This is a genomic window from Halorubrum salipaludis, from assembly GCF_002286985.1.
Lineage (GTDB): Archaea > Halobacteriota > Halobacteria > Halobacteriales > Haloferacaceae > Halorubrum > Halorubrum salipaludis.
The window spans coordinates 1-57671 of sequence record NZ_NSKC01000001.1 but is presented as its reverse complement, the minus strand read 5'-3'; the positions used below and the strand labels follow the sequence as shown (position 1 = coordinate 57671).

53 protein-coding genes (1 of these 53 running past the window's edge) are annotated in these 57671 nt (G+C 69.6%); 30 read left to right on the top strand and 23 right to left on the bottom strand.

The genetic code is table 11. The features are described from left to right. The 5 genes in view from CK500_RS00265 to phoU are tightly spaced (at most 57 nt apart) and all read left to right on the top strand, a layout consistent with a single transcriptional unit that may run on beyond the window. Positions 1-746, top strand: partial view of a PstS family phosphate ABC transporter substrate-binding protein gene (locus CK500_RS00265; RefSeq protein ID WP_095635265.1) — the 3' portion only. 295 nt of this gene lie to the left of the window's left edge; only the last 746 of its 1041 coding nucleotides appear in the window; its start codon lies off the left edge, out of view; the stop codon is at positions 744-746. 57 nt (positions 747-803) lie between these two features. Further along, positions 804-1775: a phosphate ABC transporter permease subunit PstC gene (pstC, locus tag CK500_RS00260; RefSeq protein ID WP_095635264.1), complete on the top strand. Its 972-nt coding sequence runs from the start codon at positions 804-806 to the stop codon at positions 1773-1775. After that, on the top strand, positions 1775-3559 hold the full coding sequence (gene pstA, locus CK500_RS00255; protein ID WP_095635263.1) for a phosphate ABC transporter permease PstA: 1785 nt from the start codon (positions 1775-1777) through the stop codon (positions 3557-3559). Before pstC ends, pstA begins: the two co-directional genes overlap by 1 nt. Before the next feature lies 1 nt (position 3560). After that, a complete protein-coding gene (pstB, locus tag CK500_RS00250; RefSeq protein WP_095635262.1) occupies positions 3561-4391 on the top strand; it encodes a phosphate ABC transporter ATP-binding protein PstB in 831 nt (276 codons plus the stop codon). After that, positions 4392-5099, top strand: coding sequence for a phosphate signaling complex protein PhoU (phoU, locus tag CK500_RS00245; RefSeq protein WP_095635261.1), 708 nt, complete (start codon positions 4392-4394; stop codon positions 5097-5099). Between the two features lie 126 nt (positions 5100-5225). On the opposite strand, the gene CK500_RS00240 is transcribed toward phoU, so the two are convergent. Then, positions 5226-7484, bottom strand: coding sequence for a helix-hairpin-helix domain-containing protein (locus tag CK500_RS00240; RefSeq protein WP_158224011.1), 2259 nt, complete (start codon positions 7482-7484; stop codon positions 5226-5228). A 150-nt stretch (positions 7485-7634) separates the two neighbouring features. After that, a complete protein-coding gene (locus tag CK500_RS00235; protein WP_095635259.1) occupies positions 7635-8576 on the bottom strand; it encodes a VOC family protein in 942 nt (313 codons plus the stop codon). Between the two features lie 129 nt (positions 8577-8705). Here CK500_RS00235 and CK500_RS00230 point away from each other — a divergent pair, with 129 nt between their 5' ends. The 4 genes from CK500_RS00230 (at position 8706) to CK500_RS00215 (ending at position 12146) form a co-directional block, all read left to right on the top strand. Next, on the top strand, positions 8706-9125 hold the full coding sequence (locus CK500_RS00230; protein ID WP_050026575.1) for a cobalamin B12-binding domain-containing protein: 420 nt from the start codon (positions 8706-8708) through the stop codon (positions 9123-9125). Beyond that, positions 9126-10208, top strand: a complete 1083-nt coding sequence (gene meaB, locus CK500_RS00225; RefSeq protein WP_095635258.1) for a methylmalonyl Co-A mutase-associated GTPase MeaB — start codon at positions 9126-9128, stop codon at positions 10206-10208. A 106-nt stretch (positions 10209-10314) separates the two neighbouring features. Continuing rightward, positions 10315-11271, top strand: coding sequence for an alpha/beta fold hydrolase (locus tag CK500_RS00220; protein WP_095635257.1), 957 nt, complete (start codon positions 10315-10317; stop codon positions 11269-11271). An 86-nt stretch (positions 11272-11357) separates the two neighbouring features. After that, entirely contained in the window at positions 11358-12146 is a 789-nt protein-coding gene (locus tag CK500_RS00215) for a response regulator (RefSeq protein WP_095635256.1), read from the top strand. Positions 12147-12173: 27 nt separating this feature from the next. Here CK500_RS00215 and CK500_RS00210 read toward each other — a convergent pair whose 3' ends face one another. Next, positions 12174-12692: a DUF4442 domain-containing protein gene (locus CK500_RS00210; protein WP_095635255.1), complete on the bottom strand. Its 519-nt coding sequence runs from the start codon at positions 12690-12692 to the stop codon at positions 12174-12176. Between the two features lie 635 nt (positions 12693-13327). On the opposite strand from CK500_RS00210, the gene ncsA reads away from it, so the two are divergent. Further along, positions 13328-14308: a tRNA 2-thiolation protein NcsA gene (gene ncsA / locus CK500_RS00205; protein ID WP_095635254.1), complete on the top strand. Its 981-nt coding sequence runs from the start codon at positions 13328-13330 to the stop codon at positions 14306-14308. Between the two features lie 144 nt (positions 14309-14452). Here the strand turns inward: ncsA and ftsZ are convergent, their stop codons facing one another. From ftsZ to CK500_RS00190, 3 genes are all read right to left on the bottom strand, one after another. Continuing rightward, on the bottom strand, positions 14453-15670 hold the full coding sequence (gene ftsZ, locus CK500_RS00200; RefSeq protein ID WP_095635253.1) for a cell division protein FtsZ: 1218 nt from the start codon (positions 15668-15670) through the stop codon (positions 14453-14455). 4 nt (positions 15671-15674) lie between these two features. Continuing rightward, the gene (locus CK500_RS00195) at positions 15675-15854 is read right to left on the bottom strand and encodes a ribbon-helix-helix domain-containing protein (protein WP_004595187.1); all 180 of its coding nucleotides are present in this window, start codon (positions 15852-15854) and stop codon (positions 15675-15677) included. A 217-nt stretch (positions 15855-16071) separates the two neighbouring features. Further along, positions 16072-16683, bottom strand: a complete 612-nt coding sequence (locus CK500_RS00190; protein ID WP_095635252.1) for a double zinc ribbon domain-containing protein — start codon at positions 16681-16683, stop codon at positions 16072-16074. A gap of 172 nt (positions 16684-16855) precedes the next feature. On the opposite strand from CK500_RS00190, the gene CK500_RS00185 reads away from it, so the two are divergent. Genes CK500_RS00185 through CK500_RS00175 form a run of 3 tightly spaced genes read left to right on the top strand, consistent with a single transcriptional unit; the run spans position 16856 to position 21886 of the window. Then, entirely contained in the window at positions 16856-17308 is a 453-nt protein-coding gene (locus CK500_RS00185; protein WP_095635251.1) for a DUF7518 family protein, read from the top strand. A gap of 23 nt (positions 17309-17331) precedes the next feature. Continuing rightward, on the top strand, positions 17332-20925 hold the full coding sequence (gene smc, locus CK500_RS00180) for a chromosome segregation protein SMC (protein WP_095635250.1): 3594 nt from the start codon (positions 17332-17334) through the stop codon (positions 20923-20925). Further along, entirely contained in the window at positions 20918-21886 is a 969-nt protein-coding gene (locus tag CK500_RS00175) for a segregation and condensation protein A (RefSeq protein ID WP_095635249.1), read from the top strand. Before smc ends, CK500_RS00175 begins: the two co-directional genes overlap by 8 nt. A 344-nt stretch (positions 21887-22230) precedes the next feature. Here the strand turns inward: CK500_RS00175 and mtnP are convergent, their stop codons facing one another. Genes mtnP through CK500_RS00160 form a run of 3 tightly spaced genes read right to left on the bottom strand, consistent with a single transcriptional unit; the run spans position 22231 to position 24330 of the window. Beyond that, positions 22231-23097 carry an S-methyl-5'-thioadenosine phosphorylase gene (gene mtnP, locus CK500_RS00170; RefSeq protein ID WP_095635248.1) on the bottom strand — a complete coding sequence of 289 codons (867 nt, stop codon included), beginning with the start codon at positions 23095-23097 and terminating at the stop codon, positions 22231-22233. A gap of 55 nt (positions 23098-23152) precedes the next feature. Further along, complete coding sequence (locus tag CK500_RS00165; protein ID WP_095635247.1) at positions 23153-24148, bottom strand: YeiH family protein; 996 nt, start codon at positions 24146-24148, stop codon at positions 23153-23155. Continuing rightward, positions 24148-24330 (bottom strand): hypothetical protein, encoded by a 183-nt coding sequence (locus CK500_RS00160; protein WP_095635246.1) that lies wholly within the window; start codon positions 24328-24330, stop codon positions 24148-24150. Before CK500_RS00160 ends, CK500_RS00165 begins: the two co-directional genes overlap by 1 nt. 104 nt (positions 24331-24434) lie before the next feature. Here CK500_RS00160 and CK500_RS00155 point away from each other — a divergent pair, with 104 nt between their 5' ends. Beyond that, the gene (locus CK500_RS00155) at positions 24435-25862 is read left to right on the top strand and encodes an HD domain-containing protein (RefSeq protein WP_095635245.1); all 1428 of its coding nucleotides are present in this window, start codon (positions 24435-24437) and stop codon (positions 25860-25862) included. 56 nt (positions 25863-25918) lie between these two features. Here the strand turns inward: CK500_RS00155 and CK500_RS00150 are convergent, their stop codons facing one another. The 5 genes from CK500_RS00150 to CK500_RS00130 form a co-directional block, all read right to left on the bottom strand. Further along, on the bottom strand, positions 25919-26203 hold the full coding sequence (locus CK500_RS00150) for a hypothetical protein (protein WP_095635244.1): 285 nt from the start codon (positions 26201-26203) through the stop codon (positions 25919-25921). Between the two features lie 187 nt (positions 26204-26390). Beyond that, positions 26391-27848 carry an FAD-dependent oxidoreductase gene (locus tag CK500_RS00145; RefSeq protein ID WP_095635243.1) on the bottom strand — a complete coding sequence of 486 codons (1458 nt, stop codon included), beginning with the start codon at positions 27846-27848 and terminating at the stop codon, positions 26391-26393. A gap of 143 nt (positions 27849-27991) precedes the next feature. Beyond that, on the bottom strand, positions 27992-28654 hold the full coding sequence (locus tag CK500_RS00140; RefSeq protein ID WP_095635242.1) for an HD domain-containing protein: 663 nt from the start codon (positions 28652-28654) through the stop codon (positions 27992-27994). A gap of 9 nt (positions 28655-28663) precedes the next feature. Then, positions 28664-29359, bottom strand: a complete 696-nt coding sequence (locus CK500_RS00135) for a phosphoribosyltransferase (RefSeq protein WP_095635241.1) — start codon at positions 29357-29359, stop codon at positions 28664-28666. A gap of 249 nt (positions 29360-29608) precedes the next feature. Beyond that, positions 29609-29986, bottom strand: coding sequence for a hypothetical protein (locus CK500_RS00130; RefSeq protein WP_095635240.1), 378 nt, complete (start codon positions 29984-29986; stop codon positions 29609-29611). A gap of 132 nt (positions 29987-30118) precedes the next feature. Here CK500_RS00130 and CK500_RS00125 point away from each other — a divergent pair, with 132 nt between their 5' ends. From CK500_RS00125 to kdgK1, 7 genes are all read left to right on the top strand, one after another. Beyond that, positions 30119-31162: a sensor histidine kinase gene (locus tag CK500_RS00125; RefSeq protein WP_095635239.1), complete on the top strand. Its 1044-nt coding sequence runs from the start codon at positions 30119-30121 to the stop codon at positions 31160-31162. 128 nt (positions 31163-31290) lie between these two features. Then, the gene (locus CK500_RS00120; protein ID WP_095635238.1) at positions 31291-32337 is read left to right on the top strand and encodes an MBL fold metallo-hydrolase; all 1047 of its coding nucleotides are present in this window, start codon (positions 31291-31293) and stop codon (positions 32335-32337) included. A gap of 137 nt (positions 32338-32474) precedes the next feature. Then, positions 32475-33512, top strand: coding sequence for a DUF4129 domain-containing protein (locus CK500_RS00115; protein WP_233138629.1), 1038 nt, complete (start codon positions 32475-32477; stop codon positions 33510-33512). Next, positions 33512-34135 carry a DUF7269 family protein gene (locus CK500_RS00110; protein ID WP_233138626.1) on the top strand — a complete coding sequence of 208 codons (624 nt, stop codon included), beginning with the start codon at positions 33512-33514 and terminating at the stop codon, positions 34133-34135. Before CK500_RS00115 ends, CK500_RS00110 begins: the two co-directional genes overlap by 1 nt. Beyond that, on the top strand, positions 34132-35502 hold the full coding sequence (locus tag CK500_RS00105) for a DUF58 domain-containing protein (RefSeq protein WP_095635237.1): 1371 nt from the start codon (positions 34132-34134) through the stop codon (positions 35500-35502). Before CK500_RS00110 ends, CK500_RS00105 begins: the two co-directional genes overlap by 4 nt. Continuing rightward, complete coding sequence (locus tag CK500_RS00100; protein ID WP_095635236.1) at positions 35442-36068, top strand: DUF7519 family protein; 627 nt, start codon at positions 35442-35444, stop codon at positions 36066-36068. The genes CK500_RS00105 and CK500_RS00100 overlap by 61 nt, the downstream gene beginning before the upstream one ends. Positions 36069-36206: 138 nt before the next feature. Beyond that, positions 36207-37172 (top strand): bifunctional 2-dehydro-3-deoxygluconokinase/2-dehydro-3-deoxygalactonokinase, encoded by a 966-nt coding sequence (kdgK1, locus tag CK500_RS00095; protein WP_198951469.1) that lies wholly within the window; start codon positions 36207-36209, stop codon positions 37170-37172. 93 nt (positions 37173-37265) lie between these two features. Here kdgK1 and CK500_RS00090 read toward each other — a convergent pair whose 3' ends face one another. The 7 genes from CK500_RS00090 to tcuA (CK500_RS00060) form a co-directional block, all read right to left on the bottom strand. Continuing rightward, positions 37266-38072: a class I SAM-dependent methyltransferase gene (locus CK500_RS00090; protein WP_095635235.1), complete on the bottom strand. Its 807-nt coding sequence runs from the start codon at positions 38070-38072 to the stop codon at positions 37266-37268. Positions 38073-38157: 85 nt separating this feature from the next. Continuing rightward, on the bottom strand, positions 38158-38625 hold the full coding sequence (locus CK500_RS00085) for a hypothetical protein (RefSeq protein WP_095635234.1): 468 nt from the start codon (positions 38623-38625) through the stop codon (positions 38158-38160). Between the two features lie 158 nt (positions 38626-38783). After that, positions 38784-39620 (bottom strand): deoxyribonuclease IV, encoded by an 837-nt coding sequence (locus CK500_RS00080; RefSeq protein ID WP_095635233.1) that lies wholly within the window; start codon positions 39618-39620, stop codon positions 38784-38786. An 88-nt stretch (positions 39621-39708) separates the two neighbouring features. After that, the gene (locus CK500_RS00075) at positions 39709-40608 is read right to left on the bottom strand and encodes a lipoate--protein ligase family protein (protein WP_095635232.1); all 900 of its coding nucleotides are present in this window, start codon (positions 40606-40608) and stop codon (positions 39709-39711) included. A gap of 990 nt (positions 40609-41598) precedes the next feature. After that, the gene (locus tag CK500_RS00070; protein ID WP_095635231.1) at positions 41599-42351 is read right to left on the bottom strand and encodes an IclR family transcriptional regulator; all 753 of its coding nucleotides are present in this window, start codon (positions 42349-42351) and stop codon (positions 41599-41601) included. Between the two features lie 163 nt (positions 42352-42514). Next, on the bottom strand, positions 42515-43660 hold the full coding sequence (locus CK500_RS00065) for a 2-methylaconitate cis-trans isomerase PrpF family protein (RefSeq protein WP_095635230.1): 1146 nt from the start codon (positions 43658-43660) through the stop codon (positions 42515-42517). Further along, positions 43657-45066, bottom strand: coding sequence for an FAD-dependent tricarballylate dehydrogenase TcuA (tcuA, locus tag CK500_RS00060; RefSeq protein ID WP_095635229.1), 1410 nt, complete (start codon positions 45064-45066; stop codon positions 43657-43659). The genes CK500_RS00065 and tcuA (CK500_RS00060) overlap by 4 nt, the downstream gene beginning before the upstream one ends. Before the next feature lie 157 nt (positions 45067-45223). On the opposite strand from tcuA (CK500_RS00060), the gene CK500_RS00055 reads away from it, so the two are divergent. After that, a complete protein-coding gene (locus tag CK500_RS00055; protein WP_095635228.1) occupies positions 45224-46330 on the top strand; it encodes a zinc-dependent alcohol dehydrogenase in 1107 nt (368 codons plus the stop codon). Positions 46331-46457: 127 nt separating this feature from the next. Here CK500_RS00055 and CK500_RS00050 read toward each other — a convergent pair whose 3' ends face one another. Beyond that, entirely contained in the window at positions 46458-47432 is a 975-nt protein-coding gene (locus tag CK500_RS00050; RefSeq protein WP_095635227.1) for an aminopeptidase, read from the bottom strand. A 318-nt stretch (positions 47433-47750) separates the two neighbouring features. On the opposite strand from CK500_RS00050, the gene CK500_RS00045 reads away from it, so the two are divergent. The 4 genes from CK500_RS00045 (at position 47751) to CK500_RS00030 (ending at position 52133) form a co-directional block, all read left to right on the top strand. Further along, positions 47751-48728, top strand: coding sequence for an aminopeptidase (locus CK500_RS00045; RefSeq protein ID WP_095635226.1), 978 nt, complete (start codon positions 47751-47753; stop codon positions 48726-48728). A 195-nt stretch (positions 48729-48923) separates the two neighbouring features. After that, a complete protein-coding gene (locus CK500_RS00040) occupies positions 48924-49928 on the top strand; it encodes a Bug family tripartite tricarboxylate transporter substrate binding protein (RefSeq protein WP_233138624.1) in 1005 nt (334 codons plus the stop codon). 96 nt (positions 49929-50024) lie between these two features. Then, positions 50025-50642 carry a tripartite tricarboxylate transporter TctB family protein gene (locus CK500_RS00035; RefSeq protein ID WP_095635225.1) on the top strand — a complete coding sequence of 206 codons (618 nt, stop codon included), beginning with the start codon at positions 50025-50027 and terminating at the stop codon, positions 50640-50642. Further along, on the top strand, positions 50643-52133 hold the full coding sequence (locus CK500_RS00030; protein ID WP_095635224.1) for a tripartite tricarboxylate transporter permease: 1491 nt from the start codon (positions 50643-50645) through the stop codon (positions 52131-52133). 440 nt (positions 52134-52573) lie between these two features. Here CK500_RS00030 and CK500_RS00025 read toward each other — a convergent pair whose 3' ends face one another. Then, positions 52574-54103 (bottom strand): SLC13 family permease, encoded by a 1530-nt coding sequence (locus CK500_RS00025; protein WP_095635223.1) that lies wholly within the window; start codon positions 54101-54103, stop codon positions 52574-52576. Between the two features lie 136 nt (positions 54104-54239). Here CK500_RS00025 and CK500_RS00020 point away from each other — a divergent pair, with 136 nt between their 5' ends. The 4 genes from CK500_RS00020 to CK500_RS00005 form a co-directional block, all read left to right on the top strand. Next, positions 54240-54677 carry a universal stress protein gene (locus CK500_RS00020; RefSeq protein WP_095635222.1) on the top strand — a complete coding sequence of 146 codons (438 nt, stop codon included), beginning with the start codon at positions 54240-54242 and terminating at the stop codon, positions 54675-54677. Beyond that, on the top strand, positions 54674-55687 hold the full coding sequence (locus tag CK500_RS00015) for an NAD(P)-dependent oxidoreductase (RefSeq protein WP_095635221.1): 1014 nt from the start codon (positions 54674-54676) through the stop codon (positions 55685-55687). Before CK500_RS00020 ends, CK500_RS00015 begins: the two co-directional genes overlap by 4 nt. A 159-nt stretch (positions 55688-55846) precedes the next feature. Next, a complete protein-coding gene (tcuA, locus tag CK500_RS00010) occupies positions 55847-57274 on the top strand; it encodes an FAD-dependent tricarballylate dehydrogenase TcuA (protein ID WP_095635220.1) in 1428 nt (475 codons plus the stop codon). 154 nt (positions 57275-57428) lie between these two features. Then, positions 57429-57671, top strand: a 243-nt coding sequence (locus CK500_RS00005; protein ID WP_269843945.1) for an isocitrate/isopropylmalate family dehydrogenase, incomplete at its 3' end; no start/stop codon positions are given.

Genomic DNA, 57671 nt, shown 5'->3' with positions numbered 1-57671 from the left:
GATCCGGCGGCGGATTCGCGAACTTCTTCTGCGTGGGCGAGACCGACTTCAACAACGCGAGTCGCCCGATTAAGGAGGAGGAACAGCAGCTCTGTTCCGACAACGGCGTCGAGTACGTCGAGCTCATCGCCGCGACCGACGCGCTCACGGTGGTCGTCAACCCCGACGCGGACTGGATCGACTCGCTCACCGTCGAGGAGCTGGCGACGATCTGGGAGGAGGACGCCGTCGAGACGTGGGACCAGGTCCGCGACGAGTTCCCGAACGAGGAGATCGAGCGGTTCGGCGCCGCCGACACATCGGGGACGTACGACTACTTTATCGAGTCCGTCCTGGAGGACCGCGGCCACACGGACGATTACCAGGCCACGGAGCAGGACAACCAGATCGCCACCGGGGTCGCCGGCAGCGAGTACGCGATCGGCTACTTCGGCTTCGCGTACTACTTCCAGAACCCCGACCAGCTCAAGGCGCTCGGCATCGACGACGGCAACGGGCCCGTCGAGCCGAGCCTCGAGACCGCATCGAGCGGCGAGTACACTCCCCTCTCCCGGCCGCTGTTCACCTATCCCTCGATCGAGTCGCTCGGGGAGGAACACGTCGCGGAGTTCGCCCGGTACTTCGTCGAGCAGACCACGAACGAGGACCTCGTCGCCGGCGACGTGGGGTACGTCCCCGCCACCGAGGAGACGCAGGAGGAGCAGATGGGGATCCTCGAGGACGCGATCGAGCAGGCGCAGGGCTGAGGCCCGCGCCATGAACCGGTGTATTGATTTACGACAGCGTTCGATACCCGACTGGTTGTGACTGAGAGTACCGAGAGTCCGGATCTCCAGCGCCAGAGCGGGCTCACACGACTGAAGGAGGGAACCTACGGTGGCCTCTTCGCCGCGTGCGCGGCGGTCACCCTGCTCACGACGGTCGCGATCTTCGCGACGCTGTTGTACGACGCAGTGGTGTTCTTCTCCGAGGTACCGGTCATCGAGTTCCTGACCAGCACGAGCTGGAGTCCGAATCCGCGGGGCGGCGGACAGTCGTTCGGCATCGTGCCGCTCGTCATCGGAACGATCACCGTGACGATCACGGCGGCGTTCATCGCGCTTCCCGTGGGGACGCTCACGGCGATCTACCTGAGCGAGTACGCGACGCCGAACGCGCGCTCGATACTCAAGCCGCTCTTGGAGATCCTCGCCGGAATCCCGACGGTCGTGTACGGGTACTTCGCGCTGGTCTACATCACGCCGGCGCTGAAAGCGACCCTGTTTCCGGAGATGAGCACCTTCAACGCGCTGTCGGCCGCGCTGATGGTCGGGATCATGACGATCCCGATGGTGTCGTCGATATCCGAAGACGCCATGAGCGCGGTCCCCGACGACCTCCGACAGGCCGGCTACGGGCTCGGCGCGACGAAGTTCGAGGTGTCGACGGGAATCGTCGTCCCCGCGTCGATCTCCGGGATCGCCTCCTCATACATCCTCGCGGTGTCGCGTGCGATCGGTGAGACGATGATCGTCGTCGTCGCGATGGGTGCGCAGGCGCGGATGCCGGCGGTCCAAGAGGCGTTCGGAGTCCCCTTCATCAACCCGGCCGACGTGCTCTTGGAGTCGGGGATGACGATCACCGTCGCGATGGTTCAGATCGCCAACGGCGACCTCACCGGCGGGACGATCCCGTACGACTCGATGTTCGCGCTCGGACTCACGCTGTTCGTGGTGACACTCGTAATGAACGTACTCAGCGACATCATCGCACAACGCTACCGGGAGGAGTATTGATGGCGACCGATACCGACACAGGAACCGCGAGCGCTGAGGGATTCGGCGAGGTGAGCCGGGTCCGCGGGATCATCTTCGAGTACCTCTCGCTCGGCGCGAGCGTTCTCGGGATCTTCGCGCTCGCGGTGCTCTTGGTGTACGTCACGATCGACGCCTTCGACCTGACGAACGCCAGCCCCGAGTGGCTGCTGACGTACTTCCTCACGCTGGTCGTCCCGTTCCTCGCCTTCTGTCTCTACAGCGCGAACGACCGGGAGCTGACGCGACGGGCCGCCGGCGTGCTCGGCGGCGGGCTCGTCGCCGTCGCCGTCGTTTTCACCGCTATCGAGGCGTTCGTGACGCAGATCCCGCGGCTCTCCTGGCAGCTTGCCTACCTCTTCGTGGTCGTCTTCCCGCTGACGGGGTACGTCACGTACGTCGGAAGTAGCGGACGGGTCGGCGGGGTCGGGTTCGGACTCGTCGGGCGACTGATCGGCGGCACGGCGATCGGACTCGCGCTCGCGGTCCTCTTCCTCGTGTTCGACGCGCGGCTGTGGTTCCTCGCGTACACGCTCGGGATCGTCCCGGCGCTGGCCTCGTACGCGTACGGTCGGTTCCGAGAGCGCCCGGGGGCGAGCACGGCTGCGGTCCCGGTCGGGATCGTCGGCGTGCTCGTCGCGGTGTTCCTGCGCCCCGTTATCGATACGTACCCAACGACGGCGTTCATCTACCTCTGGACGCTGGCGATCCCGATCGCGGCCGCGGGGGCGCTCGTCGTCGGCGCGCGCGGGAGCCGGACCGAAGCGATCGCCGCGGGCGGCGTCCCGCTCGCGCTCGCGACCGTCGTCGGACTCTTCGGAGGCATTCTCGGACTCGGCGTCGGCGGCCCGAACGCGCTGCTGGTGATCGCCGTGGCCGGCGTCCCGACGGCCGTCTACCTCCAGCGTGTCTTCGACGCCGGCGACGGCGTGATCGGGCTGGGCCTCCCGGTGCTTCTCGTCGTCGGCGCGCTCGTCGGCGCACTCGTCGTCGAGGCGTTCGGCTTTCCGGCGCCGGACCCGTGGATCGACGGCTCGTTCATCACCGAGGCGCCGTCGCGGACGCCCGCGGACGCCGGACTGTACCCGGCGATCGTCGGATCGGTCATCATCATCGCGATGGTGGCGGTCCTGTCGTTCCTCCTCGGGGTCGGCACTTCCGTCTTCCTCGAAGAGTACACCGCCAACAGCGGCATCGTGGGCGCGCTGACGCGGCTCCTCCAGATCAACATCGCGAACCTCGCCGCGATCCCGTCGGTGGTCTACGGACTGCTCGGGCTCGGGCTGTTCGCGAACCTCCTCGGGCTGGGGTACGGGACGGCGGTGACCGTGTCGCTGACGCTGTCGCTGCTCATCCTCCCGATCACGATCATCTCCGCGCAGGAGGCGATCCGGTCGGTGCCGGACGACCTGCGGCGGGGGTCGGACGCGATGGGCGCGACCCGCTGGCAGACGACGAAGAACGTCGTCCTCCCGGAGGCGTTCCCCGGGATCCTGACCGGGACGATCCTCGCGCTCGGGCGGGCGATCGGCGAGACCGCGCCGCTCATCATGGTCGGCGCGGCGACGACCGTGTTCAGCGCGCCGAACAGCCTCTTCGATAAGTACAGCGCGATGCCGATGCAGATCTACGCGTGGGCCGGCTTCCCGCAGGCGGACTTCCGGTACGGGGTCGTCGCGGCCGGCGTGATCACGCTGTTAATCATCCTGGTCGGCATGAACGGCACGGCGATACTGCTGCGGAACCGCGCGGAGCGGGGGACCTAACATGAGTAACACAGAATCGAGCGACTCGCTCATCACGACGGATGTAGAGACCGGATCGGACGAACACGCCGTGGCGCCCGATCGGACGGCGGTCGCCGCGCGCGACCTGAACGTCTACTACGGCGACGAACAGGCGATCGACGACGTGTCGATGGAGATCCCCGAAAACCGGGTGACCGCGCTGATCGGCCCGTCGGGCTGCGGCAAGTCGACGTTCCTCCGGTGTATCAACCGGATGAACGACATGATCGACATCTGCCGGGTCGAGGGCGACGTCGAGTTCGGCGGCAAGAACGTGTACGACGCGGACGTGGACCCGGTCGCCTTACGGCGGAAGATCGGAATGGTGTTCCAGAAGCCGAACCCGTTCCCGAAGTCGATCCGTGACAACGTCGCGTACGGCCTGAAGATCCAGGGGTTCGACGGCGATGTCGACGCCCGCGTCAAGGAGTCGCTGAAGGGCGCGGCGCTGTGGGACGAGGTGAAAGACCAGCTCGATTCCTCGGGGCTCGAGCTGTCTGGCGGCCAGCAACAGCGGCTCTGTATCGCCCGCGCCATCGCGCCCGACCCGGAGGTCATCCTGATGGACGAGCCGACCTCCGCGCTCGACCCCGTCGCGGCCTCGAAGATCGAGGACCTCATCGACGACCTCGCCGAGGAGTACACCGTGATCATCGTCACCCACAACATGCAGCAGGCGGCCCGGATCTCCGACCGGACCGCGGTGTTCCTCACCGGCGGCCGGCTCGTGGAGTACGACGACACCACGAAGATCTTCGAGGACCCCGAGGAACAGCGCGTCGAGGACTACATCACGGGGAAGTTCGGATAGATGCCGCGCGAGAACTACCAGAAGCGGCTCGACGAACTCCGGGCCGACGTGGTCGCGATGGGCGAACTGGTGGGCGAGCGGTACGCGTCCGCGATCGAGGCGGCCGCGACCGGCGACGACGCGCTCGCCGAGGAAGTCATCGAGGGCGACTACGAGGTGAACGAGACGTACCTCGCCTTAGAGGACGAGTGCACCGAGCTGCTCGCGCTCCAGCAGCCCGTCGCGGGCGACCTCCGGCTGGTGACCTCCTCGTTCAAGGTGATCACCGACCTCGAGCGCGTCGCCGATCTGGCGACGAACCTCGCGGGCTACGGCGGCCCCGACGGGGGTGTCCACCCCGCCGTGGAGTTCCGCGAGCTGGGCGAGGACGCGGGCGAGATGGTCGCCGACGCGGTCGCGGCCTACGAGGCGGGCGACGCCGAGGCCTGCCGCGAGATCGCGGCCCGCGACGACGACTTCGACGAGCGGTGTCGGCGCGCGAGCGAGGCGGTCGTCCGCGAGCTGCTGGAGGCCGACCGCGCCCGCAACGAGGGAGCGCCCGACGAGACCGGCGCAGACGCCGACGCCGAGGCGCTGGAGGCCTCGCTCGACGAGGTGTCCCGCGCGCTGCTCGCGGTCCGCGACCTCGAACGGGTCGCCGACCACGCGGTCAACGTCGCCGCCCGGACGCTGTACATGGTCGAGAACGACGACGAGCTGATCTACTGAGCGCGACTGACGGCGGCGATCGGTAGGGCGTCGCTTCGGTCTCCTCTCTCCTCTCCCCTCCCTTCCCCCTCGGAAAAAATCGGCGCCGTCCTCGCCGGCCGACCGCGGACCGGACGCCCCGGCGCGTTACTGGTTCGTGATGCTGATCGACCGAGTGAACCACGTGTCGATGCGGCCGTTGTCGTACTCCCAGTTGGTGGACGGGCCGCTGTTGCCGCCGGCCGGGTTGAACGCGCGGCTGACGGCGCGCAGTCGGAGCCGGTAGGCGCCCTGCTGGTACCCCGACGGCACCTCGAACGCGACGGTCTTCCGGTGGTTGCGGTCGCCGACCGTCTCGTGCCAGTACGAGTACTGGCTCGATCCCCCCGACGACGGACGGTAGAGCGTCGGATTCCGGTTACAGCCGTTCATCTTCGCTTGGACGCTGCGGAAGTGTTCGCCCCACGCTCTGAACGTCACCTTGATCCCGATGTTCTCGCCGGCGGGCCGTCTGATCTGCGGACACGACTCCGTGATGTCGTTGTCCCATTTTTCGACCGGATCCGACAGCTTCCCCCAGGCGAGTCGGCTGATGTCGAGGTTCGGCGCCCGGTTGTCGACCTCGATCGCGTACCTCGCGGAGGCCGTCGACAGCGGGTCCCCGTTCGCGTCCCCGAGCTGGAGCCGCACCTCGTAGGTCCCGTTCCGGTAGCCGCGGGTGTTCCAGTTCAACAGCCAGTACGGGAACAACAGCGGGTTGTCGCCGAGCGACTCGCCGTAGTAGCTCTCCAGGTACGGGATATCGAGGATCGGGTACCACCCGTCGGACCCCGTCGGCTGGACGTGGACCGGGTCGCGGCCGATCGCGGGAGCGTGCCACTCGTGGCCAGTGAACGGCTGTTCGGGACCGCCCTCGTAGGAGTACAGCACGCGGTAGTACTCCGCTTCCTCGAACCGGTGGCAGCCGTGCAGCTGGAGGGTCCCGGAGAACGGGGCGGTGCCGTCCGGCCGGGAGCTAGTCGACCCCGACGGTTTCGGGCGGTTGATCCGTCGCGCGTACCCCGTCTCGTCGTCGTAGATCGGGGCCCGCGTCGGCATCAGGCCGACGGAGTCGATCGACGGGCCGTCGCACTCGACGTTCTCGGGCGTGAGCCCGTCGCAGGTCGGGATCGAGTTTGCCTCGTCGTCCGCGACGAGATCCACGTCGACGGAGCCCGCCTCGTCCCAGCGGACGTCGAAGTACCCCTCCGAGTAGATCGTCTCCTCGGTGCCGTCGCCGTCGACGTCCTGCGTGACGCGGAACGTGATGTCGGGGACGTCGACGATCGTCCGCCACTCCGGAAGGGTCACGTCGGTGCACGCGAGGAACGGGCCGACGAACCGGTCGGGGTCGATCGCGCCGAGCACCTCGCGGTCGACCGGGAGCTCCTCGCCGAGCAGCTCCACCCGCTCGTCCGGCTCCGGACGCCGGAACCCCTCCGGCGTCGGCGGCTCCGGCGGGTCGGGGAAGGCGGGCCGGTCGAGGTCGATCCCGAGGTCCGGGCGCGGGTCGCCGAACGAGCCGCCCTCGGTGCCCGCGCCGAGCCGGCGGACGGCCGCGTCGCCGAGCAGCTCGGTGGTCCGCTCGAGGACGCCGGGGTCGAACAGCCGGTCGGGGAGGGGGTCCGGACGCGGCCGCGGTCGGAGGTCCGGCGGACGGACCGGGTCGGGGAACACCTCCGGCCGCTCCAACACGTCTCGGAGCCGCGGCTTCGCGATCTCCGGCAGGCAGAGCCGCTCCTCCCGGAAGGAGAGTACGCGGTCGATGTCCCACGTCGGGACGTAGACGCAGAACTCCCCGCACTCGTCGGTCGTCGTCGTCGCGATCGTCTCGCGGGTGCAGTCGTACGGATAGAACCACCCCAACCCCAAGTCGCTCGGGAACTGCGAGAGGAACGAGCAGTCGGTGTCCTCGACGTGGACCGTCGCGTTCGGAACGGGATGGTACTCGTCGGTGTCGGCGTCGTAGGTGACGACGCGTCCGCAGACCCGCCGGAAGTCGAGCAGGTCGGGGTCGACGGCGAACTCCAGCCGGTCGCGGAGGTCGAGCGCGGTCTCCGCGTCCAGCTCCAGGGGGGCGTCGTCGGCCAACGTTCGGATGTGGGTCAGTTGCCGCTTGGTCACTCGCCAGTCGTCCGGCGTGACGGCGTTGGGCTGTTTCACCGCAACGCGCTCGTCGTCCGGACTGACCGTCGCTTTGATGTCACGAGCGAGGATGTCGTCGAACATCGCGACGTCCCGGAGGTCGTCTTCCGTGGCCGCCTCCAGGTCGTCGAGCGTCTCGTAGCCAGCAACGCGGAGCGCCTTCGCTCGCTTGGGGCCGATTCCAGGGATCTTCTCCAGTTCGATTGTATCGTTTGTTGACATTGCTGGCACCGCCCGTCCTGCGCTAGACAGGACAACTATCCAATACATTTTAATGACATATATTTTTTACTCAAAAATAGACCTACAACATACGGAGCGTTCGAAGTTGAGAGTCGGACGGAGCGACGCGCTACCCGCGATAGTCGGCGGTTACGCCGGCTCCATCCGGACCCGGACCTCGATCCCGTCGCCGTCGGTGACCGCGATCCCGCCGTCCCGCTCCTTGACCGCGAACTCGGCGTCGCCCTCGGCCGCGACCGCGTCGAGTCGGTCGATCACGGCGTCCAGCGCGGCCTCGTCGGGGACCACGACCTCGAACCACGCGAGCCCGCGCCCCGCGGCGGGCGTCGTCCGCCCCCGCCACGTGTTCGCGCCGAGGTGGTGGTGGTAGCCGCCGGCCGCGACGAACCGGACGTTCGGGCCGGACATGCCGACCTCGAACCCGAGGCCGTCGACGTACACCGCCTCGAACGCCGCCAGCGACGTGACTTCGAGGTGCACGTGCCCCACGTCGGTGCCGGGCGGGGCGCGGTCGACGACCGCGGCGGAACCGGCGGAATCGGCGCCCGCCGCCGCGGCGACGCCCTGCACGTCGAGCGGGTCGGTCGCCATCCGGACCGTTCCGTCGTCGTCGACCGGCCACTCCTCGCGGGGGCGGTCCCGGTAGATCTCCACGCCGTTGCCCTCGGGGTCGTCGAGGTACAGCGCCTCGCTGACGAGGTGATCGGAGGCGCCGTCGAGCCGCCACCGGTCGCGAACCCGGGCCAGCGCCTCGCCGAGCGCGGCGCGGGTGGGGACCCGGAACGCGGTGTGAAAGAGGCCGGCCTCGGTCCGGCCTCGCTCCGGGCGGTCGGGCGTCTCCTCCAACACGAGCAGGGGCGTCCCGTCGACGCCGAGGACCGCGGTCGGCCGGTCTCCGGCGTCGCGGTCGAGCACCGCGAGGCCGACGACGTCGCGGTAGAACGCGGTCGTCTCGTCGAGGTCGGCGACCCGGAGCGCGGCGCGACCGATCCGCGTCCCGGCGGGGAGCCGGTCGTCGGGGGCGTCGGGGGAGTCGGGGGCGCCGGGCGCGTCGGGATCGTCGGTGTCCATGCGATTCGGTACCGTCCCCGGAGCGTTGAACGCGTCGGTCCCGGAAGCGCACCGGACGATCGTCTCTGCCGCGCCGGAACCTCCTGAACGTCCGTTAGAATCAAACGGTCACGCGACCGAGAGTCGGGTATGAGCGCCGAACAGGAGACGCGAGCCGTCCGCTGTCTGGTTGCGAAGGTCGGGCTCGACGGCCACGACCGCGGAGCACACGTGATCGCGCGGGCGTTCCGGGACGCCGGCTTCGAGGTGGTCTACTCCGGGCTCCACCGCGCGCCCGAAGAGATCGTACAGGCGGCGGTCCAAGAGGACGTGGACGTGCTCGGCATCTCGATCCTCTCGGGGGCGCACAACACCCTCGTCCCGAAGGTGATCGAGGGGCTCAAAGAGTACGACGCGTTCGAGGACACCCTGATCCTCGTCGGCGGGATCATCCCCGACGACGACGAGGACGACCTCAAGGAGCTCGGCGTCGCCGAGGTGTTCGGGCCCGGCACGCCGATGGAGGAGACGATCGAGTTCATCCGGAACAACCTCCCGGAGCGCGCGTAGATGGGCCGGACGGACGCAACCGCGCTCGCCGACGGCGACGCCGCGCTCGTCGAGGACCTCCTCGCGGGGAGCCACCGCGCGCTCGCCCGCGTCATCACCCGGATCGAGAACCGCGCCCCGGGGTACCGCGGGATCGTCGCCGCCCTCCACGAGCACACCGGCGACGCCGACGTGATCGGGATCACCGGGGCGCCCGGCGCCGGGAAGTCGACGCTCGTCGACAAGCTCGCGGCCGCCTACCGCGACCACGGGGACACCGTCGGCGTGGTCGCCGTCGACCCCTCCTCGCCGTACACCGGCGGCGCAGTCCTCGGCGACCGGATCCGGATGGCGTCGAACGTCGGCGACATGGACGTGTTCTTCCGGTCGATGAGCGCCCGCGGTCAGCTCGGCGGGCTCTCGATGGCGACCGCGGACGCCGTGAAGGCGCTCGACGCCTTCGGGAAGGACGTGATCATTATCGAGACGGTCGGCGCCGGGCAGAACGAGGTCGACGTGGTCCGCACCGCCGACACCGTCGCGGTGCTGGTCCAGCCCGGCTCCGGCGACGACGTGCAGACGCTGAAGGCCGGCATTCTGGAGATCGGCGACGTGTTCGTCGTCAACAAGGCCGACATGGACGGCGCGGAGCGCACCCTCGCCGAGTTAGAGGAGATGGTCCACAGACGCGAGGGCCCGACGAAGGGGCTCGACGGGGGCCACCACGGGTTCGAGGTGCCGGATCACCCTGACGACGGGAAGGAAGATCCCGATGACGACGAGACCGTCTGGACCCCGGAGGTCCTCCGCACCGTCGCGAACACCGGCGAGGGCGTCGCGGAGCTGATCGAGACGTTCGACGCCCACGCGACCCACCTCCGCGAGTCGGGCGCGATCGAGTCGACGAAGCGCCGGCGCTACGCCGAGGAGATCCGCACGCTGGTCCGGTCCGACGTGGGCGCGCTCGCGACCGCGGAGATCGAGCGCCGAGGCGGGATCGACGCGCTCGCCGACTCGGTGCGGCGGCGGGAGACCGACCCGTACAGCCTCGCCGCGGAGATCGTCGAGCCGATCGCCGACTGTGTCGACGGCGACGAGGCGTGAGGCGCCACCGCGGGATCACAAGGCCTCCGCGTGACGCGCCACCCCGGGACCGAGAGGCGCCCGCGAGCCCACGAGGTATAAGTCGCCAGCGGACCAACAGGTCTCCATGAAGCTCAGGAACCTCGCGGGGACCGCCCTCCTCGGCGTCGGCGCGATCGCCGCCCTCAACACCGGGCTCCGGTACGAGGGGGAATTGGAGTCGCCGCTCGACGGCGACGACGGGACGTTCCGCTGGCGCGGGATGGACGTGGCCTACACCGAGGCGGGCGACCCGGACGACCCCGACCTCGTGCTCCTTCACGGCGTCAACGCCGCCGGCTCCGCGGGCGAGTGGCGCGAGGTGTTCGACGACCTGGCCGCCGAGCACCACGTCGTCGCCCCCGACCTGCCGGGGTTCGGCCGCTCCGACCGCCCGCCGCTGCGCTACTCCGCGGCGCTGTACGAGGACTTCGTCCGCGACTTCCTCGCCGACTTCGATCGCCCCGCCGTCGTCGCCTCGTCGCTGTCGGCGGCGTACGCGGCCGCGGCGGTCGACGACGCCGGCTCCCCGGCCGACGACGTGTCGATCCGCGGGTTCGTCGGCGTCTGCCCGACGACGGTCGCCGGGCCGAGCCCGCCGAAGTCGTGGCTGCGGGAACTGATCCGGGCGCCGCTGGTCGGCGACGCGCTGTTCAACGCGATCGCCTCGAAGCCGTCGATCCGGTACTTCAACGCCGACCACGGCTACGACGACCCGACCAACCCGAGCGACGAGTGGACCGACTACGAGTGGCGGACGGCCCACGTCGAGAACGCCCGGTTCGCGCCCGCGTCGTTCGTCTCGGGGTACCTCAACAGCGACCTCGATCTGGCGGCCGCGCTCGCGGAGATGGACGCGGCGCCGACGATCGTCTGGGGGCGGGAGGCCGAGGTGAGCCCCCTCGCCGACGGGCGCGAGCTCGCCGACGCCTCCGGCGCCCGCCTCGTCGTCTTCGACCGCGCCAAGTTGCTGCCGCACGTCGAACACCCGGACCGGTTCGTCGAGACCGTCGAGGAGAGCCTCGTCGCGGGCGCGACGGCGTAAGCGTCGTCGCTCTCGGGAGCGCGACCGGTATCAGTTCTGAACATCGGGGAGTAACCGGTTTAATCGGACGCCGCCGAGTCCCGGGCATGACGGACGCACCGCTTCGAGTGCTCTGCGTCGACGACGAGCCGGGCCTCGCAGCGCTCGTCGCGGCGTATCTGGAACGCGACGACGCGATCGACTGCGAGACGGTCGTCGAGACTGACCCCGCGGCCGCGCTCGACCGGATCGAACGCGAGCCGTTCGACTGCGTGGTCAGCGACTACGACATGCCCGGCCGGACGGGCGTCGAACTGCTCTCGGACGCCAGAGAGAGCCGTCCCGACCTCCCGTTCCTCCTCTTTTCGGCGACGGAGCCGGACGCCATCGCGGCCGAGATGGTCCGCGCGGGCGTCAGCGACTACGTCACCAAGCGCGGCGGCGCCGACGGCTACACCGCCCTGCTGCGCCGGGTCGAACACGCGGTCGAGGGCGACGGCGGACGCTTCGAATCGGAGCCGAACCGGGAGTCGGGAGGCGACCCGTCCGCGGCGGTCGCGCTCGACGGGGTCTGCACCGTCGCGCCCGACGGCACGTTCGAGTTCGTCGGCGAGGAGTACGGCGAGCTGTACGGCTACGACCCCGAGGAGCTCGTCGGGGAGCGCTGGCAGCGGCTCCACCCGACCGAGGAGGTCGAGCACATCCGCACGCACATCATCCCGGCGGTGATGGCGGGCGAGCGCTGGACCGGAACGAGCACCGGACTCCGCGCGGACGGGTCCACCTTCGCCGAGTCGAAGATGGTGACGACGACGAGCGACGACCGGCTCGTCATCTCCGTCTCGGAGTTCGAAGAGGTCGCGTCGGGGGCGCCGGGAGCGCGCGCGGACGACTGATCGTCATCCGCCCCGCCGCTCTCCCCCTCACTCGTCGCGGCGCACGTACAGCGTCTTCTCGCAGACCGCGTGCACCGTTCCGCTTTCGTCGACCAGCGAGACGAGGTACTCGCGGTCGGTCGACTCGCCGGGACCCAGCTCCTCCCGGAGCGCCTCGACCTCCCCGTCCGCGAGTTCGAACTCCGCGTACAGCGTGTCGCGGCCGGGCTCGAGGAACTCCAGCGCGGCCGACTTGTCCCAGACCGTGAACGCGTCGCCGAGGATCCGGCGGAGCATCGTCATGTACACCGGGTCGATCGCGCCGTAGAGGCTGCCGCCGAAGATCGCGCCGACCGCGTTCCGGGTGCGCCAGTTGAAGGGGACGCGGATCCGGACGTACCGCCAGTCCGCGGCGATGTGGTCGACCCGGGCGCCGGTGCCGCGGTAGGCGGGGAAGAGATTGAACCCGTGGCGCCACAGCCGCGTTCGGAGGCTCTCAGCCGGCGGGTCCTCGCGGAGGGGACACGGGTCGGGATCGCGGTCGACGCCGGTCGGAGAGTCGGTCACGTTCGAGGGAGACGGAGCCGCAGTCAAACCCGTGTCGGAACCGGCGACAACGCGCCCGGTGTTGTCGGTGTCGGGCGGTTCCGGACCACCGACTGCGGTGGCGCGTGCCTCCGAACGGCCGCCGGGGGCGGCCGTGAGGAGCACGCGCGAGGTCGCCGGCGCTACGCTCCGGCTGTCACCGGGCGGAGCCCGGTTGCCCGAGGGACTCCGTCCCTCGCTGCCAGAGGGACCGGAGGTCCCTCGCTGGAGTCGCTGGCGCCGTCGGCGCCAGCGACAGGGCGAGAGCGAAGCTCTCGCTTGCAACCGGACGTAGTCCGGTGACGAGGCTGGGGAGGCGTGAGGTGCGGGTGCCGTGCGGGGCGGGACTCAAAGGGGCAGTCGCGAGGACGAAGCTCGACGACGTAAGCACCGCAAGGAGCGAGCACCGCGAGCGACTGAGGAGCGCAACGAGTCGTGCGAGTCGTCGCGACTGGGGCTTTGGAGGTAGGTGTTCATCCTCGATCGACGAGCAACCGCTTATAACCGAGCCGCTGGGGCTTCGGTGAGAGTCACTGAGACCACGCCCTGCCGTGCTACTTCGCTCACGTCATCTCGGCCCGAAACGGGTATCCCCGCGCGTCCGCAACCCGACACCGATGGAGTGTGACAGGTGCGGCGACGACGCGATCCACCACGCCGCCTACTCCGGGGCGCACCTCTGTGGCGAACACCTCCGACAGTCGGTCGAGAAGCGCGTGAAACGCCGCGTCCGCGAGGACAACTTGCTCGATCCGGACGCGACGCCCGACGACCCCGACCGCTGGGTGATCGGCCTCTCCGGCGGGAAAGACAGCGTCGCGCTGACGCATATCTTAGACGACGTGTTCGGGCGGGACCCTCGCGTCGAGATGCTCGCCCTGACGATCCACGAGGGGATCGAGGGGTACCGCGACGAGAGCATCGACGCCACGATCGAGCTCGCGGAGGACCTGTCGATCCGCCACGAGGTCGTCTCCTACGAGGAGGAGTTCGACGTGCAGATGGACGACGTGGTCGAGAGCGACCCCGAGAACATGGCCGCCTGCGCGTACTGCGGCGTGTTCCGGCGCGATCTCTTAGAGGAGTACGCCGCCGAGTTCGACGCCGACAAGCTGCTCACCGGCCACAACCTCGACGACGAGGCGCAGACGGCGATGATGAACTTCCTCGAGGGCGACGTGCGACAGGTGGCGAAACACTTCGACGCCTCGCTCGGCCCCTTCGACGAGCGCGAGGGGACCGACGCGTTCGTCCCGCGCGCCAAGCCCCTGCGGGACGTGCCCGAAAAGGAGATCGCCTTATACTGTCACGTCCGCGACCTCCCGACGCACATGGCCGAGTGTCCCCACTCCTCGGAGGCGTACCGGGGCGAGATCCAGTCGACGATCCACGAGCTCGAGGAGAACCACCCCGGCGCCCGCCACTCGATCATGGCCGGCTACGAGGAGCTGTCGGCGCTCGCCGCCGAGGCGTACCGGGAGGGTGGCGACGCCGCCGCCGACTCGCCGGACCTCGGCGAGTGCGAGCGCTGCGGCTCGAAGACGAGCCGGGACGTCTGCCGGAAGTGCCGCCTGCTCGACTCGATCGAGGCGGCGTAGTTCCGGCGGTAGCGATGTCGGACGGGTACGTCCAACGAGTGCGTCTGACAAGTGTGTCGGACAGAGGAACCGGACGGAAAAACCGCGGTCAGCAGATCGGTGCAGCGCCGGGAGCGACGGGTCCGAGACGGGGCGAAGCCGGCGTCAGCGGATGACGTCGAGCCCGTTGTTCTGCTCGGTCGGGTCGCTGCCGCCGTCGGATTCCCACGCGCCCTGGTCGGTGCCGCCCGAGACCGCCGCGTTGCCGGCGGTGCCGTTCGCCTCGGCCGCCCGCGAGCGCGAGTCGCCGAGGTCGTCGCCGTTCACCGCGGCGCGGGACTTGTCCGCCTGCTTCTGCGTCGAGGGGCCGAGCACCTGCGCGCTCTGGACGCCCGTCATGATCGCCATGACGCGGACCTTCCCCTTGTACTCGTCCTGGATGCGGGCGCCCCAGATGACGTTGGCGCTCGCCTCCAGCCGCTCGGTGATGTTGTTCGCGATGCCCTCGGCCTCCTTGAGCGTCAGGTCCGGGCCGCCCGTGATGTGGACGAGCCCGCCGCTCGCGCCGCGGTAGTCGACGTCCAAGAGCGGGTGGTTCATCGCGTCGTTGACCACCTCTTGGGTCTTGTTCTTGTCCTGAGTCTCGCCGACTAACATTACGGCCACGCCGCCCTGGTTCATGATGGTGGACATGTCGGCGTAGTCCAGGTTGATGAGGCTCGGCTGGGTGATCGTCTCGGAGATCCCCTTGACCGTCTCCGCGATGATCTGGTCCATCACGGAGAACGCCTTCCCGATCGGCAGGTTCGGGACGTAGTCGAGCAGCCGGTTGTTGTCGAGGACGATGATCGAGTCGGCCTCGTTGCGGAGGTCTTCGAGACCCTCCTCGGCCTTCACCGTGCGGGCGCGCTCGACGTTGAACGGCGTCGAGACCATCCCGACGACGATGGCGCCCTGCTCTTTGGCGATCTTCGAGACGACCGGCGCCGCGCCGGTGCCCGTGCCGCCGCCCATCCCGGCGGTGACGAAGACGAGGTCGGCGTCGCCGAGCACCTCTTTGATCGTGCCCTGAGCCATCTCGGTGGCGCGCTCGCCCATCTTGGGGTCGCCGCCGGCGCCGAGCCCCTGCGTGAGCGACTTGCCCACGAGGATCTTGGTGTCGGCCTCGATCATCTTGAGGTGCTGTTTGTCCGTGTTGATCGCGACGGTGTCGGCGCCGTCGACGCCGATGTTGTACAGCCGGTTGACCGTGTTGTTGCCGGCGCCGCCGGCACCGACGATGACGATTCGGGGGTCCCCGAACTCGTCGTCGTCCATGTCGACGTCCATGTCGCGCTTCTCCGCTTCCGCGTTGTCGAGGGCGTCCTGAACGAGGTCCTGCATCAGTTTACACCTTCGCCCAGTTGCGGTTGCGGCCGCGCTCGTCGCGCTCGCCGTCCTGTTCGTTCAACATGTCGCGGACGGCCGACCGGATCGCCTCGCTCCGGTTCGGGAACTCGCCCGTCTCGACCATCTGTTCGACCTCGTCGATCTGCTGTTTCGGGATTCGTAGTGTCACACGCTCCATTGGTATTCCCCCGGTAAGACGGCGACCACGCGACGCGTGTGTCTTACAGCGACGAATCGCCCGACGACGGAGGGTCACCCCGACGCGGACGGTCGCTGTAAGACGACCGTCTTACGCAGATGTAGTCACCGAGGCTACCATTATAAAACTATCGGACGCTGTAAGACAGATCGTGAAAACGCCCGAATTTTGGCGTATACAGGCACTCAGACAGCGTTTATCGATCCTTCAACACGTCCGCAGCAGGGGTTCGACGCCCGCAGCCGGGGCAGAACGCCCAGTCGGTCCGGAGCTCGTCGCCGCACTCACAGAACGCTCTATGGGACTGTTTCTCTCCGCAGTTCGGGCAGTAAACGTGGTCAGAGGGCACGTTTTCGCCGCATCCGCCACAGACGTTTTCCCGCGTTTGCACGTCCGGTTCCGCTGGCGTCTTACGCGTCTGCGTCTCGTCGTCCGTCGCCGTCTCACGCGTTACACGCGCGTCGTCCTCATCGGCGCCCGGAGCGTCGAGCGTGACGTTTACGTTGATCTCACCGGCGTTTCCGGGCGTATACGCCGCGTGAGACGCCGGCGACGGCGCCCCTCGATCGCCGAGCCGCTCGTCCAACGCCGCGTCGAGCCGATCGGCGATGAGGTCGTCTATCCGATCGGCCAGCGCGTCGTCGACCGTCGCGTCGGACCCGCCCGCGCCGTCGCCGGTCGCGTCCCCGTCGACCGCGCCGTCGAGGTGGGTCCGGAGTGCCTCCCGCATCACCTCGCTTTTGGAGGCGTCACACGCTTCCAGCCGCTCGACGAGGTCGTCGTCGGCCCGGAAGGTGATCTTGCTCATACCGAACCGGTATCAACCCCCACTACAAGTATCTTCTCCTCGTGTCCGACGATCGACAGACACGTTTCACACCGCTGAAACGTGTGTTTCCGGCTCCCTCGGCGATCCGTGTGGCACGCACACACATGTCTGACGCAGATTTATACGGCCCGCGTGGGCATACGTGTGTATAATGAGTAACCGCGTCGAGGACCTCGAACGACAGGTCGCGGAGCTACAGGCGGCGGTCAACGGGCTCACCGAGGAGCTCGTGGAGATGAAAGAGCGCGTCCGACAGGTGGAAGACGCTCAGGAGGTGTCCGTCGATGCCGACGCCACCGCCTCGGCGGAGTCGGCGCAGGCGGCCGAGTCAGCGCAGGCGTCGGCCGAGTCGGACGAGGCGGCCGCCGCTGAGTCCGAGGCGACCGGCGGCGAGCGACGCACCCACTCCGACGACCACGTCGACGTCGTCGAGCGGACCGACGACGGGTCCGCGGCCGACGAGAGCGAGGCCGAGGCGTCCGAGGGCGACGACGTGATCGTCCCCGAGCGCGAGGCGACGACGCCCGACGCCGAGGCGGCCGACGGGGCGGACGCCGACGGAGAGGGCGACGAGGAGTCGGACAGCGACATCATCGTCGCGTAACCCGCCGTTCACCCTCCCGCGACATGCACATCACAGAAGTGGTCTTAGACGGGTTCAAGAGCTTCGGACGAACGACGAGGATCCCCTTTTATGACGACTTCACGGTCGTCACCGGACCGAACGGCTCCGGGAAGTCGAACATCATCGACGGGGTCCTCTTCGCGCTCGGGCTAGCCCGCACCCGTGGGATCCGGGCGAAGAAGCTCACGGACCTGATCTACAACCCCGGCCACGACGACGGCGAGGGGTCCGGCGGCCCGAACGAGGCGTCGGTGACGGTCGTGCTCTCCAACGAGGACGGGACCCTCGACCGGTCGCAGGTCGTCTCCGCCGCCGGCACGGAGAACGTCGGCGACGTCTCGGAGATCACGATCAAGCGCCGCGTCAAGGAGACCGAGGACAACTACTACTCGTACTACTACCTCAACGGGCGGTCGGTGAACCTCTCGGACGTGCAGGACCTGCTCGCGGCCGCCGGCGTCACGCCGGAGGGGTACAACGTCGTGATGCAGGGCGACGTGACCGAGATCATCAACATGACCCCCTACCAGCGCCGGGGGATCGTCGACGAGATCGCGGGGGTCGCCGAGTTCGACGAGAAGAAGGAGGCCGCCTACGAGGAGTTAGAGACCGTCGAGGACCGGATCGAGGAGGCCGACCTCCGGATCGGCGAGAAGCAGGACCGGCTCGACCAGCTCGCCGACGAACGCGAGACCGCCCTCCAGTACCAACAGTTCCGCGACGAGTTAGAGGAGTACCGCGGCTTCCTCAAGGCGTCCGAGCTGGAGGAGAAGCGCGAGACGCTCGCGGGCGTCGAGGACGGCATCGACGACGCGGAGGCCGAGCTGGAGGAGCTCCGCGCCGAGCTCGACGCCAGACAGGGCAAGCTCACGCGGCTGGAGGAGGACTTAGCCGACCTCAACCACGAGATCGAGACCAAAGGCGAGGACGAGCAGATCGAGATCCGCTCGGAGATCGAGGAGGTGAAAGGCGAGATCTCGCGGTTGGAGGACAAGATCGAGGCCGCCGAGGAGCGCGCCGCGGAGGCCGAGACCGAGCGGCGCGACGCGTTCGTCCAGATCGATCGCAAAGAGGAGACGATCGAGGAGCTCGACGAGGAGATCCGCGAGGCGAAAGTCGAGAAGGCCTCGGTCAAATCGGAAATCGCCACGAAGCGCTCCGAGCTCGCCGACGTGGAGGCCGAGATCGAGGGCGCCGACACCGAGTTCGACGAGCTGAAAGCCGATCTCGCGGAGAAGAAGGAGTCGATCGAGTCGCTACGCGAGGAGAAAAACGAGCTGCAACGCGAGAAGGACCGCCTGCTCGACGAGGCCCGCCGGCGGTCGAACGCGGTGAGCGAGGCCCGCGAGGACCTCGAGGAGGCCCGCGAGTCGGTCCCCGAACACAAGGCGCGAGTCTCCGAGCTGAAGAGCGAGCTCGACAAGGCCGAGAAGAACGAGGCGACGATCGAGGACGCGGTCGCGGACCTGTTCGCGGAGAAGGCCGAGAAGAGCGAGGAGCTGGAGGCGGTCGAGGAGGACCTCCGCGAGAAGCAGAACGAGTACGCCAAGCTGGAGGCCGCCGCCGACGAGCGCGGCGACGCCTCGTGGCCGCGCGCGGTGACCGAGGTGAAGAACGGCGGGATCGACGGGGTCCACGGCGCGGTCGGCGAGCTCGGCTCCGTCGAGGCCGAGTACGCCGAGGCCTGCGAGACGGCGGCCGGCGGGCGGCTCGCCAACGTCGTCGTCGACGACGACGGCGTGGGGTCGACGTGTATCGACTACCTCAAGCGGCGGAACGCGGGCCGGGCGACGTTCCTCCCGATCACGGAGATGGACGACCGGAGCCTCCCGCGGAAGCCCTCGATGCCCGGCGTCGTCGGCTTCGCGCGCAACCTCGTCGACTACGACGCCGCGTACGAGGGGATCTTCTCGTACGTGCTCGGCTCCACGCTGGTCGTCGAGGACATGGACACCGCCCGCGACCTGATGGGCGACTACCGGATGGTGACGCTCGACGGCGACCTCGTCGAGAAGTCCGGCGCGATGACCGGCGGGTCGGGCGGCGGCTCCCGGTACGCGTTCACGAAGTCCGGCGGCGGGAAGCTCGAACGGCTCGCGACCGAGATCTCGGAGCTGGAGGACGAGCGGCAGGCGCTCCAGGCGGAGATCGACGCGCTCGAAGACGACATCGACGACGCCCGGGACCGGAAGGCGGACGCCGCCGAGCGCGTCCGGTCGCTGGAGGCCGACGTGGAGCGCGCCGAAGACGAGCTGGCGGACGCCGAGGACCGCATCGGCGAGCTGGAGACCGAGCTCGAGGAGCTGGAGGCGGAACGCGAGTCGGTCGACGCGGAGATGAGCGAGCTGGACGCCGAGATCGACGGGCTGAACGCGGAGATCGACGAGCTGGACGCCGAGATCGACGACATCGAGGCGGAGCTGGCCGACTCGAAGATCCCGGAGCTCTCGGAGCGCGCCGACGAGATCCGCGGCGAGATCTCGGATCTTGAAGACCGGATGAGCTCGCTCGACGGGCGGCAAAACGAGCTGGAGTTAGAGAAGGGGTACGCCGAGGACGCGGTCGACGACCTACACGACACGGTCGAGACGGCGCAGAACCGGAAGGCCGAGGCCGAGGAGGCGATCGCCGAGCACGAGGCGGCGATCGACGAGAAGGAGGGGACGCTGGCGGAGAAACGCGAGGCGATCGCCGACCTGGAGGAGGAACTCGAGGAGCTGAAGGCCGACCGCGAGGACCTCCGCGAGGAGATCACCGAGGCGACCCGCGAGCGCGACGAGCAGCGCTCGCTCGTCTCCGAGGCGGAGTCGGACCTCGAGGACCTGACCGACCGCCGCGACCGGCTGGCGTGGGAGATCGACGAGCTGGAGTCGCAGGTCGGCGAGTACGACGCCGAGGAGATCCCGGACCTCGACGAGGTGGAGTCGCGCATCGAGGATCTGGAGGCGGAGATGGAGGCGCTCGAGCCCGTCAACATGCTCGCGATCGACGAGTACGACGAGGTCGAGGAGAAGCTGGAGACGCTCCAGGAGCGCCGCGACGTCTTGGTCGAGGAGCGGGACGCGATCGAGGAGCGCATCGAGGGGTACGAGGCCGAGAAGAAGCGGACGTTCATGGAGACGTTCGAGTCGATCAACGACCACTTCGAGGAGATCTTCGCGCGCCTCTCAGCTGGCAGCGGTGAGCTCCTGTTGGAGAACCCCGAGGACCCCTTCGAGGAGGGGCTGACGATGAAGGCGCAGCCCGCCGACAAGCCGGTCCAGCGGCTCGACGCGATGAGCGGCGGCGAGAAGTCGCTGACCGCGCTCTCCTTCATCTTCGCGATCCAGCGGCACAACCCCGCGCCGTTCTACGCGCTCGACGAGATCGACGCGTTCCTCGACGCGGTCAACGCTGAGCGCGTCGGCGAGATGATCGAGGAGCTGGCCGAGGAGGCCCAGTTCGTCGTCGTCGGCCACCGCTCGGCGCTGTTGGAGCGCTCCGACCGCGCCATCGGCGTCACGATGCAGGGCGACAACCTCTCCGCCGTGACGGGGATGCAGTTCGGCGACGGCGGCGACGGCGAGGAGGAACCGGAGGTGACCGCGGATGACTGAGCCGCCGGAGTCCGGAGGCGTCCCGGACTTGGACCTCACGAGCGAGCGCGGCGGCGGGTCGCAGGGCGGGTCGCTTCCCGAGACCCCCGGCGGCGAGGGGGCGCCCGAGCGCGACGCGGACGACGCTGGGACCGACGGAGAGTCCGACGACGCGCCCGGCGAAGACGGCGAGGTCGAGCCCGTCGAGCTCCTCGTCCAGCTCGCCGAGGAGGGCGAGATCGAGCCGTGGGACATCGACATCGTGCAGGTGACCGACGCGTTCTTAGAGAAGCTCGACGAGACGGACCTCCGGACGACCGGACGCGCCCTCTTCTACGCCAGCGTCCTGCTCCGGATGAAAAGCGACGGCATGCTGGCCGACGACGACGACGAGGACGACGAGCCCGAGCCGGAGCCGTGGGAGGTCGCGATGGAGGGCGGCGCGCCCGACCCCGCAGACGGCGACTTCGACCCCGTCGACGAGCTGGAGGCCGAGATGGACCGCCGGCTCGACCGGAAGAACACCCGGGGCTCGCCGGAGACGCTCGACGAGCTGGTCCGGGAGCTCCGCGAGGCCGAGCGCGGCTCGTGGTGGAAGGACTCCCGTGAGTACGACACCTCCGAGTCGCCGCACGGCCACGCCCGCGGCACCCAGACGCTCGACTACCACGCGGGCGACGAGTTCCGGCAGGACGGCGAGCCGACCGCGGGCGAGGCGACCGACCGCACCCACGACGAGGACATCGAGGAGGTGATCGTGGAGATCGACAACGTCCTCCGGACCCACTTCGACCGCGGGCGGACGGAGGTGCTGTTCGCCGAGATCGAGGCCGCCGGCGGGCGCCCGTTCATGACGTACCTCGCGCTGCTGTTCATGGCCCACCGCGGCTCGGTGCGGCTCCAGCAGGACGACCTGTTCGGCGACCTGTGGGTGAAAGACCCCGCGGCGATGGCCGGGGAATCTGAGGCGATCGCGGACTAGTACGTTTTCGAGGTTACAGTCGTCTCCAGATCCGCAGCCGCTCGGTTATAAGCGGTCGGTCACGGCGGATCGACAGTGAACACCTCCAGAGCCCCAGCCGCGACGACTCGCGTGGCTCGCTGCGCTCCTCGGTCGCTCGTTTCACTCGCTCCCTGCGGTGCTTGCGTCGCCAAGCGTCGTCCTCGCGGCTGCCCCTTTGAGTCCCACCCGCCCCGCACAGCACCGCACCTCATACCTCCCCAGCCTCGTGGTTCGCGCTCTCCGAGCGCTCACCGCTCCCTCGCGCGTGCACCTCGCGCCCGTCGGGCGCTCGGCGGCACGCGCCGCCGCATCGCGGGTTCAGTTTATAAGTAGTCACCCAGAAGCGGCTCGACGCGGTCGCGCGTCGCCTCCGGGATCGCCTCGGTGGGCGTGTTGACCGTCCCTTCCAGCGAGGTGTGCGCCTCGCACTCTAAGTCGTCCGGGAGCGACCGGACGGCCTCCTCGACGGCGGCCTTGATCGCTTTCTGGTTCTGCTCGGCGTTCTCCAGCACCTCTTCGAGCGTCACCTCGCTGTCCTCCTTCCACACGTCGTAGTCGGTGACGCCGGCGATCGTCGCGTACGCGATCTCGGCCTCGCGGGCGAGCTTCGCCTCCGGGATCGCGGTCATGCCGACCAGGTCCCACCCTTGGGCCTTATAAAACTCCGACTCCGCGCGCGTGGAGTACTGCGGGCCCTCGATGCAGACGTAGGTGCCGCCCTTCACGACGTCCGTGTCGGGGGAGGTGGAGGCCTCCGCGGCCTCGGTGAGGTGGTCGACCAGCTCCGGGCTGTACGGATCGGCGAACGGCTGGTGGACGACGACGCCGTCGCCGTAGAAGGACAGATCGCGGTGCTTCGTCCGGTCGTAGATCTGGTCGGGCACGACGAGCGTGCCGGGCTCCAGCTCCTCTTTTAAGCTCCCGACCGCGTTCGACGCGAAGACGTGGGTGACGCCCGCCTGCTTCAGCGCGTACATGTTCGCGCGGTACGGGAGGTCCGTGGGCGAGACGCCGTGGTCCGAGCCGTGCCGGGGGAGGAAGGCGACCTCCTTGCCGGTGTCCGCGAACTCGCCGATCGTGATCGCGTCGCTGGGCTCGCCGTAGGGCGTGTCGTACTCAACCTCGCGCACGTCGTTGAGGGGCAGCGCCTCGTAGATGCCGCTGCCGCCGATGAAGCCGATGGTGCTCATACCCGAAGTGCGCCCGCCCGCTACTTATACGGACTGAAGCGGACCGAGACGGGGGTTACAGCAGCCATCGCACCGCCGCCAGCGCGAGCGCGCTCACGACGAGCAGGTGGACGAGGACCGCGCCGACGGCGGCCCCGCCGACCGCGCGCATCTCGCGGAGTCGGATCGAGAGTCCGAGGCCGACGAACGCCAGCGTGAACAGGGCGTCGGAGACCCGCCCGATCGACGCCAACGCGGCCGGCGAGAGGAGCCCGGTGTTCGCCACCGCGGCGACCGCGAGGAAGCCGAGGAGGAACTTCGGGAACTCCGCCCACAGCCGGCGCACGCCGGGGTCCGTCGCCGAGCGCGCGGTGTACGCCAGCGAGTAGGCGACCGCGACACCCCCCAAAAGGGAGTTGCGCGCGAGCTTCGTCACGGTCGCCCACTGGCCCGCCTCGGGCGAGTGCGCGAACCCCGCGGCCGCGACCGGACCGGTCGAGAACATGCTCACGCCGGCCCAGACGCCGAACTGCCGGCCGGTGAGCCCGAGCCACTCGCCGGCGACCGGGAACGCCACGAGCGTGACGGCGTCGAAGAGGAGGACCGTCGCCGCCGCGAACGTGATCGCCGACCCGCGCGCGTCGAGCACGCGCCCGATCGCGACGACCGCGGAGACCCCGCAGACGCTCGCGCCTGCGGCCAGCAGCGAGGGCGTCGTCCCGTCGAGTCGAAACAGCCCTCGGGCGATCAGTTCGGCGAGCAGGAGCCCGCCGGCGACCGTCGCGACGACGAGCCCGAGCACGGTCGGCCCCGCGGCGAGGAACTCCTCGACGACGACCGCCGCGCCCAGCAGGACGATCCCGGTCTCCAAGAACAGCTTGTCGACGCCGACGCCGGGCGCGGCCGCCTCGGGCGTCCCGACCGTGTTGCCGACGAGCGCGCCGACCGCGACCGCGACGACGAGGGGCTGCAGCCCGTCGACCGCGCCGGCGACGAGCTGTGAGAGGAGCGCCCCGGCGGAAAGGAGCGCGAGACCGGGGAGGTACGGCCGAGCCGCGGCGGCGACGCCCATCAGAAGCGGCCCGCGGCCTGCGCCGCGGCGTGGGCGGCGACGATCCCCAGTCCGAGCGCGAGCGCCTGCCAGCCGCGGTCGAGCGCGGTCCACCGGTCGACGAGCGGGGAACCGGTTGCTGCGGGGCCCGCGTCGTCTGCGGCGTCCGTCCCGTCGCCCGTGCCGGCGGCGTCCGATACCATGGACGTGCGTCGTCACGCTCGCACTTATAGGACGTGACCGCGGGCGAACCGGAGGGCTCGGACCGAAAGACGCACGTCGCGGGGCGGTGTCGTGTCGACAATCGATGCCCACCACCCAGATCAAAGACCCCGTCCACGGCTACGTCGAGCTGCCGGACGCGCTCGTCGAGGGCGTCGTCGACACCCGACCGTTCCAGCGGCTGCGGTACGTCCGCCAGCTCTCGGCGACGCACCTCGTGTACCCGGGCGCGAACCACACCCGGTTCGAGCACTCGCTGGGCGTCTACCACCTCGGCCGGACCGTCTTCGAGAACCTCCGGCAGCAGTCGTACTTCACGCGGGACGCGACGACCGACGAGCTGGAGGAGATCCAGCGCACGCTGGAGTGCGCCTGCCTGCTCCACGACGTGGGGCACCCGCCCTTCTCGCACCTCTCCGAGCGGTTCCTCGACGAGGGGGTCCTCCGGGACCGCGTCGCGGAGGCCGGGCTGGTCGACGCCTTCGATCGGGCCGGCGTCGGGGGCGCCCCGCTTCGGTCGGCGAACCCCCACGAACTGCTCGGCTGCGTGATCGTCGTCGAGGAGTACGGCGACGCGCTCCGCGCGTTCGACGTGGACCCCTTCGAGGTGTGCGCGTACGTGCTCGGCTACAGCCTCGCGTACGAGCGCGGCGAGCCGTGGCAGTACGGGGTCGGCGCCCAGCTGCTCCACTCCCCCATCGACGTGGACCGGCTCGACTACATCACCCGGGACAACGAGATGACCGGCGCGGGCGTGTTGAGCTTCGACGTCGAGCGCATGGTCGACGCCTACACCGCCCACCCCGAGGAGGGACTGGCGCTCTCGGAGAAGGCGTTATCGACCATCGGCAACTACCTCGAAGGCCGGATCGCGTTATACATGTGGGTCACCCAACACCACAAGTCGGTGTACGCGAACCGACTCTTACAGGCGATGCTCGGCGAGTACGCGGCCGAGACCGGGGAGAGCCCGGTCACGGTCGACGGGATACTCGACCGCGAGCTGGACGACAACGCGGTGCTCGAACGCCTCAAGCTCGCCGCCCGCGAGCGCCCCGACTCGACGCTGGCGTCGATGCACGACCGCTTCCGCGGGCGGCGCTTCCCGGCCACCTGCTGGAAACACCGGATCGCCTTGGCCGACCGGGTGGGAGGCGACCTCGGCGGCGATAGCGAGAAGGGTCGCGGTCCCCGCTTAGACGAGTTCACGACGTGGCTCACCGCGAACGACGACCGCCTCGAAGCGCTCCTCGCCGACGCCCTCGACGTGCCGGTCCACGAGGTGTGGATCGACCGGTCGTACGTGCCCGCCTACGACCCCGACGAGCTGGAGGACATCCCCATCGCGTACGGCGGGACGACTCGGTCCGTCGGCGACTGGGGGCTGTACGGCGACCGCGCGTTCGACGTGCCGATCCCCTTCGTGTTCGTGCCCGACGGGGCGAAACGGCGGGCGATCCGCGTGCTCCGCGAGGCGTTCGAGCGGGAGGTCGGCGAAGAAACGCCGGCGTGAAAACGAGTCAGCGAGGGGCGTCTACGTGGCGAGCGGGACCGGTCGTGAGAGGCGCGTTATCGGCCGGGGGCATTCCCCGCGGCGCCGTTCGCGGCGTCGCTCGCGCCTTCGGCCGCGTCGCTCCCGGCTTCGGCGACGCCGCTCCCGCCGGGCGTCAGCTCGCTGATCGTCTCGCCGAGCCCGCCCGCGGCGTCGCCGGCCGAGGAGCCGACCTCGGCGAGGATCTCCTGGACGAACGCGGGCGCCTGCGAGGCGGCGTCGGCCGGCGGGCCGACCTGCAGGGCGGTTCGGGCCGCGTCGGTTGCGAGCGTTGCCGTCGTGAGCGGATCTGCTTCGAACATTGCGATTCGGCCTAGCGGGTGATTGGATAAAAGGGACGACGGCCCTGCAGCCGGTTTGGACCCGATTTGAGCCGAGTTAATCCGGCTGTATCCGACTCAACACGGATAGCGACGCCGTGTGGCGGCGGCGGCCGGTATCGAGAGAAAACGCGACTCGAGTCCCGGCGCGCGCGTCGATCTGACGGGATCAGTCGTCGGCTTCGGCGGGGACGCGGTCGTCGGAGTCGTCGGAGTCGTCGTCGGCAGCGTCTCCCTCCGTCTCGTCCTCGTCGGCGTCCGCCTCCGCGTCGCCGTCACCGTCGACGTCGTCGACCCGCGGGAAGTTCTCGATCGTCGCCTCGCGGAAGGCCGCCTCGTCGAACTCGTGGTCCTCGTCGAAGAAGTCGAGGACCGTCCGCACGTCGGTCATCGCGTTCTTCAGCGCGGTCGAGGCGCCCGGCGAGGGCGTGATGTTGAATAAGACCCCGTCGCCGGTGATCTTCGCTTCGCCCATGTCGAGCTCCTTGGTCTCCGTGTTGACGATCTGCGGGCGCACGCCGCCGTACCCCTTCGCGCGCTCGATGTCGTCGACGTCGACCGACGGGACGACCTTCTGGACGTTCGGGAGGAACGCGCGCTTCCCGACCTCGGGGAGGTCGTACACGAGGTTGCGCACGACGTAGGGGAACAGGATGCGGTCCGAGAGGATGTTGACGTAGCTCAGGACCGACGCGGGCGAGAAGCCGAACACGTCGGCGAAGTCGCCCACGGTGGAAAGCCGACCGCGTTCGAGCGCCGGGACGAGCTTCGCGGTGGGTCCGAAGCGGGTGACGCCCTGGTCGTGCACGTCGGCGTCGCCGTGGACCGCGGCGAACGGGAGCTTCTTCATCTGGAGCGTGTACACCTTCCCGTTCAGCAGGTCGTCGGCGAGGAAGAAGCTCCCCGCGACCGGGAGCAGCGACATGTGCTCACCGTACCCCATCTCCTTCGCGAACTGGAGGCTGTGGGAGCCGGCGGCGACGACGACCGCGTCGGCCTCGAAGTCGCCGTCGTCGGTCTCGACGGTGAACCCGTCGCGGCCCTCGTCGACGTTCTCGACTTCGGTACCGAGGTGGACGCCCACGCCCTCCTCCTCGCGGGCGGCGTCGACGAACGACTTCGCGACCGCGCCGTAGTCGACGACGTAGCCGTCGGGCGTCTGGAGCGCCTTGAGCTCCGTGTCGGGGTCGCGGCCCTCGACGACCTTCGGCTCCAGCTCCGCGATCTCCTCGCGGCCGATCTCGCGCAGCTTCGGGAAGAGGTCGCCGAACCCGTTCTCGCGGTAGCGCTCCTCTAGCTTGGCGACCTCCTCATCGCCGACGCCGAGCACCATCTTGCTGCGCTTGCTGTGCATCTCCCGGTCCGGGTCCGTCCCCTCGAGGTAGCCCGCGAGCAGCTCGGCGCCCTCCTTGACCTCCTCGGCCTTCTCTAAGGTGTAGTTCGTCTCGATGTCGCCGAAGTGCAGCGTCTGGGAGTTGTTCGTCCGGTGGGAGTTGATCGCCGCGATCTCCCGCTCCTTCTCGATCAGCGTCACGTCGTCGACGTCGGTGAACTTCGCGACCGTGTACAGAAGCGACGCCCCGCTGATTCCCCCGCCGACGATAATCAGATCAGTGTTCTCAGACATGCGTGGTGAAAGCTCTCACTCCCCGAAACGAACTCGGCCGTTAACGTTCTTGCTATCTCTCGCCGCTGATCGGCCGGGAGAGGACCTACAGTCGTCGTTTTTGAGGTTCGACAGATGTCGTATGGGGCGAGGTGTCGGACTCGCTACCTCCCGTCGCGGGCCGCCCGGTACCGTTCGCGGAGTCGATCGAACAGCGCCCGCCCGGTCTCGGTCCGGAGGCGGGGTTCGGTCGTCGCGAAGAACTCGTCGAGGTCGTCGTACTCGCGGAACGCCTCCGGGTCGCCGTCGGCGGGGTCGTACCGGTCGCCGCGCTCGTAGATTACCGCCTGCAGACAGACGTCGAGCAGGTCGCACTCCTTGACGAGGACCGCCTCCGGCGACTCGCGGGCCTCGTACGCCTCCCACGCGTCGCGGACCCGGTCGGGGAGCGGGCCCGCGAGGTCCCCCATCGCCTCGCGCTCGGCGGCCTCCTTGGCGTTCGGGTCCACCGAGTCCGCGGTCGAATCGGCGCGCGTCGCGATATCGCCGGTCTCGGCCTCCGCGACGTCGTGGACGACCGCGAGCCGGAGCGCGCGGTCGAGGTCGACGCCGGGCAGGTCCCCGCGGAACCGGTCGCCGAGCGCTAAGACGAGGTACGCGACGCCCCACGCGTGCGCGGCGACCGACTCGGGGGCGTCGACGCCGCGGAGCTGCCAGCCCGTGCGCCGCTCGTCTTTCAGGGCGTAGGCGTCGAGGAGGGCGTCGAGGGCGGGGGCGGCGTCGTCCGGGTCCGGATCCGGATCCGGGCCCGATTCGTCTCCGACCATCGCGAGGGGCTACTCCGCGAGCGTCCAGGCGTCCCCGCCGGCGCGGTCGGCCACGTCGCGCCGGACCATCTCGTCGAGTACCTCGTCGAGGCGGTCGGGCTGTGCGACCTCCATCTCGATGCGGCCGATGCCGTGGTACTCCTCGAGGTAGTGTCGGACGTCCTCGCGGTCGAACACGTTCTTGTCGGCGCGCTCCATCGCGCCCTCGGTGAGGTCGATCATGTCTTCGAGGAAGTTCCACGGGTAGACGACCCACGTCCACTGCTCGAGTCGCTCGCCGACGAAGTCGGGCTGGAACTCGGAGGTGCCCAACAGCTGGAGCGTGGCGGTCCGGACCTCCCCCGCGTCGCGGTCCTCGACGTACTCCTCGGCGCGGCGGATCGAACCGCCTGTGTCCGCGATATCGTCGATGATCAGGACGTTCTTCCCCTCGACGCTCCCCTCCGGCATCGGGTAGCGGATCTGGGGCTCGTCGCTCTTCTCGGCGGCGCCGACGTAGTGTTCCATCTTCAGGCTCGTCAGGTCGTTGAGCCCGAGGAAGTCGCAGATACACCGCCCGGCGAACCAGCCGCCGCGGGCCAGCGCGACGACCACGTCCGGCTCGAAGTCGGCGCGCTTCACCGCGTTCGACACGTTGCGGCAGAGCCCGTAGATGTACTCCCAGTTGGTCAGAGTGCAGTCGAAGTCGTCCGGGAGATCGCTCATACGACCGCTTCTCCCACCCGCGCGCTGATAAGGGTTTACAACGTTCCCAGCGAGGAATCGGCCGCGGCGACCAGCACGGCACGCCGACACGAACGCCTCTGCGGCGGCGCGTGCCTCCGAGCGCCCTGATACGGGCGCGAGTAGTGAGAGACCGATGCTCTCTCTGACGGCCGGCGCTTATAAATGCCGGTCGACGAGGGCGGGGCTTTGGCGGTGTTCACCGCCGTCGATCCGCGATCAAACGGACCGCTACGCCAGTACGATCGACGCCCCGTAGATCACTATCGCTCCGACCGCGCCGACGGCCAGCGACTTCGCGTTCAGCCGGACCGCGCGCCGGCGGTCCGCCGCGAGCGCCTCTGCGTCGGCCACCTCCTGTGTCCCCTCGCCGGTGTCGAAGACGCCGATCCCGGCGAACCCGACGCAGAACCGCTCGCGGTACTGGAAGTAGCCCATCGCAGCGCCGTACAGCGGGAACAGCGAGGCCAACAGCGCCCATTGCGGCCACCCCATCGCGAGGACCGCGGCGACGGTGACGACCGCGAGCAGCAGCGACCCGACGCCGAGGAGGAGCCGCCGCCGCTGCTGGGCTGGTCCGATGTTGCACACGCCCGGTTGATACTCCATACCGATCCCACGGGGTCCGCGTTCCAAAAGGGTCCGGATCGGCGCGGGGGTCGGCGCGTTTCGTCCCCCGGAACGGCGCTTTCGACGGCCCATTTATAACCGAACGGCCGAAAGGAACGTCCGAGAAGAGCCATGACGGATGAGTCGCCTCGGGACAGGGAGCTACGGCGGTACGAGACCATTCTCGACTCGCTCGACGACGCGGTCTACGCCGTGCGTCCCGACGGGACCATCGCGTACGTCAACGCTCGCTACGCCGAGATGAAGGGCGTGACCCGCGAGGAGCTGATCGGGACCCAGATCTACGACTGGGTGACCGAGGAGGCCGCGGAGAGGGCGAGGGAGGTGCGCCGCGAGATCGAGGCCGGGGAGCGGGAGGCCGGCGCGGTCGAGTACGAGTTCCTCACCGCCGACGGCGACCGGTTCCCGGTGGAGATGCGGTTCAATCGGCTCGTCGAGGGACTGGGCGGGGAGGACGCGTCCAAACTCGACCGCGTCGGCGTCATCCGAGACGTCCGCGAACGGAAGCAACGCGAGGAGGCCCTCAAAGAGAAGAACGAGCGACTCGAGGAGTTCGCGAACATCGTCTCGCACGACCTCCGGAACCCGCTCAACGTCGCCCAAGGGCGGTTGGAACTCGCTCGCGAGGAGCACGACTCCGAGCACCTCGCGGGCGTCGCCGACGCCCACGAGCGGATGGCGACGCTCATCGACGACCTCCTGACGCTCGCCCGCGACGGCGACGGGAACGAGGAGACGGAGCGGGTCCCCCTCCGGGAGTTCGTCGAGTCGTGCTGGGAGGGCGTCGAGACCGGGTCGGCCTCGCTTCGGGTCGAGACCGACGCCGCGGTCCGCGCGGACCGGAGCCGCCTCAGACAGCTCTTCGAGAACCTCCTGCGAAACAGCGTGGAGCACGCCGGCGAGGGCGTCACGGTGACGGTCGGGGACCTGGACGACGGCGACGGCTTCTACGTCGCCGACGACGGTCCGGGGATCCCCGAGATCGACCGCGAGGCGGTGTTCGAGGCGGGGTACACCACGAGCGACGACGGGACCGGGTTCGGCCTCGAAATCGTCGAGTCCGTCGCGGACGCCCACGGCTGGGACGTGCGCCTCACCGACGCCGCGGGCGGCGGCGCCCGGTTCGAGTTCGCCGGTGTCGACGTGCTCGACTGAGTCCGCGCGCCGGACCGCTCGCGCCGGATCGCCTCCACTGGATCGCCCGCGCCGTCGCCCCCGCCGTCGCGCTCGCCGTCGCTTTCCGCGGTGACAACCCTCAAAAGGGCTCCCGACGACCCTCCCGTGTGAAACGGATCCAGCTCGGCAACACCGTCTTCGAGGGCGAAAACGACGCGTACCTGCTCGACGGCGAGACGACCGCGCTCGTCGACACCGGGGTCGCGCTCTCCGACGTGCGCGCGGAGCTGGAGGCCGGCCTCGCCGAGCACGGGTACTCCTTCGCCGACGTGGACGCGGTCGCGCTCACCCACTGGCACCCCGACCACGCCGGGTTGGCCGGCGAGATACAGGCCGAAGGCGGCGCGGACGTGTACGTCCACGCGGCGGACGCGCCGCTCGTCGACGGGAGCGAGCCCCCGCTGTTCCTCGACCGCGACCTCCAGCGCGAGACGTTCGACCGGTGGGGGATGCCCGAGCCGGACCGGGAGCGACTGACCGCCTTCTTCGACGCGGTGAGCGCCGACCTCAGCGGCCGCCCCGCCGACGTAACCACGTTCGGCGACGGGGACGCGATCGAGGTCGGGGGCGTCGAACTCGAGGCGGTCCACCTGCCGGGCCACACCGCCGGACTCACCGGGTTCGCGTTCGACCCGCGAGCGGTCACCGGCCACGAGCCGGTCGGGGGCGCGGACGCGACCGAAGAGCTGTTCGCCGGCGATGCGCTCCTCCCGCGGTACACCCCGAACGTCGGCGGCGCCGACGTGCGGGTCGACGCGCCGCTGGCCGCCTACGCGGAGAGCCTCGCGCAGATCGTCGCCCGCGACTTCGACGCGGCCCACCCCGGTCACCGCGAGCGGATCGACGAGCCGGGCCTGCGGGCCGCGACGATCCTCGACCACCACCGGCACCGCACGCGGCGGGTGCTCGACGTGCTCGCCGACGGGGGACCGGCGACCGCGTGGGAGGTGTCGGCCGCGCTGTTCGGCGAGCTCTCGGAGATCCACGTCCTCCACGGGCCGGGCGAGGCGTTCGCGCACCTCGATCACCTCGCGGACGCCGGCGTCGTCGAGCGCGACGGGACCGCGTACCGACTGGTCGACCCGGAGCCGGACGTCGACGCGCTGTTCCCGACGACCCCCCTCGACGACGCGGTCGACGGCTCGGAGGGGTAGGCGGCGACCCTCCCACTCCAACCCCCGATCCGACCTCCCACTCCAACCCACGATCCGACCTCCCAATCCGACCCCCCACGCTCCGTCGCTCGTTCTCCCGCCGAAAGCTATTCCCGCGGGACGGCGTATCCACGGACGTGAAGCGGGACGCCCTCCTCGCGGTCGCCCTCGCCCTCCTCGCGGTCGTCGCGCTCGGCGTCGCCGCCGCCACGCTCGACTCCGCCGTCAGCCTCGACGGCGGCGGGTTCGGCGGGGCCCAGGGCGACGCGCCGAGCGCCGGCGACGGCCCGGGCGATCCGGGGCTCTCCCCGTCGCCGGGCGGCGAGACGACGCTCGCGACGCAGCCGCTGTGTTACGAGTCCCTCCGCGAGCCGCCGGCCGTGCTCCTCCTCTCCGGGCTCGTCGTCGGGATCGCGGCGATCGCCTACCGCGACACGCGCTCGCCGCTCGCCGCCCTCGCGGCCGCCGCCGCGGTCGGCGTCCCGATCTGGCTGCTGTGGACGGCGCTGACGACCTGCGGCGCGACCCAGACCGGGAGCGAGTTCGAGTTCGGCATCGCCGGCCCGGACGACGGAATCGTGCCGGAGGGAGCGGCCGGCGGCGCGGGAGCCGGCGGGGGCGAGGGGGCGGCGTCGGCGCCGGAGCTCCTGTTCGCGCTCGTCGTGGTCGCCGCGCTCGTCGCCAGCGTCGGGGTGCTCCTCCTCGCCGGCGGCGACGACGACGCGACGCCGGGCGCCAGTGCCGCGGCCGAGGAGGACCCCGAGGAGCCGACGCCCGACCTCGCCGCGGTCGGCCGGACCGCCGGCGAAGCCGCGGACCGGATCGAGTCGTCCGACGCCGACAACGAGGTGTACCGGGCCTGGCGCGACATGACGGCCGTGCTCGACGTGGACCGCCCCGCCTCCTCGACGCCCGCGGAGTTCGCGGCCGCGGCGGTCGACGCGGGCGTCGACGAGGAGCCCGTCGCGGCGCTCACCGACGTGTTCGAGCGAGTCCGGTACGGCGGCGCGGACGCGACCGACGACCGCGAGCGCAGGGCCGTCGAGGCGCTGCGCCGGATCGAAGCGCGGCACGGGGACGGCGAGGGGAACGGTGGCAGCGAGGGGCACTGGGACGGGAGGCGCGGAGACGCGGACCCCCCAGACCACCCGACGCGCTCCGGGGGTGACCGGTAGTGCGTCCCCTCGCGCTCGTCGGCGTCGCGGCGATCGCGGTCGGGTTCGTCGCCGTCGCGAACCGGGGCGTCGCCGCCGCGATCGACCCCTCGACCGTCGTCGTCACCCTGATCGGCGCGCTCGCCGTCGTGCAGGGGGTCCGGTACGCGAACGAGCGCCGCGGCCGGGACCGGCGGACCGCCGACCCCGGCGAGCCGGAGCGGCGGGCGCCCGCGACCGTGCCCGGGGCCGACCTCGACGAGCGGATCGCCCGGATGACCGCCGCCTCGCCCGGTGCGTACGCCTCCCGGCGCGAGCTTCGCGAGCGGGTCCGGGCCGTCGCGGTCGCGGCGGTCGCCAGAGAGCGAAACTGTTCGACCGCGGCGGCCGAGCGGGCCGTCGACGTCGGGACGTGGACGGACGACCGGACCGCGGCCGCGTTCTTCGCGGGCGACGCGTCGTACCCGATCCGGGTCCGGCTCCGAGCCGCGGTCCGGGGGCGTTCGCGGTACGGATACGGGCTCCGCGCGGCGATCGACGCGATCGGGCGGCTCGACGGCGGGGAGCGCGGGTCTCCCGGTCGCGGGCCGTCCTCGGATCACGAGTCGGCTTCGAGCCCCGATTCGGCGGAGGCGACGCGATGACCGCCGAGACGGAGCGCGGCGACGCGACCCGTGAGCCGGCGAACCGCGGGGCGGAGCCGACGACCGAGCGCACGCCCCTCCGCAGGTCCGAGACGGGCCGGTGGGACGGGATCGCCGGGGTCGCGCTCGCGCTCGTCGGGGTCGGGGTCGTCGCCCGGCAGCCCGGGCTCGTGCTGACCGGTGCCGTCGGCGTGGGGTACGTCGTCTACGCCCGGGTCGGCGAGGCGCGCGAGGCGACGGTCGAGCTCGAACGGACCGTGAGCGACGACGCGCCCGAGCCGGGCGACGAGGTGGTCGTCGCGGTCCGCGCGCGCAACGTCGGCGACGCCCCCCTGCCGGACCTCCGGCTCGTCGACGGGGTGCCGCCCGGGCTGGAGGTCGTCGACGGCCCCGCGCGGATCGCGACCGCGCTCCGCCCGGGGGCGACGGCGGCCTTCGAGTACACCGTCCGGGCGACCCGTGGCGAACACGAGTGGGGACCGGCGCGGGCGATCACGCGGGACCCGGCCGGCTCTCGGGAGCGCACCACCGGGCTCGCGACCCCCACGCGGATCGCCTGCACCCCCGAGCTGTCCGCGGGCGGCGACCTCCCCCTGCGGGGGTTGACGACCGTCTACCACGGCCGCGTCCCCACCGACGTCGGCGGCGCCGGCGTCGAGTTCCACGCCACCCGGGAGTACCGCCGCGGCGACCCGATCAAGCGGATCGACTGGAATCGGCGGGCGCGGACGGGGGAGCTGGCGACGCTCGACCTCCGCGAGGAGCGCGCCGCGACCGTCGTGCTCCTGATCGACGCGCGCGAGTCGGCGTACGCCGCGACCGAACCGGACGCCGACACCGCCGTGGAGGCGAGCGTCGAGGCCGCCGGGCAGGCGTTCACCGCGCTGCTCGACGGCGGGGACCGGGTCGGGATCGCAGCGCTCGGCCCGCGCGACTGCTGGCTCCGGCCGGGCGCGGGCACCGCGCACGCGGCCCGCGGGCGCGAGACGCTGGCCACCGACCCCGCGCTGGCGCCGACGCCGAGCGAGGGGCGGTTCTACGGGTCGCTGTGGCTCCGCCGGTTCCGGCGGCGGCTCCCCGCCGACGCGCAGGTGCTCTTCTTCACCCCCCTCCTGGACGACTTCGCGGCGTCGCTCGCGCGCCGGATCGACGCCCGCGGCCACCTCGTCACCGTCCTCTCGCCCGACGTGACCGCCGGCGACGACCGCGACGATCCCGCCGGCGACACCCCCGGGACGCGGCTGGTCGCGTTCGAGCGCCGCGAGCGGCTCCGCGACCTGCGCGGGGCGGGGATCCGCGCGGTCGAGTGGGGCGACCGGTCGTTCCCCGTCGCGGTCGCGCGGGCCACCGGGAGGTGGTCGCGGTGAGCCGGCGAGAGGCGACTGCCGGCGACGGGGACGAGGCGGACCCCATCGACGCGGACTCCCTCGACGCCAGCGACCGCGAGCGCGACGCTCGCCCCCCGACGCTCGCGGTCGTCGGGAGCCTCGTCGCCGGCGCGGTCGCGGCGCTGGCCGCGCTCCTCGCCGCCCCGATCGGCGGGGCGCTCGTCGGGCTCGCGGCGCTCGGCCTCCTCGCCGGGTCGCTCCGGCGGTCCCACCGGCTCCTCTCGTGGGCGGCGGGGATCGGCGCGGTCGGGATCGCGGTCGCGGGGTACCGCGGCGGCGCGGTCGAGCCCCTGCTCGCGGCCGGCGTCGCGCTCGCGCTCGCGTGGGACCTCGCGGACCACGGGGTCTCGCTCGGCGAGCAGGTCGGCCGGGAGGCGCGGACGCGCCGGAACGTCGCGGTCCACGCCGGGACGAACCTGCTCGCGGGCGGACTCTCGATCGCGGTCGTCTACGGGGCGTATCTGGCCGCCGCGGGCAGCCAGCCGGTCGCGGCGCTCGCGCTGCTCCTGTTCGGGGCGGTCGCGCTGGCGTCGGCGGTGCGGTGACCGTCGGTAGTGGGTGACCGTCGGCCCGCGCGACCCGCCGCCGATCGCGGGTCCTTTTGTACTCCCTCGCCGACGCTCCGGTATGCACACCGTAGTCACCGGATCGACCGCGGAGCCCCCGGCGACCGTCCCCGCGGGGTGGTCGGCGTGACGGACCTCGTGACGTTCGGCGAGACGATGCTCCGGCTCTCGCCGCCGCGCGGCGAGCGGCTGGAGACCACCGACAGCCTCGGCGTGCAGGCGGGCGGCGCGGAGAGCAACGTGGCGGTCGGCGCCGCGCGGCTCGGCGCCGACGCCGTCTGGCTCTCGAAGCTCCCGGAGTCGCCGCTCGGGCGTCGGATCGTCGGCGAGCTCCGGAGCCACGGCGTCCGGACCGGCGTCTCGTGGGCCGACCCCGAGACGAGCCGGCTGGGGACGTACTACCTCGAACACGGCGGGGAGCCGCGCGGGACGAACGTGATCTACGACCGCGCGGACGCCGCGATCACGACGGTCACGCCCGCGGAGCTGCCGACCGGGGCGCTGGAGTCGGCCGACCGCTTCCACACGACCGGGATCACGCCCGCGCTCTCGGACCGGGCCGCGGAGACGACGACGGCCCTGCTCCGCGCCGCGGGCGAGGCCGGCGCGACGCGCTCGCTTGACCTCAACTACCGGGCGAAGCTCTGGGACCCCGAGACCGCCCGCGCCGCCTACGAGGGGCTGTTCGAGCACGTCGACACCCTGTTCGTCCCCCGGAGAGACGCCCGCGAGGTGCTGGATCGGGAGGGAGACGCGGTTGAGATCGCCCACGGGCTCGCGTCCGCGTTCGGCTTCGAGACGGTGGTCGTCACCCGCGGCACGGAGGGCGCGGTCGCGCTCCGGAACGGCGAGGTGTACGAGCAGGGCGTGTTCGAGGCCGACACGTTCGACGCGATCGGCACCGGCGACGCGTTCGTCGCCGGCTACCTCGCGAAGCGGACCGACGGCGGCGACGTGGCCGACGCGCTGGAGTGGGCCGCCGCGGCCGCCGCGCTGAAGCGCACCGTCGACGGCGACCTCGCGGTGATCACGCCCGACGACGTCGAAAGCGTCGTCGGCGGCGAAGGCGGGATCAATCGGTAGCGGGCTTTTTGAACGACCGTGTGGCGTGGGCCGCGGGACCGTCTGCGATCCGCGTCACGCTCTCTCGACCTCGCGTCACGCTCTCCCGACCCGCTACCGAACCCGTCCCACGGTCACGTCGAAGGGGACGCGCTCGACGCGCTCGTACTCGTCGTTCCCGATGGCGTCGACCACTTCGCGCCCCATCTCGCGCCAGCGCCGCCGCAGGTCGTCGTACGCGCGCTCGGAGGTCGCCGCGATCAGCTCCGCGCGGTGGTCGGCCAGCCCCGCGCCGGAGGCCTTCCGCGCCGCGGCGGTCAGGTCCGGCTCCGCGTACGGCGCCGCGACCCGCTTCTCGTGGACGTACCGGCCGGTCCGCACGTCGTCGACCCCCGCCGCTTCGAACGCCTCGCGGACGCGGTCGCCGAGCGCCACGTCGGTGTCGACTCCCCGTAGGTACGCCTCCCGCGCCTCCCGCTCTAATCGCTCCTCGGCGTCGACGGTGGAGGTCACCGTCACGTCGGCGTTGTCGGGCTCGATCGCGGCGACCAGGTCGGAAGAGACTCGCGCGAACTCTCGGACCGCGGCGGCGGGGTCGGGGAGGTTGATGAGGAGGGCCTGACAGACCGCCAGATCGACGGCGTCGTCCGGGAGCGGGAGCCGCGTCGCGTCGCCGGCGACGTACGGAAGCCCGGTCTCCTCGCGGGCGACGCGCAGGAGCTCCGGGTCCGCGTCGATCCCGAGCACGGCCGCGTCGGGCGGGGTCTCGGCGTCGAGGACGCGGGTCAGCTCCCCGGTGCCGCAGCCGGCGTCGAGGACGCGGCGGCGGCTCGGCAGGTCGAGGTCCGCGAGGGCCTCCCGGTCGTCGGCCCACATCCCGCGCCGGGTGTGTTCGAGGTACTCCGCGGAGAAGCGTCGCACGTCCCCGCGTTCGGCGCAGGGGAGAATAAACGTACGGAACTCGGTCCCGCTCGCTGCCGTCGGCGCCCTCGCCGCCGGCGCCGCCTCACTCGGCGTCGTCCGTCTCGTCACCGCCCCCGATCCCCGCCAGGTCCGCGAGGAGCGCGGCGGTGACTCCGGCGCAGTAGCCGACGAACGCCCCGCTCAGTCCGACGAGGGCGAACGACATCGTCACCCCGCCCAGCGGCGCGTCGCCGCCGCCCACGCCGGGGACGCCGAACACGGTCCCGACGACCACGAGCGCGGCGAACACGAGGGCGGGCACGACGCCCACCGTCAGGCACGCCGGGCCGCCGCAACGCGCGTACGCGCCCGCCGCGGCGATCGGCGCCGGCGCGTAGAACACCAACAGCGGGACGAGCCGGTCGGTCACCGCCGCCGCGGCCCGGATGTCCGCGAGCTCGGCGACGACTGCCAACGCCACCGCCAGCGCCACGAGGCCGGCGAATCCCACGACCATCGTGAGGGCCAACCGACGCCGCTGCCCGATGAGCAGCGCTCTCGTGGTGGTCATGTCCGTGGATCACAGCTCCGGGTACATAAAGGCGCGTCGGACACTCTTAAGCGATTCAACGCATTTCCGGGGACTCCCCGTGCGAGTCCCCGTCCGTCCGAGCCTCAGTCGTCCGTCACTCCGCCCGAGCCTCAGTCGTCCGTCACTCCGCCTGACCCTCAGTCCGCCCGCAGCTCGCGGACGCGGTCGATGTTCCACGCGAAGCTCTTGCCGTCCTCCGTCGGCGTCTCCAGCGCGAGGGGCACGTCCGCCAGATCCGGGTGGTTCAGGAACCGCTCCATCCCCGCTTCGCCGATCAGTCCCTCGCCGATGTGGGCGTGCTCGTCCTTGTTGGTGCCGCAGGCGTGCTTCGAGTCGTTGAGGTGGACGTACTCGAGGTGCTCTAACCCGACCACGTCGTCGAACTCCCCGATCGTCTGATCGACCGCCTCGGGCGTCGAGAGGTCGTAGCCCGCCGCGAACGCGTGGGCGGTGTCGATACAGACGTCGATGTCGGTCTCGGTGCGGTCGATGATCCCGGCCAGGTGCTCGAACTCGCCGCCGAGCTTCGTGCCGGCGCCCGCGTCGCTCTCGATCAGGATCGTGACGCCGTCCGGCACGTCGATGTCGTCGATCACCGACGCCGCGTTGTCGAGCCCGCCCTCGACGCCCGCGCCCGTGTGTGCGCCGAGGTGGACGTTGACGTACGGAATGCCGAGCTTGTCGGCCGCGTCGACCTCCTTCTGCATCGAGTCGAGCGACTTCTCGCGGAGCCCCTCCTTGGGCGTACAGAGGTTGACGAGGTAGGAGGTGTGGATCACCCACGGTCCCTCCAGCTCGCGCGCGGTGCCCTCGCGGAACCGCTCGGCCTCCTCGTCGCCGATGTTCGGGTCCTGCCACACCTGCGGGGAGTGGGTGAATATCTGTCCGCAGTTGCCCCCGACCTCTACCTGGTTCTCGACCGCGTTGTCCACGCCGCCCGCGATCGAGACGTGCGCGCCGACCTTGAGACTCATACCGTCTCCACGCGAGCGCCGGAAAAAGCCCCTTCGGAACCGGGCGGGAGTCCCGTCGTCCGCTTCCGTCGAAGAACCGTCAGCGGTGCTATCCGTCCGCGCCCCCGCCACTGTTCCCGGGACGGGTCCGGACCCAGCCGTCGTCCCGGTACTTCGTCTCGACGAGCTCTGCCGCGCGCCGGAGCTCCTCGTCGGTCCACGACGCGTCCCGATCGATGTCGACGTCCCCGCGGTCGCCGCCCTCTCCGGCGTCGCCCTCTCCGACCACCCACGCGACGAGCGCCGCCTCCACCGCCGCCACCGCGTCCGCCCGATCGATCGCGGCAAGCTCGTCCATCCCGACGACCCGGTCGCGGAACGCGCTCGCGGTCACCGGCGGGTCCGCGAACGTCCCGAGGTGTCGCTCCGCCTCGACCGAGAACGTCAGCGAGCCGTGCTGGATGACGGCGTCCCGCTTCCGGTACTGGGCGTTGCCGGCGATCTTCCGCCGCTCCTCGGCGACGCCGTCCCTCCCGCCGCCCGCCACCACGTCGTGCGCCGGGTGAAGCTCCCGCAGGTAACACGCCGGGTGGTACAGCTCCGGCACCGACTCCTCGACGTAGTCCGCGTCGATCCCGAGCCGGTCGAACGCGTCGAGGACGGGCTCGCAGAGCAGGTGGTAGCAGTCGAGCAGTTCGCCCGGCACGTCGGCCGCCGGGACGGCGATCGAGTAGGCGACGTCCCCGAAGCCGTCGTGGTAGATCCCGCCGCCGCCGGTCTGGCGCCGGGTCACGTCGATCCCCTCGCGCTCGCAGAACGCCCAGTCCACCGTCTCCGGGTCCTGTCGGTACCCGAGAGTGAGACAGCTCGGGTCCCACCGGTACGTCCGCACGGTGGCGGGCCCGCCGGCGGCCGCCGTCTCCGCCGCGACCTCGTCGAGCGCCATCTGCATCGGCCCCGGCCGCGCCTCCTCCCGGATCAGCCGCCAGTCGCCCGCGGGCGCGGTCACCGTCGACCACCCGCGCTCCGCGATCGTCGCTCGCCTCTCTCCTTCGCTCCGTCCGCGTGCATACGCCCCACGTCGCCGCCCCGGCCGAAAGCGGTTGCGTTCGGGGCGCCGCGCCCCGACACGTCACGACCGAACCGCCGGACGCGATCTCGGACGGGTCGACGCGATGTCGAACGAACTGCCCCGATCGCGTTCGATCACCGAGAAGTATAGATTATCAATGTATTATTTAAAATTGGTAGTTCTGTGATCTTAGAGAACCGGATCGAAGCGGATGCTAGAAAAAACCGCCTATAGGCCCCCAATAGGTGCGTTTAGATTGTATTAGGCCTGATCAAATAGCTGTCTGGTTTAAAATGAGTATAAAACCAAAAAGAGACTATATTTGCCAAATAAATATGTATTCAGCATAAATATTGGGTGTAATAGATCATATAAACAAAAAATGTTGAGATAAACTCAGAAAAGAGAGATCTGGAATTAATAACAGAATTCTGGTATAATTATTAAAATATATGGTTTCTTATCATTATGAAGATAGCGGGTCGATCGGCTTCTCGACGTTCGCCGAATTCGGGTCCCAATGGTCTGAATGACTTTACAGAACTATGTCTGTAATAGGATTCTTTGTCCGCTGTCGGCTTCCCGATGCGATCGCTGTCTCTCGGCCCGCGCGCCGGGTATCTCTCGTGGGACCGACTCTCCCGCACGGCTACGATCAGTAACGATCATCTCTGATCTGTCCCGCGACGCGGGATACCGAGCGCAGTCGAATCGTTCGATCCGCGTTACTTCCGTCGATGCGATCGCCGAATATCGGCCGGAATGCGGAGATGACCTCGTCGGTCGCCGTACATGTCGGTCGGTTCCGATCGGTTCCGTCCCGCATCGCGGGAGCGTGTTCGGGATACGCGAAGCCCTTTGTCGGTGGCGTCGCGGATCGACCGCGGACAGAACGAGATCGGTCGGAGGGAGGCGTCTCCGAGCCGATTACAGGTACTCGATGTTCAGCTCGATCTCGTTGACCGTGCCCAAGAGGAGGTTCGGCAGTTCCTCGCGGAAGTACTCGCCGGTCAGCCGGTTGGCGGGTCCCGACACGCTGATCGCCCCGAGCACCGTGTCGCTCTCGTACCGGACCGGGACGCCGACCGCGCGGAGCCCGGATGTCGACTCCTCGTCGTTGAACGCGTATCCCCGCTCCCTGACCGCTTCGAGCTCCTCGTCGAGCGCCTCCCGTTCGGCGGTTCCGTTCGCGGCGACCCCGTCGAGGATCCGCTCCCGGCGCTCGGTCGGGAGGTTCGCTAGGATCGCCTTTCCGGCCGCGCTCACGTGAAGCGGCCCGCGCTTGCCGATCGTCGCGTCCGTCTTGACCGCGTCCGGGCCCGCGTGGGTGTACATGTACACGCGCTCGCCGTGCTCCTCCGTGATGAACTGGACGCGTTCGGAGGTGTCCCCGCTCAGCTGTCTGACCTTCCTGTGTATCAGCTCGTTCGCCGGCAGCGTCTCCCGTCGCCGTCCGCCGTGCGTCAGGAACCGGAGGCTCAGCTCGTATTCGTTCCCCTCGCGAACGATGTATCCCCGCTCGTGAAGCGTCGTGAGGTGACGATGCGCCGTGCTGGTCCCGACCCCGACGGCCTCGGCGACCTCCTCGATGCTCGCCGATCCCGCCCGGTGCAGAAATTGGACGACGTCGAGCGTCGTGTCGACCGCCTTGACCCGCCCGCGATCCGGCGTGTGTTCCATGTGCCCACTGACGATACCGGGGGTAATAATGGTCCCGCATCGCGGGATGAGAAGTGGCCGATTCCGCGGCCGGTTCGCTCGGAGATCGAGTCGATCGAACTCGGACCGCGGTCGATCCGGTCCCCAACCGCGCGTCGTCAGGTGAGCCGTGAGGCGAACGCCCTCACTCCGGCCGGTAGTAGCCGGTCCCTTCCATCAGGCGACGCTGCGTCCGGTAGACGGTCACCGACTCGACCGCGGGGACCGACCGATCGACCTCGGCGGTCGCGGCCATCGTGCCCTTCGGATGCCCGAGCGTGACCGTCGAACCGGGGTCCGAGGCGACCTCGTTGGGGATCGTTCCGGGGATCTGCGCGGCCGCCGCGGTACAGGAGACGCCGGTGACGGCGTACACCGGATGGAGCTTCCCCATGCTCATGTACCTCGCCGTCAGGTCGATCTCCTCGGCCGAGACGTCGCCTCCCTCCGGCGTCGTGTAGTCCGTCGGCGGCGCCACGAAGACGAGCTTCGGGTAGCCGGGCGTCTCGATCGAGGCCTCGTCGGGGTCGTCGACGAAGCCGAGTTCGACGGCCACCGTCCCCCGAATCCGTTCGAGCCGTTCGAGGAGGTCCGCGTCGCCGTCGATCTCCGCGCGACCCTCGGTGGCCGTGAGCCCGATGTCCGCCGCGCGGACGAAGGCGATCGGCGTCGTCACGTCGAGCACGGTCGTCTCGATCGTCTCCCCGTCGACGTCGATCTCGATCGTCGGGCCGCCGAGCGGGAACAGCCCGTCGGTCATCGCGCCGGCCGGGTCGTGGAACGTCGTGTCGATCTTCGCGCCGGTGCCGGGGACGCCGTGGATCTTGAAGTCGCCGACGCTCGCCGCGCGGCCGTCGCACAGCGGCACGGTCTGGGTGATCTCCGCGCCGGTGTTCGTGTTGTACAGCTCCACCGTCACCGTGTCGTCGTCCGGATCGACCGGGACCATCCCCTCGTCGACGGCGAACGACCCGATCGCGCAGGTGAGGTTCCCGCAGTTGCCGCCGTAGTCGACGACCGCGTCCTCGACGGCCACCTGTCCGAACGTGTAGTCGATCTCGATCCCCTCGCGGTCGCTCTCGGAGACGACCATCAGCTTCGACGTCGTCGACGTCGCGCCGCCGAGCCCGTCGATCTGTCTGTCGTCGGGGCTGCCGAACAGCGAGAGGATCGCCTCGTCCTGGTCCTCCGTCGGCAGGTTCTCTCGGGGGATGAACACGCCCTTGCTCGTGCCGCCGCGGACGATGGAACACTCGATCGCGCGCTGGTCGCCGACTCGTTCGCCGCTCATTCTGCTCCCTCGATGTACTCGGCCGTCTCTTCGGCGGCGATCTTCCCGAACACGGCCCCGTTGGCGAGACCGGTCCCGCCCGGGTAGTTGTCGAAGAACAGCCCGCCGGTGGTGTTGCCCGCGACGTACAGCCCGGGGATCGGACGGCCGATCGTGTCGAGCGCGCGGGCGCGGTCGTCCGTCGCCGCGCCGCCGAAGCCGAACGTGATCCCGCCGGTGACGCGGTACCCGTGGTACGGCGGCTCGTCGAGCGGCAGCGCCCAGTTGGACTTCTCGAGATCGAGTCCGTCCGTGTGGTTCCCGTCGAGCGAGTCGGGGTCGAACTCCCCGGGGTCCGTCGCCGCGTTGAACGCGTCCACGGTCGCGGCCCCCTCCTCGGGCTCCTCGCAGCCGAGCTCGGAGAGCACCTCCTCGACCGTGTCGCCGGTCACCCAGCCGCCCGGTCCGGTCGCGCGCATGTGCTCTTTCAGGGGGTCGTCGATGACGATGAACGCCTCGTGACCGGGCTCCTCGAAGATGATCCGGCCGAGCTTGGCGTACGTGTGGGCGCGGGCGTCCTCGCCCTCGTCGAAGAAGCGCTCGCCGTCGTTGTTCAACAGCACGCCGTACTGGTACCCGTCGACACGGTTCGCGCCGCCCTCGTAGTCGGGCGACTCGCTGTCGATGAGCGCCATGTGGGCCCCGCCCCACTGCCCGTCCGCGCGGGCGCCCGCGTCGAGGACCATCTCGATCCCCTCGCCGGTGTTGTACCGGCTGCCGCGGACCTTCATCGCGTCGTAGTCGGAGCCGTAGTACCGGGTCCGCTTCTCCTCGCTCGACTCGTAGCCGCCGGCGGCGACGACCACGGCGTCGGCGCGGTACTCGACGTCGCCGTCGTCGTTGCGGGCGCGGAGCCCGGACACCGCCCCGTCGTCGAACAGGATCTCGCGGGCCTCGGTGCGGTACTCGAACGTCGCGCCCTGCTCCTCGGCGGCCTCCACGAGGTCCGCGACGAGCTCCTCGCCGTCGAAGAACGTCCGCGCGACCGTGTACCCGACGTTGAGCGGCTCCATGTCCCAGCTCACGCCGCGCTCGGTGAGCCAGTCGACCGTGGGGCCGATGTTGTCGACGATGGTCCGGGCCAGGTCCTCGTCGGCCCGCCCGTTCGTCTGCTTCATGATGTCCGCGTAGAAGTCGTCGGGCGTGTAGTCGTCGATGTTGTACTCGTAGCCGTACTCCTCGAGGTCAGAGTCCGACGACGCGACCCGGAACGACTCGCTGTACCGCGTGTGCCCCCCTCGCTTGTCCTTCGGCGACTTCTCCAGAACGGTGACGTCTAACCCCTGCTCGACCGCGCGGTTGGCCGCGCTCAGTCCGGCGATCCCACAGCCTACGACGACGACATCCTGGTCGGTGACGATTTGCATCTCCACTGATTATCTATGATGAACGGACATAGACGTTTCGTCCCTTCGCCGTCGTCGTCAGCCGCATGCACTGCCGCCGTCGGGGGAATTCGCCGTCGTCGGGGAACGCCCCGTTCCCGCCAGAGGATATATTCGTGCGGCCGTCGAGGTGGGCGGTATGGACGCAGTCGTCATAGACGAGTTCGAGTCGTTCGACGTGATCGACGTCCCCCGCCCGGAGCCCGGTCCGGGAGAGGTCCTGATCGACGTGTCGCGGGTCCAGCTGAGCGTGACCGAGTGCCTGCTCTACCGCGGCGAGTCGGTCGCGCACTACGACGCTGTGAGACGGCGGATCCGGGACGAGGAGCCCGGCGCGAGGCTGTTCGGCCACGAGTTCTGCGGAGTCGTCGCCGAGTGCGGTCCGGGCGTCGAGGGTTACGAGGTCGGCGACCGCGTGTACGCGCCCGGCAAGATCCACTGCGGGGAGTGCCCGTACTGCCGGTCCGGCTACGAGAACTACTGTCCGGACACCGAGGCGATCGGGTACGACCGGCCGGGCGCGCTCGCGGAGTCCGTCCGGCTCCCTACCGAGCCCCTCCGGCCGGTCCCCGAGGGCGTCTCGGACGCGGAGGGGGCCGCGCTCCAGCCCCTCGCGAGCTCCGTGCTGTGCGTGGCGGACGCCGAGATCGACCCCGGCGACGACGTGCTCGTCGTCGGCGCCGGCGTCATGGGGTTCCAGTGCGCCCTGCTCGCGGAGCGGTTCGGGGCCGCGACGGTGTACGCCGCGGACGTCCGCGACCGCCCGCTGGAGATCGCGGCGGCCAACGGCGCGGTCCCGATCGACGCGACCGAGACCGACCCGGTCGACGCGGTCCGCGAGGCCACCGGCGGCCTCGGGGCCGACGTGGTCATCGAGGCGGTCGGCGGCGATCAGACGCACGCGACCGAGGGGGACGACCCCCTGGCACAGGCGTTCCGGGCGGCCCGCCGGGGCGGGACGGTGCTGCAGGTCGGTCACATCTCCGGCGACGTCGAGATGACCCCCCGATCAGCCAGATCGAAGGCCGTCCGCTGGGAGAACCCGCGGAAGGGGGTCGCCGACCTCGGCCCGGGGACCGACACGGGGACGCTCGCGGGCGAGCTCGTCGCGAGCGGCGCGGTCCCCATCGGCGAGTACGTCACCCACGAGTTCGACGGCCTCGACTCGTTCGGAACCGTCGTCGACGTCACGCTCGACAAGGGCGCACACGACGCGCTCGGCCCCGCGCAGATCGTCCTCGACTGACGTTCTCGATTCCCGACTGACGTTCTCGACTGAGGTCGCCGGCGCCAGACGCCGTCGGCGCGCGACGAACGCTCTCCCTGCTCTCGGCCCCGAAAAACGCGGACGCCGCGGCGTCCGACCGCGTCGGTCAGTCGAACAGCGATTCGACGAGCTCGCCGTCGTCGACGACGACCTCGCCGTCGAGCCGGACGGTCGGCGTCCGGACGACCCCGTCGAGGTGGATGTCGCTTTTGAGCGTGCCCCCGAGCGACTCGTTGTCGCCGACCGCGAAGTGGACGGTCCCCGCCTTCTTCTTGTCCTCCGCGAGGTTGCCGATGAGCTTCGCCTCGGGGTTGGTGCCGATCGCGAACTCCGCGATGTTCCCGGCGTTCTCGTCGTTCTCGTCGATGATGCGACGGAGCTCGTCGGCGTCCTCGCCGCCGGTGACGTCGGTGACGAAGCCGTCCTCGACGTGGAGGGTGATCGGCTCGTCGACCTGCCCGAGGTTGTCCATCGAGACGTCGATCACGATCTCGCCGTTCGCGGTCCCCTCCGCCGGGTGGGTCGGCGACTCTCCCGGCGGGAGCGTCGCGAAGCCGTAGTTCTCGTGGTAGTAGCCGTCCAGCGAGAACGCCGAGCAGCCCTCCAGGCTGAAGGAGACGTCCGTCCCCTTGTCGCTCGTGACGTGGGCCTCGGTGGCCGCGTCGAGCACGTCGCGGACCGCCTCGGTCCGTCGGCGGAGCTCCTCGAAGTCGACGCTCATCGCGCCCTCGACCATCATGTCCTCGGTGACGCTTCGGAGGATGCCGAACCGCGTGCCGGCCTCCGCGGCCGCCAGCCGCGACCGCGTGTGCGTGATCGCGTGGCTCGTACAGGTGAACGCCACGTCCGCGGCGGCCATCGCTTCGGCCACCGTCTCCGGCGGCTCGTTGCCGTGGCTCTCTAACAGCGGCATGGTCGTCGTGATCGCTTCGGCGCCCGCGCCCGACGCGGCGCGCGCGATGCTCCGCGCGACTCGCTCCTTCCTCGCGTCCGCGATGACGAGGACCTCCTCGCCGGGCTGGACGTCGAGACAGTCCTCGACGATACCCCGTGCTGCCGCCGCCATTTCGACGTCTAACATGAACGATTTACCAGATTCGTTCGGATATAATAAACACACCGGTGAAGGATCCCGCCGACAGTCTCCAATGATTTAATATGAAGAATTAAACTGATTTCCCGTTTCAATCAGTTGTTGCTATACGGTCGCCGGACCGTCTGCACCGCAGGCTCGGTGAGGCTCGTTCAGTCGTGGAGCGCGAGAGGTCGAGCCCGGTGCGGGCGCCGATGTCGTTCTGCGGTCGGCGACCCCCGACCGGCGGACGGGACCTCGTAACCTACACGATCGAATTCGACCGTTTCAGGAACGTATTTGTAACCGGCTGTCCGTTCTCCGTGTATGGACTCAATCCAAGAGATGAAAGGTGCGAGTATCGTCGTCGACACCTGCGCCGCGATCGAGGCCGGCGAGGACGTGTTGGTCGTGACCGACTGGCAGGTCGCGGACGTGGCGGAGCGCGTCGCCGCGGCGGCCAACGAGCGCGACGCCAACGTGACGATGACGATGATGGAGCCGCGCGAGTACGACGGCAACGAGCCCGAGGACACGGTCGCGGCGGCGATGATGGAGGCCGACGTGATCATCACGCCGGTCCACCGGTCGATCACGCACTCCAGCGCGACCGCCGAGGCGAAGGCGAACGGCGCGCGCGTCATCAGCATGGTGAAGTTCACCGACGAACAGCTCGTCCGCGGCGGGCTGTACGCCGACTACGAGGGGATGCGCCCCCACTGCGAGGAGATGGCGCGGAAGTTCTCCGAGGCGAGCGAGGCGCGCGTCACCTCCCCGCAGGGGACCGACGTGACTGTCGGCCTCGAGGGGCGCGACGGCAACGCGCACCCGGGGATCGCGGACGAACCCGGCGAGTTCACGGCGCTGGTGCACATCGAGGCGAACATCTCCCCGGTCGAGGGAACGACCGACGGGACCGTCGTCTTCGACGGCGCGATCCCGAACCTCGACATCGGCGTCCTGGAGGAGCCGGTCCGGATGGAGATCGAGGACGGCGCGGTCACCTCCGTCGAGGGAGGCAAGGAGGCGAAGAAGATCGAGCGCGTCTGGGCGGAACACGACGATCCGGCGGTCTACAACATCGCCCAGCTCGCGGTCGGCATGAACCCCGAGTGCCCCGAGTTCAACGGCTGGTTCTCGAACGATCACGGCCGCTACGGCAACGTCCACTTCGGGATCGGAACGAGCAGCAACCTCGGCGGCACCACCCGCGCGCCGGTTCACTTCGACGCGATGATGGCCGAGCCGACGCTCGAGCTCGACGGCGAGGTCGTCGTCGAGGACGGGGAGTTCACGTTCTTCTGATTCTCCCGTGTTTTTGTAAGAAACGCACTTCTCCGACGATACGCGGCTTTTAATCCTCGATGTGGGATATTCTAGCCCCCTCACGACGAGTTCGTAAATAAACTCGATTTCCCACGGGCCTCGTGTACCGGAAGATTCAAATAGGGGTCCGACGTTCATATCGGTTGTATGGGAGACAATCACGATCGATCGTCTGTGTCACGTCGAGACTACGTCAAGTACGCCGGCGCCGCGTCCGCAGCGGCGATGACCGGCCTCGCGGGCTGTTCCGGTGGGGGCGACGGCGAGTACCCCGACGGGGACATCACGTACATCATCCCCTTCTCGGAGGGCGGCGGGACCGACACGTACGCGCGCCAGTTCATCAGCCACATGGCGGACGAGCTCGGGACCAACATCGCGATCGAGAACGTCCCCGGCGCGGCGTCGCTCCGCGGCACCGGCCAGCTGTACAACGCCGACCCCGACGGCTACACGATCGGGGGGTTCAACCCGCCGTCGACCCCGGTCTCGGCCATGGTCAACCCGCCGGAGTACGACATGACCGAACTCGAGGGCGTCGGGACGTACGCCCGGACGCCGTTCGTCGTCGTCGCCAACCCCAGCTACGAGATCGAGGACTTCGACGACTTGCTGAGCCGGTACGCCGACGGTGAACTGGAGATCTTCTCGGGCAAGGAGCGCGGGGGCGTCGACCACGTGCTCGCCCTCCTGATGCAGGGGAACGACAGCTACGACTTCCAGTGGGACCGGTACGTCGGCTACGACGGGACCGGCCCGGCGGTACAGGCGACCATCTCCGACGAGGTGCCGGCCGCGATCGCCACCGACACCGGCGCCGCCGGCGCGGTCGAGGACGACCGCCTCGACGTGATCGCGTGTCTGTCGAGCCAGGGGTCTGAGGTCTTCCCGGACGTTCCGAGCACCACGGAACTCGGATACGACAACATCGACTTCCTCGGGCAGCTCGTTCGCGGCATCTTCGCTCCGGAGGGGACCTCCGAGGACCAGATCCAGGTGCTGACCGAGGCCCTCGAAGCCGCCCTTCAGGCGGACGAGGTGCAGAGCTGGTCCGAAGAGACCGGCAACGTCGTCGAGTACGGCGGGCCCGAGAGCGCGTCCCAGGCGGTCGCCGACGCGTTCGAACAGATCCCCGAACAGGTCGACCTCGAAGCGGTCCGCGAGGCCGCGGACGAGTAGACCTCCCTCGCTTTCCCGCCGCGGAGTTGTCGTCCGCCACACCACCAGTCGAGACCATGTGTATTAATATCACCCACGCTCCAGTACCACGCAAGCATGTCAAGTAAATCGCTGTACCGACGACTGTCCGAGCGGTTCGATCAGGAGCGGTTCCTCCTGATCGTCCTCATTCTCGGATCCGGTCTCGCGCTCGCCGAAACGTTCCGGTTCGACATCAGCTCAGCCGCGCGGTTCCCGCGGCTGACGGGATCGGTCGTGTTCGTCGGTGCGCTCCTGCTGTTCTTCTCGAAGTACCTCCCGGGGCCGCTCCGCGCCGCCGTGGAGGAGTCGGCGGGCGTCTTCGAGGCCGACGAGGAGTTCGAGAAGCGGCAACAGGAGGTCGAAGGGCGCCAACAGTCGGGAGACGACGCGACGGAATCCGGCGCGACGGAGCCCGACGCGGACCGGAACGAGCTGTCCACCGTCGGACGCCCGATCCACGACTCGGTGTTCACCGGCCTCATCGCGACCGGATACGCCGCGCTCGGCTTCGCGATCGGCATCCTCTGGGCGACGCCGATCTTCGTCGCCGTGTACGGCTACTGGTTCAAGCTCCCCCGGTACCTCACGGCGGTGCTCGCCGTCGTCGGGTTCGCGATCGCGTACGGATTCATGTCGGTGCTCGGCGTCCCGCTCGACCGCGGTCAACTGCTCGTCACGAGCGGGGTGTTCTAGATGGCGGCGCTCGCCGCCTTCTCGGAGGCGCTCTCGATCGTCTTCAGCTGGCCCACGCCGATCTGGGTAGTGATTGGGCTGACGCTCGGCATGATCGGCGGCGCGCTCCCGGGGATCGGCTCTTCCCTCGGGATGGCGATCGTTTTGCCCCTGACGCTTCCGCTGGGGCCGATCAACGCGATCATCCTCCTCGTCAGCATGTACAGCGGCGCGATGTACGGCGGCAGCATCTCCGCCATCCTCGTGAACGTCCCGGGGACGGGCGGAGCGGCCGCGACGACGTTCGACGGGTATCCGATGGCGAAACAGGGCCGCGCGGTCGACGCGCTCTCGATGTCCGCGACCGCGTCCGCGACCGCCGGGTTCCTCTCGGTGCTCACGCTGCTTCTCATCTCGCCGATCCTGATCGAGGTCGTGCTGCTGTTCGGCTCGCCAGAGTACTTCCTGATGGCCATCCTCGGGCTCTCGATGATCACCATCGTCGCCGAGGGGTCCATGGTCAAGGGGCTCGTCGCCGGCGCGGCCGGCCTGCTGATCACGACCGTCGGCATCGCTCCGAACTCCCCGGAGCTCCGGTACACCTTCGGGAGCCTCGGGCTCTACGACGGGATCGACTTCATCGCGGCGCTCATCGGGATGTTCGCGGTCGCGGAAATGCTGAAGCTCGCCGGCCAGGAGGGCGGGATCGCCGACGCCGAGATCGACCTGTCCGGAAACACGCTCTCCGGCGTTCGCGAGACGCTCTCGCACCCGTGGCAAATCATCAAATCCGGCTACATCGGGATGTTCATCGGCGCGATTCCGGGCGCCGGCGCGACCGTCTCGAACTTCCTCGCGTACGGCGAGGCGATGCGGAGCTCCGACAACCCCGGCCTGTTCGGCAACGGCGAGCCCCTCGGCGTCATCTCCAGCGAGGCGTCGAACAACGGCACCATCGGCGGGTCGCTGATCCCGACCATCTCGTTCGGGATCCCCGGCAGCGGCTCGACCGCCGTGCTGCTCGGCGGCCTGCTGATGCACGGGCTGCGCCCCGGTCCGCAGCTGTTCGAGGCCGACCTCCACATCACGTACGCGTTCCTGATCGCGCTGCTGGTCGGTAACATCTTCATCGTCCTGATCGGCGTGCTCGTCGTGACGCGCCTGGCGAAGCTCACCCAGGTCGACACCCACGTCATCATCCCGCTGATCCTCGTGTTATCGATGGTCGGCGGCTACACCCTCCGGTCCAACTGGGTCGACGTGATCACCGTCCTCGTCCTCGGGTTCCTCGGGTACATCATGGTCCGGAAGAACTACTCGATCATCGCGTTCGTGCTCGGGGTCGTTCTGGGGCCGATCGCCGAGGAGAACCTCATGCGGTCGCTGCAGATATCCGGCGGCTCCTACGACATCTTCGTGACCAAGCCGCTGTCGCTGCTCATCACGGCGGGGATCCTCGTGATCCTCCTCGGACCGTACGTCAAGCCCGCGCTCGAACGGCGGCTCGGCTAGCCGCGGTTCGGGCGCGTTTCGCGTTCCGCCGCACCTCTTCGTCACCGCCCTTCTCCGGTCTGGACGCGGTTCTTCGTCACACCCTTCTCCGTTATCAGACGCGCTTCTCGACCGGCTCTCGCGATCCGCTCGCCCGGATCGTGGCGGTTCCGGACGGCGTGCGGGGGAGCGTTCCGCCGCCGATCCCGACGGTCCGTCTGTGCCATCCGTCAGGGGATCGGCGTGTCGACGCTGTCGACGACCGCAGTGTGCACCCCGTTCGTGTCCCGTCCGAGTCGTTCTTCCAGTCGCGTTCGCCGATCGCTCTGGTGTCCGCTCGGAGCCACCGCTGACCCGACGGTCTCGAACCCACGCGAGAACGCGATGGGCTCCGGGGTCTCGGTCCGTCTACCGATCCGACCGGAGGGAGGGCCGCCTACGGTGCCGCCCCGAGGCGAACGTCACACGACGAGCGGCCAGTAGAAGAGCCACGACAGCGCGATCACGACGACGCCGTGGACCATCGTCACGAGCCCGAAGACGAGCACCTCCCGGAGCCCCAGCGGTCCCTTGTCGTACGAGAGCAGCACCGAGGTCGTGTTGAACGGGAAGAAGGTCGTCGAGCCGACGGCGATCAGCACCGACAGCGCCAGGTAGAGCCGGTTGAGGCCGAGGACGGTCGCGAACTCCATGATGATCGGCAGGGCGACCACGATCGCGGCCGACGCCGTCGAGAACCACGAGCGGATGAAGACGGCGAGCGCGAGGAGGGTCCCGATCACCAGCCAGGGCGCCATCGCCGCGAACGGGACAACCTCGATGAGCGTCTCGACGACGTAATCGAGCGTTCCGGTCGTCTCCATCGCGTCGAGGATGGAGAACATCGCGCCGATGAGGAAGAGGATGCCCCAGCTGACGTCGGCGATCAGGTCCCGGTCGACGATGCCCACGCCCGGGACCGAGAGGACCGCGACCGCCGCGGCCGCCGGGACGATGGTCGGAAGCCCGACGAAGGAGCCGGCGATCCACGCCACCACCGCGCCGAGCATGACGACGCTGACGATCCGCTGATCCCGCGTCAGCGTGACTCCGCCGCCGCTCCGATCGCCGATCCCGTTCGCGTCGAGCGCGTCATCGCCTCCGGTCGCGTTGAGCGCGTCATCGCCGTCGCGTTCCGCGTGCTCCCCGTTTCCGGCGTCCCCGTCGGAGCCGTTCGACTCGAGCGTCAGGTCGTCGTCGACGCCGTACACGACGAGCGCGCTGACCGTCGACAGCCAGAACAGGAGGATCATCGGCGGGATCATGTACACGGCCCACTGGACCCAGGTGACCGTCCGGACGGACTCGTTGATCAGCTGTGAGGTGATGATCGCCATCCCCCCGCCGGTCATCAGCATCATCGACCCGATCGGGTTGATGTGGCCGAGCACGATGAAGCAGGCCTTGCGGAACGTCCCGTCGTCCGGAAGCCCGTACGCGTCCGTCATCCGGTTGACGACGGGGATGAACGTCACGGTCCGAGCGACCGCCGACGGCATCAAAAGCGAGAGCCCGAACATGTGGGCCGCGAGCGAGCGAACGCTCGTCCGCGGTGTGCTCCGGGTCGAGAGCATCCGCCCGGCGACGACCTTCCCCAGTCCGACCTCGGAGATCGCCCCGCCGAGGAGCAACAGCAGCAGCAGGAAGAACACGAGCGTCGAGGCGAACCCGCTGACCGCGTCACCGAACGTCGGGACGAGGTCGAGAGCGAACAGCAGGACCGACGCGGCCGTGCTCGACACCACGTAGGGGACGGCTTCGGTCAGCCACAACACGAGCGCGAAGAGGAAGACGGCGAGCACGAGCTGCATCTCTCGCTCGAGACCGCCGAGCGGCGGCGCGAGGGCGCCGCCAACGAGCACGGCGATCGAGACCCAGATCCCCGCGACGGCGAAGCTCGGGAGCGACAAACCGGCGATGGACGCGCGCGATCCGCCCTTGGAGGCAGGCATGTCTCCCAACCAACGCGGGTACACCTCAAAAACGCGACGGAGCAAGCAAACTCGACGGTGAGCAACACGTGAGCCCGGCGGCGGCCGGGATCCACTGAAAACTATAAGGGTGCTCGTCACGCATGGATTGGCAACCATGACAATCGTCGCTGGAGTCGAACGGCTCGACCGGGAGAGCAACGCCGTGATCGAGGGACGGAAACACGCCGACGCGTTCGGTGAGGACCTCCACGTCGTCCACGTGCTGAGCCAGTCCGCGTTCCGCGATCTCGAACAGGACAGCCTCAGCGACACGGGCAAGACCGTCCCCGTCGACGACGTTCGGGCGTTCGCCGAGGAGACGGCCGACGAGGTCGCGAGCCGCACGACCGACGACTTCGAGGCCGTCGGCCTCGTCGGCGACGCCGGCGACGAGCTCGTCCGGTACGCGAACGAGCAGGACGCCAGCTACATCTGCGTCGGCGGTCGCCGTCGGTCCGCGGTCGGCAAAGCACTGTTCGGCAGCGTCACTCAGGACGTGCTGTTGAACGCGGAGTGTCCGGTCGTCACCCACGTTCGGCCGGACGAGAAATGACCGGCGGAGCGCCGCGAGCGCTCGTCGATCAGGACGTGAAGCCGCGAGACGTGCTCGAGCGCGAGGTCGGCGATGTCCTCGCGCTCGAAGTCGGCGTCGAGCCGACCGAGGAGGCGCTGATCGAGGCGCTCGACGGCGTCGAGATCCTCTTTACCACGTCCCGGCTCCCGGTCACGCGACGGGTGCTCGAGAACGCCGACTCGCTGCGGCTGGTGGCGAAGATCGGGACGGGGATCGACACGATCGACCTCGACGCCGCCGCGGACGAGGGCGTGACGGTCGTGTACACCCCGGGGATGAACGCGCTCTCGGTCGCCGAGCACGCGCTGACGCTGCTGCTGGCGGTCAAGCGGAACGTCCTGATCGGTCAGCGCGCGCTGGAGGCCGGGAAGTGGCGCGACGAGGTGCCGAACGCCAGCGCGGTCGCCGGCACGTCCGTCGGCATCGTGGGCTTCGGCAACGTCGGGTCCCGGCTCGCGGGGCTTCTCGACGGGTTCAACGTCGACGTGTACGCCCACGACCCGTACGTCCACGACATCGACACGCAGGTCACCGGCGCGACGCTCACCGACTTCGAGACCGTGCTCTCGGAGCCCGATGCCGTGGTGGTCACCGCCGAGCACACTCCCGAGACGCGGGGGATGATAGACGAACGGGCCCTCGCGGCGATGGACGACGACGCCGTGCTGGTGAACACGGCCCGCGGACCGATCGTCGACACCGGGGCGCTCGTCGACGCGCTCGCGGCCGGGACGATCGGCGGTGCCGGCCTCGACGTGTTCGAGACCGAGCCGCTGCCGGCCGACTCCCCGCTGCACGACTTCGAGAACGTCGTGACGACGCCGCACATCGCGGCGTCGTCGGTCCGAGCGCGCTCGGCGATCATCGAGACGCTCGTGGAGTGTGCGTTCGCGTTCCTCGACGGCGACACCCTCCCGGAGCGGTTCGTCGCGATCGACCCGCGCAAGGGAACGCGCTCCGACGCGGCCGCCGACCCCGAGGAGAACTGACGCTCTACGCGCCGGATCCCGCCGCACCCCCCCGCCGGATCCCGCCGCACCCCCCGCCGACCGATCGGGACGCCACCGTCCGGTATAAATATCCCTTCACATGTTCGGCGGAATCGTTTCGGCGGTTCGCGGTCCAGTCGGAGACGGTCACAGAGATCCATGTCTACCGAACAGTACGACGCGGTCGTCGTCGGCTGCGGGATCGCCGGGCTCGCCGCGGGGATCCGTCTCGCGGAACGCGACCAGTCCGTGATCGTTCTCGAGAAGTCTCCGGAAGCGCATCGAGGCGGTCACACGCGCTTCACCGAATCGTTCCGGATCCCGACGGCGGACATCGACCTCGACGTCGAGTTCAACGTCGAGGACTACACCGCCGCGGACTTCTACTCGGACCTGATGAAGACGACGAACTACCGGGCCGACAACGAGTTGGCCCGCACGGTCACCGAGGAGGCCGCGGACACCTTCGAGTGGCTCACCGAGATGGGCCTCGACTGGGAGTATCAGGCGCCCCATCCCGGATACACGGCGGGGCGCGTCTGGCTCGACGGCGAAACGATGATCGACGACCTGGTCGAGCACTACGAGTCGCTCGGCGGGGAGGTGCGGTACGACGCGATGGTACAGGACGTGATCAGGGCCGACGACGGCTCCGTCTCCGGGGTGTCCGGGTTCGTCGACGGGCGCCGGGTTCGGTTCGAGGCCGACGCCGTCGTCCTCGCCGCCGGCGATTACGGCTCCAGCAAGGAGAAGCGGACGCGGTACTTCGGCCCCGGCTACGGGAACATGAAGGTCCGCGGGAGCCGGTACAACACCGGCGAGGTGATCGACTCCGCGATGGACGCCGGCGCGAAGTCCGACGGCGAGTGGGGCGACGCCCACATGGCGATCATCGACGCCGGCTCGCCCGACGTCGAGGGGGGAATCACCCGGATCGACGGGTATCAGTACGGGCTCATCCTCAACCACGACGGCGAGCGGTTCGTCGACGAGGGCGAGGACTCGCGGGCGCACACGTACGCGAAGTTTGGTCGCCGGATCTTCGAACAGCCGTACCACGAGGCGTTCATCGTCGTCGACTCGAAGGTCGTCGACGACGTGGCGCACATGGGGCCCTCCCGCGCGATCACCGCGGACTCGATCGAGGCGCTGGTGCGGCGGCTCGACATCGAGAACCCGGAACGGGCGGTCGAGACCGTCGAGGCGTACAACGACGCGTGCGCCGACGACGCCGCGTCGACCTACGACCCGGACGCCTTAGACGGGAACGCGGCGACCGGCGTCGAGCCGCCCAAGTCGAACTGGGCGCTTCCCCTCGACGAGCCGCCGTTCACCGGCTATCCGGTCACCGGCGGCATGACGTTCGCCTTCGGCGGGGTCGCGATCACGCCGGACGGCGAGGTGCTGGACACCACCGACAGCGTCATCCCCGGCCTGTTCGCGGCCGGCAACGTCACGGGCGGACTGTTCTACGACAACTACCCCGGCGGGTCCGGGCTGACGAACGCGGCGGTCTACGGCCGCGTCTCTGCGGACACCGCGGCCGAGTACGTCTCGGAGGCACCGCCCCAATCGGCCGACGACTGATCGCGTCGACGGGCTCTCCCACGAGAGCGACGAGCTCGACGAATCGGAGGAGACGCTCGATCGACGGAGACGGCGGATCGGGCGACCGGAAGCGGGCTCGTCGAACCCCGAACGGGCAGATTTTTATCGGCCCGAAGCGACCCACCGAACGTTCATGAGCTACGAGAAGGTCGACGTCCCTGCGGACGGCGAGGCGATCGAGCTGGCGGACGAGGAGACGGGAGAGCTGACGGTGCCGGAGAACCCGATTATCCCGATCATTTACGGCGACGGGATCGGGTCGGACGTGGGACCGGCCGCCCAGAAGGTACTGGACGCGGCCGCCGAGGCCACGGGCCGGTCGATCGCGTGGATGCGCGTCTACGCGGGCGAGAGCGCCCGCGACAAGTACGGCGAG

Coding starts and splice junctions, on each gene's coding strand:
- CK500_RS00135 (WP_095635241.1), bottom strand. CDS start 29,359: ATGAGCGATCTCCCGGACGACTTCGACTGCACTCTGACCAACTGGGAG.
- CK500_RS00145 (WP_095635243.1), bottom strand. CDS start 27,848: ATGTCTGAGAACACTGATCTGATTATCGTCGGCGGGGGAATCAGCGGG.
- CK500_RS00080 (WP_095635233.1), bottom strand. CDS start 39,620: ATGAGTCTCAAGGTCGGCGCGCACGTCTCGATCGCGGGCGGCGTGGAC.
- CK500_RS00215 (WP_095635256.1), top strand. CDS start 11,358: ATGACGGACGCACCGCTTCGAGTGCTCTGCGTCGACGACGAGCCGGGC.
- CK500_RS00065 (WP_095635230.1), bottom strand. CDS start 43,660: ATGAGCGGCGAACGAGTCGGCGACCAGCGCGCGATCGAGTGTTCCATC.
- smc (WP_095635250.1), top strand. CDS start 17,332: ATGCACATCACAGAAGTGGTCTTAGACGGGTTCAAGAGCTTCGGACGA.
- CK500_RS00190 (WP_095635252.1), bottom strand. CDS start 16,683: ATGAGCAAGATCACCTTCCGGGCCGACGACGACCTCGTCGAGCGGCTG.
- CK500_RS00055 (WP_095635228.1), top strand. CDS start 45,224: ATGGACGCAGTCGTCATAGACGAGTTCGAGTCGTTCGACGTGATCGAC.
- CK500_RS00195 (WP_004595187.1), bottom strand. CDS start 15,854: ATGGAGCGTGTGACACTACGAATCCCGAAACAGCAGATCGACGAGGTC.
- CK500_RS00140 (WP_095635242.1), bottom strand. CDS start 28,654: ATGGTCGGAGACGAATCGGGCCCGGATCCGGATCCGGACCCGGACGAC.
- tcuA (WP_095635229.1), bottom strand. CDS start 45,066: ATGCAAATCGTCACCGACCAGGATGTCGTCGTCGTAGGCTGTGGGATC.
- ncsA (WP_095635254.1), top strand. CDS start 13,328: ATGGAGTGTGACAGGTGCGGCGACGACGCGATCCACCACGCCGCCTAC.
- CK500_RS00155 (WP_095635245.1), top strand. CDS start 24,435: ATGCCCACCACCCAGATCAAAGACCCCGTCCACGGCTACGTCGAGCTG.
- meaB (WP_095635258.1), top strand. CDS start 9,126: ATGGGCCGGACGGACGCAACCGCGCTCGCCGACGGCGACGCCGCGCTC.
- mtnP (WP_095635248.1), bottom strand. CDS start 23,097: ATGAGCACCATCGGCTTCATCGGCGGCAGCGGCATCTACGAGGCGCTG.
- CK500_RS00105 (WP_095635237.1), top strand. CDS start 34,132: ATGACCGCCGAGACGGAGCGCGGCGACGCGACCCGTGAGCCGGCGAAC.
- CK500_RS00020 (WP_095635222.1), top strand. CDS start 54,240: ATGACAATCGTCGCTGGAGTCGAACGGCTCGACCGGGAGAGCAACGCC.
- CK500_RS00025 (WP_095635223.1), bottom strand. CDS start 54,103: ATGCCTGCCTCCAAGGGCGGATCGCGCGCGTCCATCGCCGGTTTGTCG.
- pstA (WP_095635263.1), top strand. CDS start 1,775: ATGGCGACCGATACCGACACAGGAACCGCGAGCGCTGAGGGATTCGGC.
- CK500_RS00085 (WP_095635234.1), bottom strand. CDS start 38,625: ATGACCACCACGAGAGCGCTGCTCATCGGGCAGCGGCGTCGGTTGGCC.
- CK500_RS00165 (WP_095635247.1), bottom strand. CDS start 24,148: ATGGGCGTCGCCGCCGCGGCTCGGCCGTACCTCCCCGGTCTCGCGCTC.
- CK500_RS00175 (WP_095635249.1), top strand. CDS start 20,918: ATGACTGAGCCGCCGGAGTCCGGAGGCGTCCCGGACTTGGACCTCACG.
- CK500_RS00050 (WP_095635227.1), bottom strand. CDS start 47,432: ATGTTAGACGTCGAAATGGCGGCGGCAGCACGGGGTATCGTCGAGGAC.
- phoU (WP_095635261.1), top strand. CDS start 4,392: ATGCCGCGCGAGAACTACCAGAAGCGGCTCGACGAACTCCGGGCCGAC.
- CK500_RS00070 (WP_095635231.1), bottom strand. CDS start 42,351: ATGGAACACACGCCGGATCGCGGGCGGGTCAAGGCGGTCGACACGACG.
- CK500_RS00150 (WP_095635244.1), bottom strand. CDS start 26,203: ATGTTCGAAGCAGATCCGCTCACGACGGCAACGCTCGCAACCGACGCG.
- CK500_RS00220 (WP_095635257.1), top strand. CDS start 10,315: ATGAAGCTCAGGAACCTCGCGGGGACCGCCCTCCTCGGCGTCGGCGCG.
- CK500_RS00230 (WP_050026575.1), top strand. CDS start 8,706: ATGAGCGCCGAACAGGAGACGCGAGCCGTCCGCTGTCTGGTTGCGAAG.
- CK500_RS00235 (WP_095635259.1), bottom strand. CDS start 8,576: ATGGACACCGACGATCCCGACGCGCCCGGCGCCCCCGACTCCCCCGAC.
- CK500_RS00160 (WP_095635246.1), bottom strand. CDS start 24,330: ATGGTATCGGACGCCGCCGGCACGGGCGACGGGACGGACGCCGCAGAC.
- CK500_RS00240 (WP_158224011.1), bottom strand. CDS start 7,484: ATGTCAACAAACGATACAATCGAACTGGAGAAGATCCCTGGAATCGGC.
- CK500_RS00130 (WP_095635240.1), bottom strand. CDS start 29,986: ATGGAGTATCAACCGGGCGTGTGCAACATCGGACCAGCCCAGCAGCGG.
- CK500_RS00045 (WP_095635226.1), top strand. CDS start 47,751: ATGGACTCAATCCAAGAGATGAAAGGTGCGAGTATCGTCGTCGACACC.
- tcuA (WP_095635220.1), top strand. CDS start 55,847: ATGTCTACCGAACAGTACGACGCGGTCGTCGTCGGCTGCGGGATCGCC.
- CK500_RS00030 (WP_095635224.1), top strand. CDS start 50,643: ATGGCGGCGCTCGCCGCCTTCTCGGAGGCGCTCTCGATCGTCTTCAGC.
- CK500_RS00125 (WP_095635239.1), top strand. CDS start 30,119: ATGACGGATGAGTCGCCTCGGGACAGGGAGCTACGGCGGTACGAGACC.
- CK500_RS00035 (WP_095635225.1), top strand. CDS start 50,025: ATGTCAAGTAAATCGCTGTACCGACGACTGTCCGAGCGGTTCGATCAG.
- CK500_RS00015 (WP_095635221.1), top strand. CDS start 54,674: ATGACCGGCGGAGCGCCGCGAGCGCTCGTCGATCAGGACGTGAAGCCG.
- pstB (WP_095635262.1), top strand. CDS start 3,561: ATGAGTAACACAGAATCGAGCGACTCGCTCATCACGACGGATGTAGAG.
- CK500_RS00185 (WP_095635251.1), top strand. CDS start 16,856: ATGAGTAACCGCGTCGAGGACCTCGAACGACAGGTCGCGGAGCTACAG.
- ftsZ (WP_095635253.1), bottom strand. CDS start 15,670: ATGCAGGACCTCGTTCAGGACGCCCTCGACAACGCGGAAGCGGAGAAG.